The sequence below is a fragment of the Streptomyces sp. CB00316 genome, from assembly GCF_001905595.1.
Classification (GTDB): domain Bacteria; phylum Actinomycetota; class Actinomycetes; order Streptomycetales; family Streptomycetaceae; genus Streptomyces.
In genome coordinates this window covers 568,647-624,113 of sequence record NZ_LIXI01000003.1, presented here as the reverse complement: position 1 = coordinate 624,113, position 55,467 = coordinate 568,647, and the positions used below count along the sequence as shown (strand labels likewise).

Genomic DNA, 55,467 nt, shown 5'->3' with positions numbered 1-55,467 from the left:
AGGTCCGGCCGGACGCGTCGGCGCAGTTGCTCTTCGGGCGGTGGCCTGGCGCGCGGAGCCGGCTCACGGACTCGACGTGCATGGAGCTGCCAGCGGAGCCGCTCGGCGACCTCGTGGCGCGGCTCACCGGCTCCCGGGGCCAGCGGCTGCGGGCCAAGCTGCGCAGGGTGGAGGCCCTGGCTGTGGAGGCCCGCAAGATCCCGCAGGACGGGGTGCCCGCGGCCATCGGCACCCTGCTGCGGCTCCACGAACTCCAGTGGCGTGACCGGGGCGTCAACCCCGAGCACCTGCGGGCCCGGTTCTCGGACCACCTGGTCCGTTCGGTGGGCCGGATGGTGGGGGACGGCACGGCAGCCGTCACCGAGTTCCGGATGGGCGGGGAGGTCGTGGCAGCCAACCTCTCGTTGCAGTCCGCGCATCTGGTGGGCGGCTACATGTACGGGGCGGACCCGGGGCTGCGGGACCGGAAGGTCGATGTGTCGACCATGCTGCTGCGCGAGGTGGCCCAGCAGGCGTCGGACACCGGCCGGGAGGTGCTGAGCCTGCTGCGCGGCGCGGAGCAGTACAAGAACCACTGGCAGCCGGTCACGGTGGTCAACCAGCGGCTGCTGATGGCCCGTCCGGGGCTCGAGCCGCTGCTGCGGCTGCGCGAGTCGCAGGTGGCGGTACGGGAGCGGGCCGTGGAGACCGTGAAGACCCGGTTCCCCGCCGCGCGGGACTGGCACGGGCGGCTTACCACGCTTCCGGTCATCGGACGGTGAGGCGGGCGGCGACAGGCCGAAGGATTACGCCGGAGATATCGCCTATGCGCTGATCCGTTACCGTCCGGCGATTCTCGCGTTGTACGGGCATGCGGGCCTCGTGCACCGCAACAACCCCCCTTCCTTACAAGGAGTTCTGATGTCGCGTATTACGAAGGTCGCCGCTGTCATGGCGGGCACCGGTGCCCTCATCGCCGGCGGCGCCGGCATGGCCACCGCGGACGCCGGTGCGCAGGGTGCGGCCATCGGGTCCCCCGGTGTCCTCTCGGGCAACGTCGTCCAGGTTCCGATCCACGTGCCGGTCAACATCTGCGGCAACACCGTCAACGTGATCGGGCTGCTCAACCCGGCCTTCGGCAACACCTGCGTCAACGCCTCCGGGGGCCACGACAACAAGGGCCACGACGGCAAGGGCGACTACGGCTACGGCCGCTGATCACTCCGCTGCACCGAAGCGGCCGGCTCCTCCTTCTCCGGAGGGGCCGGCCGTTTCGCTGTCCGCTCAGGCGTAGCGGTAGACCTTGCTGTGGTCGAGGAGCTTCCTGGGGGTGACGTTCCACGGGGGCATCGGGTCGTCGAGGCCGAAGACGTAGTCGCGGTCCCGGCCGGGTGAGGCGGGCTTGCGGCCCGGCAGGTAGGCGGCCTTGGGGTGCGCCTTCCGCCAGCGGTCCCAGAGCAGGTCGATGAACGAGTGGTGGAGCCAGAAGACCGGGTCCTCGGGCGAGGCGGCCCCGGCCATCGGGCCGCCGACCCACTGGTGGACCCGGTTGTGGTTGCCGACCGTACGCACCCGGTGGATGCCCCAGCCCTCGATGCGGTTGCGGAACCCCTCGGTGCTGATGCTGTTCCACGGCTCGGTGTCGTAGACCGGGTCCTTCAGCGCCCGCGCCACGTCGTCGGCGGTGGGGAGGGAGACCGGGTTGTTGCCGGGCCTGCCGAAGTTGCGGGTCAGCCAGTTCTGGTCGGTGACCCCGGCGCCCACCTTCCAGTTGCCCGCCGCGAAGGCGAACGGACCGGTGGTGACGCGCCGGTCGCCGGTCCTGCCGTTGCCGCCGAGGAAGTCCTCGGCCCAGAGCGAGGAGGTGGTCGAGCGGTCCTGGGTCCAGTCCCAGTAGGGGACGCTCACCCCGGGGTCGACGGCCTGGAGGGCCTGCTCGAACTCCAGCAGGTAGCGGCGGTGCCAGGGGAAGAACGAGGACGTCATATGGGCGGGGCGCGGCCGGTTCTCCGTGTCCATGACGTAGTACTCGCGGTGCATGACGACGAAGTCGTCGTAGCGGCCCGACTTCTTGAGCTTCAGGATCGCGTCGACGAGACGCCGCTTCTCGGTGCGCGTGAGGTCGCGCTGGTTCTTGCGGGTGTACACCGGTTCGGTTCCTCCTGGTTCATGTGCGGTGCGACGCTCACTTGTGGTGCCACGTTCGCCTGTGGTCGGGGGCGGGGAGCGCGAGGCGGGCGGTGCCGAGCTCGTCCACGGCGGCTCGGGCCGTCTCGCGGAGCGTGGGGAACGACTCGTAGTGCGTGACATCGCTCAGATACGTGCCGTCCGCGCGCCGCATGACGTGCAGCGGGCGGCCGTCGATGCGGATCTCCGTGACCGGCTCGGTGTCGTGCGTCCCGGCGCCGCCCGGCCCGCCCGCCGGGACCAGGACGGTCACCGAACCGCGGATCTCCCGGCCCCGGTACATCTCGGCGAACTCCTCCGCACGGGCGGCGGTGTGGCCGGGCCCCTTCGCGGGCGCGGGGGCGGTGCCCGGCTCGCGGTCGTGGACCGGCAGGAGGACCGCGGCGGTGCCTCCGGCCACGGCCGCGGTGAACGCGGTGCGCAGGACGATCCGGCGCGACGGACGGCGTGTTCCACGCGGTGCGCCGCCGCCCGGATCCGTGGTTCGGCTCATGGTGACTGCCTCTCGTTGACGCCCCTCGGGGCTGCTGTTGGTGGCGATGGTGGCAACGAGACGGCGCCGAAACGGTTCTCGTGGGCGCGGCGTGCTGCGCGTTCCGTCAAACGCGTGACCGTGCACGGCCATCCGCGCGGGAGGCCCGCGTCGCGCGGTGCGCCGCGCGCACCGGACCCGACGATGACCTGGCGAACTCGTGGAGGTGGATGGACATGACCGTTCCGAATCAGGTGTCCGACGATCGTGCGGCCCGCATCGATCTCGCCGACCCGGCTTTCTGGCAGCTGCCCCGTCCGGAGAGGCTCGGCGCCTTCGCCCGGCTGCGGCAGCTGGAGGCACCCGTGCTGTTCACGCCCCGGCCGGGCACCGCCCGTACCGCCGGCAAGCCGTTCTACGCCCTGGTGCGCCACGCGGACGTGCTGACCGCGAGCCGTACCCCGAAGGTCTTCGCTAGCGCGCCGGGGGTCACCACCCCGGAACCGGCCGGCTGGGCGAAGGCGCTGTTCGGGAACTCGATGGTCAACATGGACGGGCCCGAGCACGCGGCGCTGCGCCGGATCATCTCCCGGCGCTTCACCCCCCGGCTGCTCGCCGCCACCGAGGAGAACATCGGCCGGCTGGCCGGGCGTCTGGTGGACGAGATGATCGCCGAGCGCCCGGGCGACTTCATGCCGTCGGCGGCCTCGCGGCTGCCGCTGGAGGTGATCTGCGACCTGATGGGCATCCCCGAGGAGCACCGGCCGCGGATCGCCGAGCAGATCGACCATGCCTCCGAGCACGTCGGCGTCGAGCGCCGGGGCCGGGCCAGGCTGCGGATCCCCGGGCGCGGTCTCGCGTCGCTGGCGATGATGCAGCTCGTCATGGCGCGTCTGGCGCGCGAGCGCCGCCGCCACCCGCAGGACGACCTTGTCTCGGCCCTGGTGCGCGCGGACATCGACGGCGAAGGCCTCTCCTCGCGGGATCTGGGCGCCTTCTTCTCGCTGCTGCTGGTGGCCGGGGTGGAGACCACGCGCAACGCGATCGCGCACGGGCTGTTCCTGCTGGACCGGCATCCGGAGCAGCGGGAGCTGCTCCGGTCGGACTTCGACCGGTACATCGGGGGTGCCGTCGAGGAAGTCGTCCGCCATTCGACGCCGATCATCCAGTTCCGCAGGACCGTCGTATCAGAATTCGAGCTGGGCGGCCGGACCTTTCTTCCCGGGGAGAAAGTCACACTGCTCTACGCGTCCGCCAATCGCGATGAATCGGTTTTCACCCGTCCGGATATCTTCGACATCACCCGGTCGCCGAATCCGCACCTGGGTTACGGGGGCGGCGGCCCGCACCACTGCCTCGGCGCCCACCTGGCCCGCCTCGAAATGACGGCCCTTTTCAGGGAACTGCTCACCCGACGGCCCGTCATCCGGCGGACGGGCGATCCGACGCTGATCGATTCCAATTTCGACAACCGCGTCGGCTCCCTGCCCTTCACCCTCGACTCCACCGTCACCTGAACGGCCCGTTCGCAACGCCGCATACGATAAATGGACCACTCTATTCGCGTGCGGTGCCGGATGATGAAACTCTCTTCCCATCGGGCCGAACCGGCCGGAATTTCCTTGCAGCCAGGAGGAGTCATGCCGGCCAAGCGCCGACTCATCACCACATGCATCGCCGCGGCCGTTCTCAGTCTCCTGGCAGGCGGCGGCATCGCCGGACAGCTGCCGCCGGGCACCGATTCCGTGGACAGCGCCGCCCCGGGGCCCCAGGGCAGCAGAGGCTCCGGCTCCACCGCGCACGGCGCCTACCTGGACTACGGGCCTGCCGGGGTGAGCAGGATGGCGGACCTGTCCCGCTGGCTCGGCGGCGCGGAGCTGCGGGTGGGACACACCTACCTGCCGGGCGACCTGTGGGTGAACATCGAGGGGGCCCCCGACTTCCTGGACGCCTGGGCCGACTGGCGCAAGGCGGACAAGGACCGGATGTTCGTCCTCAACGTCCCCATGCTGGAGCGGAACGAGGAGCGCGTCCCGGACGCCCAGGTCCGCCGTCTGCTGCGGTCCGGGGCGGCGGGCGACTACGACCAGCACTTCACCAGGCTGGCCGAGCGCCTGGTATCGCTGGGTGTGCCGGACACGGTGATCGTGCTCGGCTGGGAGATGAACGGCACCACTTACACCCATCGATGCGGTCCCGATCCGGAGTCCTGGAAGGCGTACTGGCAGCGGATCGTGACGGCGATGCGTGCGGTGCCGGGCCAGGAGTTCCGTTTCGACTTCACGCCCAGCCGGGGGCGGGACGCGGTCCCCTGGACCGAGTGCTACCCGGGTGACGACGTCGTCGACATCATCGGGATGGACTCCTACGACCAGCCGCCCGGCGAGTCCTTCGACGACCAGATCAACGATCCGTACGGCCTCCAGAAGCACGTCGACTTCGCGGCGGAGCGCGGCAAGCCGATCTCGTTCCCGGAGTGGGGGCTCTTCCGCAACGGCGACAATCCGGAGTACATGCGCCGGATGCTCGACTGGATCGACCGGCACCAGCCGCTGTACCAGACGATCACGGACTACTGCCCGCACGGGGTGTGGCAGTGCAAGAGCAATCCGCGCTCCTCGCAGGTGTTCCGCACGAAGCTCGCCGAGATGGCGGCCCCGGTGAAGCCAGCCCCGAGTGCGCCTCCCACCACGGCCCCGAGCACGACGCCCTCCCCGACGCCGCCTGAGACCCCGACCGTCCCGCCGGCCGTACAGCCGTCGCCCACACCGTCGGTGCAGCCCACACCCGCGGCACCCGAGCCGCCGGCCACCCGCAGGTGGTGCGTCACCGTGCCGTTCGGGGACTGGCTGGGGCAGTGGCTGAAGGAACGCAGGATCTGCTTCCGCTACTGACCGCGCGCATGGAAACGGCTCCGGCCCTCCACTGGGGAGCCGGAGCCGTCCACCCACACGGGTCCAGCGCGGGGGCAGGTGGACAAGCAACCGCTTGTCACTCCCCCAACGGGGACACGGCCCGCCGCGTCACGCCGCCGAACGGGCGAAAGCCCGTACGCCCGCCCGGGCCGGGAAGCGGGCCGGTGCGCACTCGGGGGTGACGCGCGACCATGGAAACCTAGAGATGGTGGTGAGGTGCATGGCATCCGCCGACGAGGGCCCCCCGGCGGGGCCCGGCCCGCTGCCCTCCGCGGATCCGCGGGGCCCCGTGCGGCTGAGCGACGACGCGGTGGCGGTGATCGCCGGGGACGGCACGGTCATCGGCTGGACCCGCGGGGCGGAGGCCCTGCTCGGGTACACGGCCGCCGAGATGGTGGGCAGGTCCGCCGCCCTGCTGCTGGCCGGGGCGCCGGACACCCGGCGTGCGGCGGCGATCGCCGCCCGCAGCCGTGACGGGTCGGGGTGGAGCGGGCAGATCGCCCTGCTCGGCCGGGACGACCGGCGGATCGACGTCGACGTACGGGTCTCCGCCTCGTTCCTGGTCGCCGGGCGCGAGGGTTTCCTGGTCTCCGGGCGGGAGCGCACGCCGCGGTGGACGGTGGACGGGTCGGTGCTGGAGGGGTTCCTGACCCGGTCGCCGGTCGGCATGGCGGTGATGGATCCGGAGCTGCGCTACATCTGGCTCAACGACACCCTGGAGCGGTTCGGCGGGGTCCCCCGGGAGCAGCGCCTGGGGCGGCGGCCCTCCGATGTTCTGCCCGGGCTGCTCGCGGCGCCCATCGAACGGCTCATGCGGCAGGTCCTGGCGACCGGTGTACCGGTCACCGACTACGAGTACCTGGGCTGGAGCTGGGCCGACCCGAACCGCCGGCGGGCCTATTCGAGCTCGTTCTTCCCGCTGGCGGACGCCGAGGAGAACCGGATCGGCATCGGCTACATGGTGCTGGACGTGACCGACCGGTGGAACGCCCGCCGGCTGCTGGCGCTCGTGAACGAGGCGGGGGCCAGTATCGGCTCCACCCTGGACGTGCAGCGCACGGCCCAGGAGCTGGCCGACTTCGTGGTGCCCCGGTTCGCCGACTTCGTCTTCGTCGACCTGCTGGAGACTCCGCTGGGCCGGAACCGGCCGGACGCGCCGCTGCCCGGCCCGGGGACGCAGGGCGGCAGGCCGCCGATGCGCCGGATGGGGATGAGTTCGGTGCGCGAGGGGTGCCCGGAGGCCGTGGCGCGGGTCGGGGAGAGAGTCGAGTTCGTGCCGCCGCCGCACGACGTCCACCTTCTCTTCGACGGTGACCCGGTCCTCCTTCCGATGCTCGACCCGGACAGCCACGCGTGGGCCGTGGAGCACCCCGCGCGGGCCGCCCGGATCCGCGAGTTCGGGCTGCACTCGCTGATCTCCGTACCGATGCGGGCGCGGGACACCGTCCTCGGGCTCACCACCTTCATGCGGTCGCAGAACCCGGTCCCGTTCGACGAGGACGATGTGGCGCCGGCCCGGGAGCTGGTGGCCCGGGCCGCGGTGTGCGTGGACAACGCCCGGCGCTACACCCGGGAGCACACCGCGGCGCTGGTGCTCCAGGAGAGCCTGCTGCCGCACACCCTGCGCGGCGGGACGGCGCTGGACGTGGCCTCCTCCTACCTCCCGGCGGATGCGAAGGACGGCGTCGGGGGCGACTGGTTCGATGTGATCCCGCTGTCCGGGGCCCGGGTCGGCCTGGTCATCGGGGACGTGGTCGGGCACGGGATCAGCGCGGCGGCGACCATGGGGCGGCTGAGGACCGCCGTGCAGACGCTGGCCGACATGGACCTGGCACCCGACGAGCTGCTGGCCCGCCTGGACGACCTCGTCACGCGGCTGAGCGAGGAGGAGCCGGCGGGCGGGAAGGCCGACCGGGGCGGCACGACGGTGCTGGGTGCCACCTGCCTCTACGCCGTCTACGATCCGGCGACCCGCTGCTGCACGATGGCCCGGGCCGGGCACCCGCCGCCGGTGATCGTCACCCCGCAGGGCGCGGTCAGCTTCCCCGACCTTCCCCTCGGCCCGCCGCTGGGCGTGGGCGGGCTCCCCTTCGAGTCCCTCGACGTCGAGCTGCCCGAGGGGAGCCTGCTCGGCCTCTACACCGACGGCCTCATCGAGGGCCCCGAGAAGGACATCGAGCAGGGCAAGGTCCGGCTGGGCCGGGCGATCTCGCGGGACGGGCTGCCGCTGGACGAGCTGTGCGAGGCCGTGGTGAAGGAGCTCCTGCCCGTTCCGCAGCCGGACGACATCGCGCTCCTGCTCGCCCGCACCCATGCCCTGCGGCCCGACCGGCTGGTCTCGTGGGAGGTGCCGCTCGACCCGGCGGCCGTCGGGGCGACCCGGGACAAGGTGGCCCGCCAGCTGGAGGCGTGGGGTCTTGACGAGCTGACGATGACGACCGAACTGATCGTCAGCGAGCTGGTGACCAACGCGATCCGGTACGCCTCCGGCCCCGTACGCCTGCGGCTGCTGCTCCAGTCCGTGCTGACCTGCGAGGTCTCCGACGCCAGCAGCACGACTCCCCGGCTGCGGCACGCCCGTACGACGGACGAGGGCGGACGCGGGCTGTTCCTCGTCGCCCAGCTCGCCCGGCGGTGGGGCACCCGGTACGCGCACCGGGGGAAGATCATCTGGGCGGAGCAGGGGCTGCCGTCGTCTCCGCCTGCGCCGGTATCTTCGGTCGGGTCTCCTCCGGTGTCTCCTCCTTCCGGCTGAGCAGCCGGGTCAGCGCGCCGCCCGCCCGGATCAGCTCCTCCCAGGTGCCCTCCTCGACGATGCGCCCCCCGTCGAGGACCGCGATGCGGTCCGCCCTACGGACGGTGGCGGGGCGGTGGGCGATGATGAGCGTCGTACGGGAACGGGCCAGGGAGTCCGCCGCGAGCGTCCGCGCCAGCTCCGCGTCGCCCCGGTGGTCCAGGTGGGCCGTCGTCTCGTCCAGGACGAGGACCCGGGGGCGGCCGAGCAGCCCCCGGGCCAGGGCGACCCGGGCGCGCTGACCGCCGGAGAGGGTCGCGCCGCGTTCGCCGACCGGGGTGTCCAGGCCCTGAGGCAGCGCGTCGGTGACGGGGATGAGGCCGCAGGTGCGGACGGTGGCGGCCAGTTCCTGGTCGGTGGCGTCGGGGGCGCCGAGGCGGAGGTTCTCGGCGAGGGTCCCGTGGAAGAGCGGGGCCTCCTGGCCGACCACGCACACGGCGTCCCGCAGGTCGTCCTCGGCGAGGTCCCGCAGGTCGACGGGGTGGGCGGGGTCCCGGGGAACCAGCTCCACCGTGCCTTCCTGCGGGTCCCAGTAGCGGGCCAGGAGATGGGCGACGCTGGTCTTGCCGGCCCCCGACGCGCCGACGAGTGCCACCGTCTCGCCCGGCCGTACGGTCAGGTCGAGCCCGTCCAGCACGGGGGCAAAACCGTAGCCGAACCGTACGCCGCGCAGCCTCAGGCCCAGCGGACCCGCCGGGGCGGGGAGCGGGGAGACGGGGGCGGGGGCGCCGGCTGGGGCGTTCAGCGCCGCGCGGACCCGGGCGGCGGCGGCACGCAGACTGCCCGCCCGGCCCAGCGCGGCCGCCGATTCGGCCACCGGGGCCAGGGCGCCGAGGGCGAGGGCCATCGCCGCCGGGGCCCAGGCGCCGTCGAGCCGCCCGCCGCCCGCCGCATGGGCGGCAGCGGCCACCACCCCGATGACGGCGCCCACGACGAGCAGATCGCGGGCCGCGCCGGCCCCCGTCTCCCAGGCCTGCTCGGCGCGCTGGGCGCGGGCGAGGCGCCGGCCTCCGGACCGCAGCCGGGCCCGCGTACGGTCCAGGGCGCCGGCCATCAGCAGCTCGCGGAGGCCGTCGACACTCTCCACGCTCTCCGCGGAGAGGTCGCCGAGCGCGGCCCGGGTCCGCGCCCCGCGCTCGGCCCGGCCCCGCGCTTCCAGCAGGGGCGACCAGAGGAGCAGCAGGGCGGCGGGCACGACGGCGAGGAGCAGCCAGGGCCCGAGGACACCCAGCAGGGTGGCGGCCACAGCGAAGACGATCCCGGAGGCGAGGAGTTGGGCGATGGCGTGGGCGTAGAAGAACTCCAGCGCCTCCACATCCCCGAGCGCGGTCGCGGCGAGGTCACCGCTGCGGCGCCCCGCGATCCGGGCGGGGGCGGAGCGGGCGAGCCCGTCGAAGACCCGGACCCGAAGTTCGGCCAGGACGCGGTAGGCGAGGTCGTGCGAGAGGTCCATCTCCCGCCAGGTGGCGAGCGCCCTGAGCAGGACGAGCCCGATGAGGACGGCCACGGTCGTGGGCGAGGGGGCCCGCTGCTCGATCACCGCGGTGCCGACGGTGTGCGCGGCGAGGGTGACCAGGGCGACCAGGGCCGTCTGGTCGACGAGGGCGGCGAGGCAGGTGCGCAGGACGGTGGCGCGGTGGGCGCCGAGGACGGGGAGGAGGGAGCGGAGGGCGCCGGTGTCGTGGGGGGCCGATGCCTTCACGGGTTCGGACAGGGGTGCGGGCTGGGACGGTGTCATGCGGCGTGCTCCTCCTGGGCGGTGCGGCCCGCTTGCTCATGGGCGGTGCGGCCCGACGCGACGAGCGTGGCGTACACGCCGCCGCCAGCCAGCAGTCCGCTGTGGTCGCCGGACGCCTCGACCCGGCCGCCGTCGAGGACGACGATGTGGTCGGCGTGGCGTACGGCGTCGAGCCGGTGGGCGACGACGAGGCAGGTACGGCCCCGGCTCGCCGCCGGCAGCTCCCGGACGATCCGGGCCTCTCCCCGCTCGTCCACCGCGCTGGTGGCCTCGTCCAGGATCAGGACCGGTGCGTCGGCGAGGAGGGCGCGGGCCAGGGCGAGCCGTTGGCGCTGGCCGCCGGAGAGCGTGGCGCCGCGTTCGCCGACGAGGGTGTCGTACCCCTTGGGGAAGGCGGTGATCTCCTGGTGGATGCCCGCCGCCCGGGCGGCGGCCCGCAGCTGTACGTCGGTGGCGTCCGGCCGGGCGATGCGCAGGTTCTCGGCGATCGTGGCATGGAAGAGGTATGTCTCCTGGGAGACGACGGCGATCCCCCACCTCAGCGAGGCGAGGGTGTACGCGGCGGTCTCGGTACCCGCGATCGTGACGCGCCCGCTGTCGGGGTCGCGCTGGCGCAGCAGCAGGCTCAGCAGGGTCGACTTCCCGGCACCGGAGGGCCCGACGATCGCCGTCGTCCGCCCGGCGGGTGCGGTGAAGGTGACGCCGTCCAGGGCGGGGCGCTCGCTCGTCGGGTGGGTGAAGTGGACGTCCGCGAAACGGATTTCGGGGGCGGTGTCCCAGCGGGCCTCCACCGTCCCCCGGTCGGCGACGGCCTGCTCGGCGGTGCGCAGGGCGGCGATCCCGTCGGCGGCGGAGACCCCGAGGTAGCCGGCGTGCCATTCGCGGGAGAGGTCGCGGATGGGGCGGAAGCACTCGGAGGCGAGCATGAGCAGGAGGTACGTCCCGGTCGCGGCGGTGCGTCCGGTGGCCGCCGAGGAGCACGCCACCAGGACGGCGGCGGCGGTGCCGCCCTGGACGGCGAGGTCGGTGAGGCCGGTGTCGACGAGCGAGACCCGGAGTTTGGCGACGGTCGCACGGTGCAGCGCCGCCGACCGCCTCTCCAGACGGTCCCGTACGCGGCCCACCGCGCCGGCCGCGCGCAGGGTGGCCATGCCCTGCAGAGCCTCGAGGTAGTCGGCGGCGAGGGCTTCGTAGGAGTCCCAGTGCTCCTTGCCCCGACGGGCGAGCAGCCGGTCCCACCCGCGCGGACCGAAGAGTGCGAGCAGCAGGGCCAGGCCGAGTGCGAGCGCGGCGTACGGCTCGATGAGCGCGACGGCGACGAGCAGGAGGGGCGGGACGGCGGAGGTGATGAGCGCCTGGGGGAGGTAGCGGGAGACGTACGCGTCCACGCCCTCGACGCCGTCCACGAGCGTGGCGCGTACGGCTCCGGCCCGCGCACCGGTGATCGCGGTGGGCCCGAGTTCGCCGAGGCGGGACAGGAGGGTGTCGCGGAGCCGGATCCGGACGGCGGCACCCGCTGTGACGGCGGTCAGCCGCTGGACCCGGCCGAGCGCGGCGCGGACGAGGACGACGGCGAGCACGGAGAGGAGGAACGGCGTCAGGCCGGACGTGTCTTGCTGGGCGATCCGGGAGAGGACGACGGCGAGCAGCACGGCTTGCGCGAGGTGGGTGAGGGTGACCGCGGCGAGCAGCGCGGTCGCGCCGCCGAGGGGACGGCGGGCGGTGCGGGCGGCACGCAGGAGTTCGGGGTGGAGCATCATGGGCGTTCTTCCTTGCCCGAGGGGGGCGGTGGGGCGGAGGGTGTGGGATCGGCCGGCCCGGCGAGAGCGAGGCCATGGACGATCCAGTCGTGTCCGGGGGCGTCGCCGAGCGCGGCGCCGAGGTCGGCCTGCTGCCAGGAACCGATGGGGCGTGATCGGAGCCCGAGCGCGGTGGCGTGGGCCTGGGCGACCCCGGCGGCGTAACCGGCGGTGAGGTGGCTGCCGCGGATCTGAGCAGGCGGGGCGTCGGCGGGGCAGCCGTGGGCGACCAGCACCGCGCCTGCCGTGCCGATCCACCGCTGGCCCGCCGCCCAGCGGGCGAGGGTGGGGCGCGCGTCGCCGGAGGCGAGGATGCCGGCGGTCGTGAGGAGCCCCGGGGTGTCGCCGCCGACCGCTGCGGCCCAGCCGGGGCCGTCCGGCCGGGCGCCCTCGGCGGTGGCCAGGACCTGGGGCAGTAGTTCCGGGGCGGGCGGGTGCGCGAGGTCGGAGGGGGCGGCACTCCTTCGTGTGCGGAGCGTGTCGTCCGTCACCGGGGCGGGGCGGGCGGCCGGGTGCCAGGTGGCGTCCGCCCTGGTCGCCAGGTACGTCAACAGGTGCCGGGCAGCGGCCAGTTCGCGGGGCGGGGCGTTGCCGGCACCCGGTTGCGGGATGGGGGCGAAGGTACAGGGGAGGGCTGCCCAGGCAGTGAGCGGGTCAGTTGAGGGGAGGGGCCCAGGTGTGGACGGCAGCCATACCGCCGCGAGCGGGAGTTCGGGTTCGACGCCGGGCCATCGGGCCTGCCGATCTGCCGCGCGGGGCAGTCCCGCCGCCGTGGCGAGCTCCTCGCCGTCCGCGTCGAGACAGACCCGTACATCACCCGGGGCAGCGGCGAGCGCCAAGGCGGCCGCCGCGTGACCGGCGTCCAGCAGAAGCAGCGGCCAGGCGCGGTGCCCGTAGTGCGCGACCGTACGGGCGACCGTCACGGTGAGGACGACGACGGCTCCCGGGGGCGCGTCGGCGGCGGCCCGGCCGCGCGGGTGGGCACGGTGGGCGCGCGGGTCGTAGGCATAGCGCCCGGGCGGCAGCGTGCAGCCGGGGCCGACGAGCAGGTGAGCCCGTACGGGATGCAGAGCGCCCGCCGAGGCTACGGGACGCAGTCGGCCACCTGAGTTCCGGGGCGCGGCGAGGGACAGCTGCAGAACACGGTCCAGATCCACCCCTCCCCCGGCCCCGGCCGGGTGCAGCCCCGGGCCGCCCCACGGGAAGGCGCGCTCCGGCAGGTACGGGACGGTGCGCGGCACCCGGGGTGATCTGGCGTCGGCCAGCGCTCGGCTCAGGAGGCCGGAGGCTGCGGGAGGAGCCTGGGTCATGGGAACGCGCTCCTTCACATGTGCGGCGGCGGTGCGAGGGTGAAATCCGCCGGTCCGATAGGAGGTTGGGCCCGCCAGCCCCGGTCGAGCGCGGCCTCGGCGAAGCGCGGGCAGCCGAAGTAGGCGAAGGCGGCAGGGGCGTTGGGGATCAGGCCGGAGACCAGGACACGGGCGACGCGCAGCGGGGTCTCGGCGATGTCTTCCGTGGTCAGGTCGGCCGTGATCACGCGGTGGCCACCGGCGGAGAGCGCGGCATCCAGGGCCCAGCGGCTGCCGGGCGCGATCTCGGTGACGGGGACGACGCCCCCGGCGGGTTCGGTGAAGCGTCGGGCCAGCGGGGTCATCCGGTCGTCGAGCCAGACCTGTACGTGGGCGCCGAGGTCCCGTACGGCGGCGAACTGCGGTCCGCAGTCGTCGAGATAACGCCGGTCGGCCCGGTGGTCCAGGTAGAGGCCCCGCGCGAAGAGTCCGGCCTCCACGGAGCGGTGGACCCAGCCGTCGGCGTCCACCGCGCCCTGTGTGAACACCCAGGTGTGCACCGCCTCCAGCACCGCCTTGCGAGCCGCCTCCGCCGGGTCGTACCGGCAGGCGAACCCGGCGGCGTGGATGCCGCGCCGGGGATCGTGGACCAGGGCGGCCACGCAGGGTGCGAACTCGGAGGGCATCTCCACGATATGGACGTCCAGTTCGGCACCCGCCAGGTCCTCGGTGAGGCCGGGCACGCTCGCCGGGTCGATGCCCCGGGTGGGTCCGTCCAGGTGCCACCACAGCTCCAGGGCATCGCGTTCGACGACTTCGAGCAGCCCGCGCTCGACGGCGTCGTCGAAACCCTGGCCGGTGGCTATGCCCGCGTAGTTGAGGTGGTGGGTGCGAGGCAGCGAACGCAGCTCGCCCTGCCTCCAGTTGAGGTGGGTGAGGGAGACCGGTGCCCAGCAGGGCTGCCCGTCCTCCGTGCCCGGTGTCCAGAGTGCCGGTGTGTCGGGGGTGAGTTCGGCGTACGGGAAGCGTGGGCGCTCGTGCTGCCAGGAGGCGTACGTGGGCACCGCCCCGGGCCCGTACAGCCGCAGCCCCTCCGCCGCCAGCTCGGCGGCCGTGGCCCTGCGGGGTGCGTCGGGGTGGCCGGGCGGGGGGACGCGGTTGCCGCAGTAGCGTTCGACGGCCTCGGCGACGGCGGCGATCCAGGCGCCTTGGGGGTCCCCGAAGGTGGTGCCGAGCGAGACCCGGTCGGCGGGCCAGGCGCCGAGGCGTCGGGCGTCGGCGACCTCGGCGGTCATCGCGGTGTAGCGGGGCGGGGCGCCCGCCGGGTGCTCGACGGGCTCGACACCGCGGATCAGCCCGCACACGGGGTCGACCAGGGCTTCGATGGGCAAGGTGCTGGTCAACGGCATATCTCCGGTACGGGCTCGACGTAACGACGCCGGGCGACAACGGTCAGGTGCAGGGCGCTCCCCCGGGCCGTGACGGCTCTGCGGGACGGGGCGAGGCGGGTGGCGGTCACCGGGTTCTCGCCGGTGTGCGGGTTGCGGGCGTGGGCCGGGAAGTGGTGTCCGGCGATCTCTGTGCGGAGCCTCGTCCCGGCGGGCAGCCGACGGCCCAGTGTGCCGAGCGGCACGGTGATCTCCACGGCCTCCCCGGGCGGGTCGGCGCGCCGGACGATGCCGAACGCGAGCGGCTCCGCCCGGCCGGCCGGGTCGAGCGCGGTGACCCGTACGGCCCAGTCGGCGGCGGGGGTGTCGGCGGTGGCGTGGAGCCGGGCGGTGGCGGGCCCGGCCAGGTCGAGCGGGCGGGGCAGGGGCGGGGAGAGGAGGAGGCAGCGGTCGGCGGGGGTGGTGCCGGCCGGGACGGCCAGGTCGTCGGAGCGGACGGGGCGGGCCGGGTCTGCGGTGAACTCGGCTCCGTGCAGCAGCCGCAGGCCGGTGCGGGCGTCGAAGGGCCAGGTGGTGGTGCGTGTCGAGGACTCCACCGGCCCTGGTGCGGCGTCGCCGTGCCGTACGCCGTGCCAACGGCCGCTGCCCCCCAGGGTGATGACCCCGCGCCGCTCGGGCTCCAGCCGTCCGGCGAGGGCGGCGCGGGCCCACCGTACGTACAGCGCACCGAGGTTGACGCGGTCGGCGGCGATGGCGGGACGGTCCGCGGTGAGGCGGTGGCCCCAGGGGCCGAGCAGCAGGCGTGCGGCTCCGCCCCAGCCGCGCCACAGCGCCACGGTGTCCTCGGCGAAGGGGTCGTGGGTGCCGCCGACGGCGAGGAGCGGGAGGCGGGAGGCGGAGGCGCGCCGGACGATCCGGCCGCGCGGGCGATCGTCCCAGAGCCCGGGCCAGGAGGGCAGGGCTCGGCCCAGGCGGTCGGCCAGCCGGGCGACCGGGAGGTGTTCCAGCAGCCGGGGGTCGTCGGCGAGGGCACGGGCCAGCGCGTCGGGGGCGGAGTCGGATCGGTCGCCGTGCGCGGCCCACCAGCCGGCGCGGGCCCGGAGCCGTTCGGGCCCTGCGGGTTCGCGGGCGGTGTCGGCGAGGCCGAGAGCGGGGACTGCGGCGATGACGGCGTCCGGCCGGCCGTCGCCGCGCGGGCCGAGCGCGGCGACGAGGGCGCAGTGGGCGGCGTAGGAGGAACCTACGGCGACGACCGGGCCGCCGCTCCACGCCTGCTCGCGCACCCAGGCCACGGTCGCGGCGCCGTCGCTCTCCTCGTGGTCCCGGTAGGGGTGCCACGGTCCCGGCGATCCGTGCCGGCCTCGTACGTCCTGGGCGAGGGCGGCGAACCCGTGAGCCGCCCAGCCGCGCAGCTCGGCGCGGTGGGCGGTGCGGCCGTAAGGGGTGCGGATGACGACGGCGGGGTGGGGGCCCGGTGCGTCGGGCAGGCAGAGGTCGGTGGCGAGCGGGGTGCCGTCGGGGGCGGGGACGTACACGGTCGTGGTGTTCGCCGTGGTGATCACGGGGTCGTCCGCGCGGCGGGGGCGGGCAGCGGGGCGACCTCCGGCACGGGGAGCACCGGGTGCTCGGTGACGGTCAGGTCGCGCAGGTCGATCCGGCGCAGCCGGCGGCGGGCGGGGAGGCCGGTTCCCCGGCGCGGCTCGCCGCTCGCCCAAGCGATCAGGTCGGCGGTGAGGAGTGCGGCGATCAGGGCGGCCGCCGGCTCGGTGGGGTGCGGTCCGGTGTCGGGGGTGCGGTGGCCCGCCCAGTAGGCGGCGAGTTCGCGGTGGGCGGCGGTGGCGGCGAGTCTGCGCAGGCGGACATGGGCGGCGGTGACGTCTCCGGGGGCGGAGGCGAGGGGCTCGGTCCAGGTGTGGGCGCCTTCGCGGTGGCAGCGCAGCCAGGCGGTGTGCCGGGCGGGCAGGCGGTCGGCTTCGTCCCAGAGCCCTTCGGGGACGGGCGAGTCGAGGCACCAGACCACGGCGGTGTCCCGCTGACCCGCGAGTCCGGCCATGTCATCGGCGGTGGCGGGGTGGACCTCGGCCCCTTCGGCCGCGGCGAAGCGGGCGAGCGGGCCGGTGAGTACGGGGTCGCCCAGGAGGTGGACAGTCCGTCCGGTGAGCGGTAGGCGGCGGGGTCCGGTCACCGCGTGCCCGGCCTCCTCGAACACCGCTATCAGATCGTCGAGTTCAGCCGATGGCACCGGCCCCTCCCCCTCGGTCAGCCGGTCGATCAGCTCCCCCGTACCGACGCGGCCGGTATCGATGCGCAGGAACTCCCCGTCGGAGGTGCGGAGTACGGGCCGGCCACCGGGGGCGGTGACGATCCCGGCTCCGGGAGCGAGTCGGCTGCGGTTCACGGGGGCCTCCGAGGGGCGTCGTACGGGGGTGCGCGGGTGGTGCGAACAGGGCGGGCCCGTCCGGGAGTTCACCCGGACGGGCCCGCCCCGCGAGGAGCGGGAGCCTGCCTCAGCGGCAGGTGCCGCCTACTTCTCGTCCGCGGTGTCGGCCTCGACGGCGTCGTCGAAGGGGTTCTCGACAAGGGCGTTCGAGTGGGTGGCGGAGAGGTGGGCGAGCTGACCCTGGTCGGCGATCGGGCTGAACACCTTGTTGTGCTCCATGAGTTGAAGCCTCCATTCGGATCGGTTGGTGATGGTTGCGACGCCGTTCTTTGCCGCACCACAGACACTAATGAATATGATTTTCATTCCGCAATAGCTGGAGCGGATCGAGAGGGTGATCTGGGTAACAGACGGGCCAGCCGCCCTCGGAGTCGAGCCCCACCCGCCCCTGGACACCCAGCACTTCGGCCAGCAGCCGCTCCGTGACCACCTCTCCGGGCGGGCCGTCCGCGGCGATGCGCCCCTCGCGCAGCGCCACGATGCGGTCGGCGAACCGTGCCGCGTGGTTGAGGTCGTGCAGCACCATCACCACCGTGAGCCGCCGCTCGGCGCGCAGCCGTACGACGGTCTGGAGCACCTCCAGTTGGTGCCGCAGGTCGAGATAGGTGGTGGGCTCGTCCAGGAAGAGGACCGGGGCGTCCTGGGCCAGCGCCATCGCCAGCCGGACCCGTTGCCGCTCGCCGCCGGACAGCGCGTCCACCGGCCGGTCCGCCCAGCCGGTGACGCCGACGTCCGCGAGGGCCCGGGCCGTCACCTCGTCGTCGCCGTCCCGCAGCATCCCGAGCGGCCCCCGGGTGGCGTAACGGCCCTGGCGGACCAATTGCCGTACGGTCAGGGCCGGTACGGCCGGGGCTGACTGGTGGAGCAGCGCCACGCGTCGGGCGGCGGCCCGTCTGGGCAGGCGCGCCGCCTCGTCCCCGTCGAGCAGGACCCGGCCGTCGCTGGGGGTGAGCAGTCCGGCGGCGAGCCTGAGGAAGGTGCTCTTGCCGCAGCCGTTCAGGCCGATGAGGGCGACGAGTTCGCCCGCTCCGATGCTCAGGTCGATCCCGCGCAGCACCTCGCGCCCCGGATAGCCGAAGCTGAGCCGTTCCGCCCGGACCACGTCCGGTGTTCCCTGCGTGCGACTCCTCCCCTCCGGTACCTCCGCCATGCAGCGCTTCCCGTCCGTCGTGACATCTCTCGTCCGTGCCATGTCCGGTCTCCTCCCCGTCATCGTTCGTCCATCCGTCGCCGTGCCACGATCAGCAGCAGCCCTGCCCCGACGAAGGTGGTCAGCGCGCCGACCGGCAGGGTCAGCCGGTCCGCGTCGAGCGCCACCACCAGCAGCCGGGAGAGCAGTTGGGCCGCCGCGTCGGCCCCGCACACCACCACCGCGCCGAGCAGTGCGGCGCCGGGCAGGGTGATGCGCAGGTCGGCACCGAAGACGGCCAGCGCCAGATGCGGCACCAGCAGGCCCACGAATCCGAGCGCCCCAACGGCCGAGACGGCGCCCGCCGTCAGGGCCACCGCACACACGAGCGCGGCGGCACGGCCCCGCCCGGCGTCCAGACCGGCGGCGCAGGCCTGTTCGTCGCCGCAGCGCAGCAGGGTCAGCGGCGCGGAGAGCAGCCACGCGGCGCCGCCCCACACCGCGGCCCACGGCCACAGCAGGTGCCAGTGCTGCCAGACACGGCCCTCGGTGGAGCCGATCAACCACTGGACCACGCTGCCGAGTTCGCCCGGGGCCACCAGGAGGACGACGGCGGTGAGTCCGGCAAGGACGGCCGACACCAGCACGCCGTAGACGGCGGTCTGCTCGGGATCGCCCTTCTCCCGTCCCGCGAGCAGCCAGAGCAGTCCCGCGCCCGCGAACCCGCCGAGGCAGGCCGCCACGACGACCGCCGTCGGGGACTCCCAGCCCGCCAGGCCGAGGCCCGTGGCGGCGACCGCGCCGAGGACCGCGCCGGGGGTGACGCCGGTGACCTCGGGCCCGGCCAGCGGGTTGCGCAGGGCCGATTGGAGGACGAGGCCGGCTACCCCCAGGCTCGCCCCGGCGACCAGCGCCACCAGCATTCGGGGCAAGCGGAGTTGGAGAACGATGTGTTCGGCCATCGGGTCGTCGCCCCCGCCGAGGAGCACGGCCCGCGCTCCCTCGACCGTGACGCCCCGCCCCGCGAACAGGTCCGCGCAGGCGACGGCGCACACCAGGACCGCCAGGGCACCCATCCGGACAGCCGGTGAGCGCCACGCCCGCCGGGGTGGTGCGGGCGCCACTTCCAGGACGCTCATCGTTCCGCCTTCCGCAGGAGAGGTACGGGGCCGCCTTGCACCGGCGGGGCGGGCCGGATCGGCGCCCGCCTCTTCGCCGACCGCCGTCCCCGCTTCAGCAGCACCACCCCGACCGGCACGCCGACCAGGGCCGTCCACGCACCGACGGGTGTCTCGACCGGTGCGAGCGCCAGCCGTGCGGGCTGGTCCGCGCAGAGCACGACGATCGCCCCGCACAGGGCGGACCGGACGAGCCAGCCCGCGGCCCCGCCGTCCGGCCGCAGCCGTCGGGCGAGGTGGGGCGCGAGGAAGCCGACCCAGGCGACCGGCCCGCAGACCGCCACGACGGGGGCGATCAGGACGACGGCGATGCCCAGCGCGGCGACCCGCGCGCGTTCGACGCGTACGCCGAGGGAGCGGGCGTCGTCGTCGCCGAGCCGCAGCACGCCGAGCACCGGCACGCAGAGCACGAGCGCCGGGACGGCGACGGCCAGCCAGGGCAGCAGGCCGGTGACGTCGTCCCAGGTGCGGGCGGACAGGCTGCCCAGCAGATAGCGGTAGATGAGCTGGAGGTCGAGCTGGTCGGCCATCACCATGAGCACCAGCAGTCCGGCCTGGAGCGCCGCGGCGACGGCGGCCCCCGTCAGCAGCACGGATGACGGGCTACGCCCGAATCCGGCGGCCACCAGCGTGAGCAGCCCGCCGAACGCGGCCCCGGCCAGGGCGAGGAAGGGCTGGAGGCCTAGCGGTACGGAGAGGGCGAGCACCAGCGGTGCCGCGACCCCGAGCGCGGCCCCGGAGGAGACGCCGAGCATCTCCGGGACGGCGAGCGGATTGCGCAGCGCCTCCTGGAGGACGAGGCCCGCGGCGCCGAGGCAGGCACCGGCGACCAGCGCCAACACCATGCGAGGCAGTCGCAGTTCGGTGACTACGAGGCCCGCGAGGCCGTCGGACCCCAGAGTGGTCAGGAGCCGATCGGGCGGGACGTACGGCGTACCGAGGCTGAGGGCGCACACCGCGCCGGCCACTGCCGCCACCGTCAGAACGACCGGCGCCACGGGCAGTCGGCCGGGCGTGGTGCGGCGGCCGCCCATGACGCCCTTGACCGCGCCACCCCTCACCGCAGTGCGGCCGTCGCCTCGTCGAGGACGACGCCCAGGGACCGAGTGCCGCGCCCCTTGGCCCAGACCTCGGAGTCGACCTCGATGACCTTGCCGTTCTTCACCGCCGGGATCCGCGACCAGAGCGGGTTCTTGGCGAGCTTGTCGGAGAGCTTGCCGTCCGGGGCGCCGAAGGAGAGCGTCTCCACGAACAGGACGTCGACGTCCCGGGCGAGGATCTCCTCCAGGCTGTAGGAGCCGTCGACTCCCCGGCTCTTCCAGGGGTAGTGGGAGATCTTCGGGAAGAGACCGGCGGCCACGTCGGTCTCCGGGGTGGCCACGCCGAAGTTCTCGTCGCTGCCGAAGATGATCAGCGCCGTCTTGTCGCTCCTGGCCTCCTCGGCCTTCGCCAGGCGGGCGCGGAACGTCTTCTCGGCCCTCTCCCCCTCCTCCGTACGGCCGGTGAGTGCGGCCAGGTCGCGCAGGTAGCCGACGCTGTCCTTCCAGGAGCCTGGCTGTACCGGCCAGAAGGTGGTGGCGCCCTTCAGTGCGGGGGCGAGCTTGCCGTGGGTGTCCTCCAGGCCGATCACCAGGTCGGGCCGGTGGGAGAGGATCGCCTCGACCTCGGGGCTGAGGAAGCCGCCGGGCACGACGGGGACCTTCGCCGCCCTCTCCTTGCCCAGGAACTCCGGGTGCGCGAGCAGCGCGGAGTTGGTGGCGGTCGGGGTGATGCCCAGCTCGACGAGGATGTCGTCGCAGAGGGCGACCAGGCAGACGATCTTCTGCGGGGGCTTCTCCAGGGAGACCGTGACGCCCTTGGCGTCGGTGATCTCGGTGGCGGCCTTGATGGGCCGCACCTCGGTGCTCGTACGGGGCCCGGCCCCGGCCGCGGGTTCGACGGTCCCGGATTCGCCGCCCGCCGTACCGCAGCCGGCCAGCAGCCCTCCCAGTACGGCGATCGCGGCCCAGCGGCGGACTCTCAGTGCGGTGCGTGGCATTCGGCTCGTCCCTCAGATTCTGTACGGCCCCGGGAAGGAGGCAGGTGCGACGGCGGGGCCCCGGGAGCCATCCCCACCACAGAGCGGAACTTTACACATGATTATCATTCCCAATAAAGCGGCCAAGACTCCCCGCCGGACCCCATCGACCGCCCTCAGGAGCCCTCATGCCCCACCCTCCCCATCTGCCACCCCGCCTCCTGGTCGCCGACCAAGTCGCTGGGCGCATCAGCCTGTTGGATCTCCCGGACGGGCACGAACGGGCGGCGCTGCACCACCGGCACCTCGCCGAGCACGCCGGGTTCCTCGCCCTGCCGGACGATCTGGTCGCCTGCGTGGACGACCGGGCGGGCGAGCTGCTGGCACTCGATCCGTACGGCCCCGATTCCGGCCGGCCCCTGGTCCGGCGCCGGATACCGGTCGCCGTACCCGCCGAACACCTGGCGGCCGCACCGGGCGGCCGGCACCTCGCGGTGACCACCGGCCTCGGCCGCAACGAGGAGGCCTGGACCGGGCTCCTGACGGCCGTCGACCTCGACGCACCGGACGGAGCCGTCGCCGTACGCGTACGGGGTCGGACCGGCGAGCCGGGTGTCACGGTCCTCGGCGGAGCGTCGCCGCTCGTGGTGCTGCGCCACCGGGAGCCCGGCGAACTCCTGGTCCACCGGCACCGCGACCTGATGGCCTCGCCTCCCTCGTGCCCGCCGATGGAACCCCTCCAGCGCATCGGGCTGCCGGACGCCGACGGGCACGGGGACGCCTGCGACCCGGATACCGGGCGGGTGTTCGCGGCGGCGGGCTCGGGCGTGCACCGGGCCCGGCACGACGGCGAGGGGCTCACGCCGGAGCCGCCCCTCCCCTGGGCCGCCGACGGGCGCACGGGAGGCCGGGGCTACTACCTGCGGCTCGACCCCGTACGGCGCACACTCTGGTCCTGCGTACGTGGCGGGCCCTCCGCGCCGGGGCGGTGGCCGGAGTGGAGCAACGACGCCTGGTGGCACGGGCTGGACACGGGCACCACGGGGAGGCTGGAGCTGGGCCCCGGACTGGTGTTCCGGCTCGCCGTGACCGCCCGGCACATCGCGTACTCCCGCATCCACCCGGACGGCGACGAGTTGATCCTGCTCGCCGCACCCGCCACCCCCGGGGCGCGGGCGCACATCACCGCCCGCCTCCCGCTGCCCGCGATGTCCGGGGCGCCCCGGCGCGGCGGCACCCCGTGGGACGGCGTCCAGCGGCGGGCGATCGCCGCCTCCCCCGGTGCCGAACTGGTCGCGGTCAGCCGGGGCGGCCACGGCGAGGTGCAGATCTTCGACGCCGACCGGGCGGAGCCGGTCACCACCCTCACCCTCCCCACGCCGCTCGACGACGGTGGCCACCTCGCCCTGATCACCCCCGGCGACGGGGCGCACGCGGACCTCGTGGGGCGGTGACCGGCCACCGCACGGATCGCAACCTGGAAACGACTTCCATTTGCCTATGCGGTCGCCAGTGGTCGGTCGTATCGGACCCCACCCCCAGGAGAGACCCACGGCAGTCCCGAAGCGCAAGATGTCCCGCAGCAACACCCGCCACCGGCGCGCGCAGTGGAAGGCCACGACGCCCCAGCTCGCCACGGTGACGATCGAGGGCACCGCCCACCAGGTGCCACAGCGGCTGGTGAAGACGTACGAGCGTGGCCCGATCCGGCCGGAGGGCTGAGCCCGCAAGGCAAGAAGAGGGGCGGGTGGTGACGCGGCACGATCGCCGCGTCACCACCCGCCCCTCGTGCGCTCAGGTCGGCATCACCAGGAGGACTTGGTCACCCCGGGCAGGAATCCGGCGTGCGCCTGTTCGCGCATCCGGACCCGGGAGAGGCCGAAGGTGCGCAGATACCCCCGGGGCCTGCCGTCGACGCTGTCCCGGTTGCGCACCCGCGTGGCGCTGGCATCGCGCGGTTGACGCCTCAACTCCGCGAGGGCGGCGGCGCGTTCGACAGCCGGGGTACCGGGGCGGCGGACGATCTCCTTCAGTTCGGCCCGGCGGGCCGCGTACCGCTCGACGATCACCTTGCGCTTCTCGTTCTGCGCGATCTTGCTCTTCTTCGCCATCAGACCTTCCCTCCCCGCGCGCGGACGCGTGCGACCGCCGCTTCGATGCCGATCACGTCGATTGTCTTGATCGCCCGGGCGCTGAGGGTCAGCCGCACATGACGCCCCTCACTGGGGAGCCAGTACCGCTTGCGCTGGACATTCGGGTCGAACCGGCGCGACGTACGGCGGTGCGAGTGGGAAATGGCGTTGCCGAATCCCGGCTTGGAGCCGGTCAGTTGGCAGTGGGCGGACACGGACGTTACCTGCCTCTCATCGATGCATCCATTATTGAAAATGGAAACCATTGCCATATAGTAGCGCCCATGGCTCGCAACGAAGTACGCCCGGTCATCAAACTGCGCTCCACCGCGGGGACCGGCTACACCTACGTCACCCGCAAGAACCGCAGGAACGACCCCGACCGCATGGTGCTGCGCAAGTACGACCCGGTCGCCCGCCGTCATGTCGACTTCCGCGAGGAGCGCTGAGGTCTCCCCCCTCCGGCCGCCCGCCCCGCAGCAACCCCGACCGCTAGGACCCCCTCATGAAGCCCGGAATCCACCCCGCCTACGGCCCCGTCGTCTTCCGCGACAAGGCCGCCGACTTCGCCTTCCTCACCCGCTCCACGCTGACCAGCGAGAAGACCGTCGAGTGGGAGGACGGCCGCACCTACCCGGTCGTCGATGTGGAGATCTCCTCCGCGAGCCACCCCTTCTACACCGGCACCGCCCGCGTCCTGGACACCGCGGGCCGCGTCGAGCGCTTCGAGCGCCGGTACGGGCGCGGTGAGGCCCGGTGACGGAGGAACAGCGGCGGAAACTGCCCGTCGTCATCGTCTGCGGACTGCACTCGGAGGTGCGGCGCGAGGTGGTGGAGGCGCTGCTCTCCCAGGTCCCGCACAGCGTCGCGCTCCACCACGACCTGTCCACGGCGACCGACGGGACCGTACGCCGCACCCTGCGGGACGCCACCGGGGAGCTGGCCGCCGGCGAGACACCCCTGGTCAACGACTGCGCGTGCTGCGCGCTGCGGGAGGATCTGGTCCCCGAGTTGCAACGGCTGGCGGACACCGGGCTGACCCGCCTGGCCGTCCTGGAGCTGTGGGACTCCGTGGAGCCGAAGTCGATGGCCGAGGTCATCGCGGTCCACGGGGCCGACAGCTTCGAGATCACCAATGTGATCACCGCGGTCGACCCCACCCTCGTCCTGCCGTGCCTGACCAACGGCGACGACCTGGCGGAGGCCGGTCTCGCGGCGGCCCCCGCCGACCAGCGGACCATCGGGGACACCTGGGCCCGGCAGGTGGAGTACGCCCCCGTCCTCGCCGTGGCCGACAGCCCCGCCGCCGACGACGAGGACCGCGCGCTGATCCGTCAGATGAACCCGATGGCACGTCAGGTCGCGGCGCATGCAGCCGAGTTGGCGCAGCTCGCGGTCGCCGGTTTCGACGTGGAGGCGGCTGCCGCAGGTCAGCATCCGGCCTGTGCGCTGCTGCCGCAGGAGGCGGAGGAGGCCGGGGTCTCCACGCTCGTCTGGCGGCGCCACCGCCCCTTCCACCCCGAGCGCCTCTACCACGCGCTGGAGGACCTGTGCTGTGCGGCGGCCCGCAGCCGGGGCAGGTTCTGGCTCGCGGACCGGCCCGACACCCTGCTCTCCTGGGATGCGGCGGGCGGCGCCCTCTGCGTGGAGAACACCGGCCCCTACCTCGCCTCCCTCCCGGACGCGGCCTGGGCCTTGGTGCCGCCCTACCGGCAGGCCGCGGCCGCGCTGGACTGGCACCCCGAGCACGGCGACCGCTGCCAGCACCTGGTCTTCGTCTCCCCCGGCCTCGACCGCGACGGGCTGACCGGGCTGCTGGAGTCGTGCCTGCTCAGCGACGAGGAGTACCAGGCCGGCCGGGAGGCGTGGAAGAACCTGCCCGCCGCGTTCGACGCGCTCCTCGACCCGGTGTGAACCGGCGAGTCACCCCCGTACCCCCAACCACCCGCACAAGGAGCCCCGATGGCACGCCAACAGGACCCCCGTAAGCCGCTCAAGGCCCGCCCGAACCCGCTGGACGCGGCGAGGATCACGTACATCGACTACAAGGACACCGATCTGCTGCGGAAGTTCATCTCCGACCGCGGCAAGATCCGCAGCCGCAGGGTGAGCCGGGTGAGCGCCCAGCAGCAGCGGCAGCTCGCCGCGGCCATCAAGAACGCCCGCGAGATGGCGCTGCTGCCGTACTCCGGTTCCGGCAAGTAGCCAGCCCCGGTCAGTGCAGGAGCGGGGGCCGCTCGGGATGCAGCACCGTGGCAGGCCGAGCACCATGAGCGGATGGGCACAGACACCTCCAAGGGGGACGGCCCGGAGTCGGCATCGTCCGGCCCGGCGGCCTGAGGCCGCCGGGCCGGATCCCCGCATCAGAGCCTCGCTCTCGCGGCCATGCTGTTCGCCGTCTCGATGACCTCAGCCTCAGCGCGATCGCGACGACGGCGACGGCGACGTTGACCCAGAAGATCGCGCGCCACGTCCACGAGGTCAGCCAGCCGCCGAGCAGCGGCCCCACCGCGGTGAGAGCCCCGGAGAGCCCGAAGGACAGCACCAGCGCACGGCCCCGCCGCTCCACCGGGAGGCGTACACGGAGGCGAAGTAGAAGACCGGGAAGGTCTCCCTGAGCGCCTCGCCGAACCAGGCGGCGCTCTACCTCCTCCACTTCTTCATCGGCTTCGGCCTCGCCTCCCAGTGGGGCGGCCGCATCCTGGACAAGCGCGGTGCCCGTCCGGCGGCGATCGTCCTGGCCATCGCGTTCTGTTCGCGCTGCGTCACCCGGGGACCCGGGTGACGCAGGATTCCCCCAGGAGTGCCGCACAGGCTCAGAACGAGTAGACGGCGCTGTCGTTCATGCTGCCGGCCAGCTCGCAGGCGTTGCCGTACGTGGTCGAGAACGTGACGCGCTTGCCGTGCCAGACGCCGTGCGCGGTGATCACGACCGGGTCCCACTGCCGGGTACACATGCGGTCGGGCGAGGTGCGGGCCAGCGCGGTGAACTGTCCGCCGACCGAGTCGAGTTCGGCGCACGCGGCCTCCGGGTCCGGGTGGGTGCCCTCGGCGTTCGGGGCACAGGTGAGCGTGACCGCCCGCTTGACCGTCGCGGTGAGCGGGTCCTCGCCCTGGGCCACGGTGAGGACGAGGGCGGAGGGCGCGTAGAGGCTCTCCGCCTTCGTCGGCGCCGCGTGGGCGGAGGTGGCGGCGAGGCCGCCGAGGACCAGGGCGCTCGCGGCGATGGTCGCGAAGATTGCGTGAGGGTTGTGTCGCATGAGTGAAAACTCCTCGGTCGGGTGCTGATTGCGGTCAGGAGTCTTACGCATGCGGACAGTAGGCGCACATCGACAGCCCGCTTCCAGCCGCAGATGTTCGTTCGAACCGACCGGATGGTCGTTCGGGCAGCTCACAAGGGCCACGGAGGTCGTCCAGCATATGGACAGCATCCGACGGTTCAATGGAAAACGACCGTCTGACCTGCGGTGATTCCGGAGCGACCGGAAACCTTCAGGAGCCGCTTCGACTGGAAACCAACGCGATTCGGGCCCATCCACGCCCTCGCAGCCGCGCCCGGGGGCGACCGCCGGGCCCCTCGACGACCCTCGGGCCCGGGTTTTCCGTATACCGAATGAAGCATCGAATTAGGTTAGGCTACCCTCACCATCGTGATCGCTCCTGCCCACGACCGTGAAGACAGCCCGCCGCTCCGGACCACCGCGCCCTGCCCCGCCGCGGGCCCCGACAGCGCCGTCGGCCACGTCGGCCTGGACGCCCGTGACGTGACCGTCGCGTACGACCGGGCCGACGTCGTCCACGGGGCCGACCTGCGGCTGCCGCGCGGTCGGGTCACCGCCCTGATCGGGCCGAACGGCAGCGGGAAGTCCACCCTGCTGCGCGCCGTCGCCCGGCTGCACAAGGCCCGCACCGGCACGGTGACGGTGTGTGCCCCGGGCGACGCCGAGCCGGTCGACGCCCTCGCCCTGTCACGCAACGACTTCGCCCGCCGCATCACCCTGCTCGCCCAGAGCCGCAACGCCCCGGCCGGGCTCAGCGTGCGGGACGTGTTGGGTTTCGGCCGCCACCCCTACCGGGGACGGCTGCGCGGGAGCGACCCCGACGGTGCCCGGACCATCGACCACGCGCTCGCCGTCACCAACCTGACCGACTTCGCCGACCGCGGCGTCGAGAGCCTCTCCGGCGGTCAGCTCCAACGCGTCTGGTTCGCCTGCTGCCTCGCGCAGGACACCGACGTGCTGCTGCTCGACGAACCGACGACCTATCTCGACCTGCGCTACCAGGTGGAGATCCTCGATCTCGTACGCGATCTCGCCGACACCCACGGCGTGACCGTCGGGGTCGTCCTGCACGACCTGGACCAGGCCGCCGCCGTGGCCGACCAGGTCGTCCTGCTCTCGTCGGGGCGGATCGCCGCCTCCGGCACCCCCGCGGAGGTCTACGACTCCGAGCGGCTGACCCAGACCTACGGCATCCGGATCGACGTCGAACCGGACCCCTCCACCGGCATCCCGCGCACCCGCGCGGTGGGCCGCCACCACCTCCGTACCGAAAGGCCCTGAACCCCCTCATGAAGAACCAGCACCTGGCCTGGCCCGCCCTCGCCGCCACGGCCGCCCTCGCTCTCTCCGGCTGCGGCACCACAGAGGCGCCGAAGAAGGAGTCCGCCAAGCAGACCTCGGTGACGGTCACCGACTCCCGCGGCAAGAAGGTCACGCTCGACGGTCCGGCCAAGCGGGTCGTCGGCACCGAGTGGAACGTCGTCGAGACGCTCGTGACTCTCGGCGTACAGCCGGTCGGCGTCGCCGACGTCAAGGGCTACACGGCATACGACAAGTCCGCGCCGCTCACCGAGGACGTCAAGGACATAGGTACCCGGGGTGAGCCCAGCGTCGCCACCGTGGCCGGCCTGAAGCCCGACCTCATCGTCGCCACCACGGACCTCTCCGACTCGGCCATCGCGCAGCTGTCCAAGGCCGCGCCGGTCGTCGTGGTGCGCTCGGCCGACGCGAGTCGGCAGATCGACCAGATGGTCGACAACGTCAACCTCATCGCGGAGGCCACCGGCACCGAGGAGAAGGCCAAGAGCGAGATCGCCTCCTTCCGCAAGGCGATCGAGGACGGGAAGAAGAAGCTTTCGGCGGCCGGTCTCGGCGGCAAGGAACTCGCCTTCGCCGACGGCTGGCAGGAGGGCAACCAGGTCTCGGTGCGCCCGTACGCCAAGGGCTCGCTGCTCGCCGACGTCAACACCGAACTCGGCCTGGTCAGCCCGTGGAAGCTCAAGGGCGACAAGGCCTACGGTCTCGCGGCCACCGATGTCGAGGGGCTCACGAAGATCGGGGACGCGCGGTTCGCCTACATCGCCAACGACTCCGACGGCGGTGACCCGTTCGCCGACGGACTCAAGGACAACGCGGTGTGGAAGTCGCTGCCGTTCGTGAAGAAGGACCAGGTCCACCGGCTGCCCGACGGCATCTGGATGTTCGGCGGGACCGCGGCCATGCGCGAGTACATCGACGCGCTCGTCGGCGCGCTGACCGCCTGACGATGAACACCCGCACCACTCCCGCCCCGCCCGCCCCCGTGAAGACGGGGGCGGGCGCGGCCGGTCCGGCCGGGGCACCGTCCCCGGCCGCGCCCGGCCGCCCGGCCCGCCGCGGCCGCGTGCTCCTCCTCGCGCTCGCCACGCTTGTGGCCCTCGGTGCCCTCTCGGTCGTCCACATCAGCCAGGGCACGGCCGCCGTCGATCTGCACACGCTCTGGCAGTTGCTCACCGGCCCGGCGTCCGGCCGGACCGCCGACGAGCAGAGCGCCGCCGTCGTCCTGGACTCCCGGTTGCCCCGGCTCGCGGCCGGGCTCCTCGTCGGCTGCGCGCTCGGCGCGGCGGGCGCGGCCCTCCAGTCGGTGTCACGCAACATGCTGGCCTCCCCCGACACCCTCGCCGTCAACGCGGGGGCGTACCTCGCGGTCGTCGCCGTCGCCGCGTTCGGCATCACGCTGCCCGCGCTCCCGGCGGGCGGTACGGCGTTCCTCGGCGGGTTGCTCGCGGCGGGCGTCGTCCTCGGTCTGTCACGGGCGGGGGCCGGTCCGATCCGGCTGGTGCTGGCGGGCTCCGCGCTCACCCTCGCCCTGTCCGGGCTGAGCGGGATGCTCCTGCTCCTGCGCTCCCATCAGACGACCGGTCTGTTCGCCTGGGGCAACGGCGCGCTCGCCCAGATCGGCATGCAGTCCATCGACCGGCTCGCGCCCATCGCGCTCGTGGCGTTCGCCGGGCTGATGCTGATGGGCCGGCGGCTGGACATCCTCGCCCTCGGGGACGACGGTGCGGCGGTCGTGGGCGTCAGTCCCCGGCTGACTCGCTCGATCGCCGTGATCCTCGCCGTGCTGCTGGCGGCGGTCGCCGTGACGGTGGCGGGGCCGATCGGCTTCGTCGGCCTGTGCGCGCCGGCCGTGGTCCGCCTGCTCAGTACGTGGGTGCCGGTCCTGGTCCGGCACCACGCGTTCATCCCGGCGTCGGCGCTCGCGGGCGTGCTCGTGGTGCTCGGCGCGGATGTGCTGCTGCGCGCGGTGTTCGGCGCCCAGGCGGGGGCGGAGGTGCCCACCGGCATCGTCACGACCTGCTTCGGCGCGCTCGTCCTGGTCTTCCTGGCCTACCGGTCACGCGACATGGGCACGGACGGCGGCTCGACGGCGTTCGCCCGGCTCCGAAGCCGTCGCGCGTTCGTCCTCACGCTGGTGGTGACGGTCGTGGGGCTGCTCGGTGCGGTGGTGGCGGCGACGCTTCTCGGCGACGCCACACTGCTCCTGGGCGATGTGGGCAACTGGCTCCTCGGCCGGTCGGGGCAGTTCACCACGTACGTTCTGGACACCCGCGTCCCCCGGGTCGCCGCCGCCCTGCTGGCCGGTGCGGCGCTGGCGGTGGCGGGCGCCGTCGTCCAGGCGGTGTCGCGCAACCCCCTCGCGGAGCCGGGCGTCCTCGGCGTCGTCAGCGGGGCGGGCGTCGGGGCGGTCGCCGTCCTCACCGTCGTACCGCTGGCGGGTTTCTGGCTGATCGGCGGCTCCGCGCTGGCCGGTGCGGCGGCCGCCGCCGCACTGGTCTTCGGCCTGGCCGCACGCCGAGGGCTGGAGCAGAACCGCCTGGTACTGATCGGTATCGGGGTCCAGGCGGGCGGCGGCGCGTTCGTCAGCCTGCTGATCGTGCTCACCGACCCGTACAACGCGACGAAGGCGCTCGCCTGGCTCGGCGGGTCGACGTACGGGCGTACGTTCCCGGAACTGATCCCGGTGCTGGTGGCGCTGGCAGCCGCGCTTCCGGTGCTGGCCGTGATGCGCCGTGACCTCGATCTCATCGGGCTGGACGGGGACACGCCCCGGCTGCTCGGTGTCCGCCTGGGCACCACCCGGCTCGGCCTGCTGTCCATCGCCGTCGTCCTGACCGCCGGGGCGGTGGCGGCGGTCGGCGTGATCGGCTTCGTCGGCCTGGTCGCACCGCACGCGGCCCGGGCACTGGTGGGCCGGCGGCATGTGCGGGTCGTCCCGGTGGGCGCGCTGCTCGGCGCGCTGCTGGTGGTGGTCTCCGACACGGTGGGCCGCACGGTCATCGCCCCGGCCCAGATCCCGGTGGGCCTGCTCACCGCCGTGATCGGCGCGCCGTACTTCATCTGGCTGCTCTGGCGGTCCCGGAGGGAGGGGTGAGGGCGCGGGCGTCCGACCGGCGGACGCGGCCGTGAGATCAATGCGCTCTTCGGCCACCGCATGGGCGCCTACATCGCGTCGGAGACCGAAAGGCCTCTGGAGTCCCGGGGCCCGCGCCGATCGGCTGTTCCTCTAGGGACGGGGGTGCTGTTCGTGCTGCGGAACGCCCAGATCGAACGGCTCAGCACGCCGCGGGCGGACTGGTGGTTGAAAATGCGCGTGGTGATGTGCGGGAGTGTGGCGCCCGCGTTCGCCCGGCACCTGTCCGCGCCCCTGCGCGCCCCGGCGACGTCCTTGGCGAACGTCTCCTTCTTGTACGGCCGCAGACATTCCGCCTCATCCGGTGCCAGGTTGCAGGTCACCGGCCGCGCCGGCGGATCCCTCCGCGGGATGCACTTGTCTCCGCTCTGGGAGGGACTCAACAGCCTTGTGATATAGCGCAGTTGTAGGCGGTGAACTCGCCATCGACCGCGCCGCTCACACCGTCCTCAGGGCCGGCGACCCGCTCCCCCTCGCACCGTCCGAACTGAAGCTGCTGCTGCACCTGTCCACGATGCCGGAACAGGACTTTCAGCCGGCAGCGGCTCCTGAAGGAGATCTGGGAGCTCAGCTACCACAGCGAGGTCCGCCTGGTGGACGCCTGTGTGCGCCGACTGCGCATCAAGATCGGCGAACCGTCCGGCACTCCCCGGTACATCCAGACCCTGCGCGGCCTCGGCTACCGCTTCGGCCCGCTGTGAGACTGCCCGCGGCGACCGTCGCGTTCGGGCTGCGTACCCGGCTGGTGCTCGCGTTCCTGCTGGTGGCCGCAGTCAGCGCCTTCACGACCGCCGCGCTGACCTACCGCGAGGCGCGCAACGCGGTGCTCACACGTGCGCAGGACACCGCCGTCGTCTCCTTCCGCCAGGAGGCCGAGCGGTTCGTCCCCGGCCTGCCGCTGGACCCGGACGGGCTCCGGTGGCACCTCTACGACATCGCGGCACGCGCCAAGCCCCACCCGTGGATCGTCTTCGCCGAGTACGGCTCCGTGCGCGCCTCCTCGGGTGACCGGCCCGTCTCCGGTGTGCTCACCGCGGAGCTGCGCCGCGCCCCGCACACCTCGCCGAACGGCAGCTTCGAGCGCGTCGTGAAGGACGGCAAGGCGTATCTGACGATCGGGATGACGGTGCTGCCCCGGGTCGTCGCCGGTGGCCGCGCGGTGCCGAGCGGCCTCGTTCCGTACGCCGTGATGCCCATGACGAACGAGGAGGTGGACATCGACGCGCTGGTGACCGCCGCCCGCGACCGTGCGCTGCCGGGGCTGGCCGTGGCCCTGGTGCCCGCGCTCCTCGCGGCGCGCAGTGTGCTGCGCCCCGTCCGTGAACTGCGGCGTGCCGCACACTCCATGGGCGGTGGCAGGCTCGACACACGCATCCCTGTGCAGGGCCGGAGCGAAATGGCCGAGCTGGCCCGGACGTTCAACGAGTCGGCGGCCCGACTGGAGTATTCAGTAACGGAGTTGCGGGACGCCGGCGGGCGGGCCCGGCGCTTCGCCTCGGACGTCTCGCACGAGTTGCGCACCCCGCTCGCCGGTATGCTCGCCGTCGCGGACGTGGCCGAGGATCTCGGCCCGGACACCGCGCGGGCGGTGCGTCTGATCAGCGCCGGGACGACCAGACCGGCCGTGCTGGTGGAGGATCTGATGGAGATCTCCCGCTTCGACGCCCACGCCGCGGAACTCGCCACGGACGAGGTGGACGCGGCGGAGTCCGTACGGAACACCCTGTCCGACCGGCGGCCCAGGCTCATGTTGACGACATCGGCGCCCTGGGCGACGGCCCGGTCGACGCCGGCGATGACACCGAAGTCGTCACCGGCTCCCCGGTCGTCCAGCACCTTGGCGTTGATCAGCTGGGCCCCGGGGGCGACGCCCAGGAACCGGCGTCCTTCGCCCCCGTACCGGATGCGGTGGAGGCCACGTGCGTGCCGTGCCCGACACGGTCCTCGGCGTCCGGGGAGCCGCTGAAGTTCCGCGCCGCCACCACCCGGCCGGCCAGGTCCGGGTGGGTCGCGTCGATCCCGGTGTCCACGACGGCGATCTTCGTACCGGGGCCGTCGTACGAGCGGACCCAGGCCGCCGGAGCGCCGACCTGGCCGGTGCTGCGGTCGAGCGAGGCCTTGCGCACCCCGTCCAGCCAGATGCGCGCGATGCCGGAGGTCGTGGCCGCCGAGCCGTCGCTCCGCCGACGGGTCAGGGCGTCCCACAGGCCGCCCGTGCTGTCGGTGGCCTCGGCGCTGCTGACGGCGTCCGCGTCGAGGGCGGACAGGGTCCGGCGGAGGGTGGTGCCGTCGGACGAACGCATCTCGCTGCGGGCGGACTTCAGGTACGGCCGTTGTGGGTCTGTGTGAAGAAGGGGGTGCCCTCCCGGCCCTTCGCCCGCTCGATACCGCCGGCCCGGCCTCGGGCGTCCACGAGGACCCGGTCGCCGGTGATCAGGGTGACGGTGGCTCCCGACGTCCCCAAGTCCTTTTCGATGGAGCGGGGTTGGGGTCCACCGCCGGTGGTCTTCGCCGATACCGGGCCGGTCGCTCCCGCCGTCAGCGCGACGGCGTACGCGGCCGCGACGCGTACGCCTTGGCTCCGGCCGCGCGGGCGGTCGGAGCCAGGAAGGCGAAGATCCCGGCGCCGGTCATGGCGGCCCCGAGCCCCATCATCACCGCGTCCGCCGTCCCCAGACGCCGCGGAGCTCGTCCGGCAACCCGGCTGCGGACGAAGGGACGCTGCTCACGTTCGTCACTCCTTGCCAGGTGTGCCCGCGGCGCTCCGCCGGTCTGCGGGCACGGTAAGGGATCAGCCTGAACACCGCATGGCAGGCTGGATGACGGTGGCGGGTTCGCACGCGTCGCGGCAGTCGGTGTGCCGGGATTCGTGGTCAGCCAGGGCACTTTGGCGGGGGTGCCGCAGCAGCATCCCCGGCAGGCGGTGATGGTGCGGGGCGCCGGCCTCCCCGGACGGTGCAGCCGTGCGGTCGCGGCGGGCGCGGCCACTCATGCGGTGTCCCTGGCGAGGGAGTTCTTCCAGGCTCGTTCGCGCAGGAGGCGCAGGCCGTTGAGGCCGACGATGACGGTGGAGCCCTCGTGGCCGGCGACACCGAGTGGCAGCGGGAGCGTGCCGATCAGGTCCCAGGCAACGAGCACGGTGATGAAGATCCCGGCGATGACCAGGTTCTGGATCACGAGGCGGCGGGCTCTGCGGGACAGGTCCACGATGGCGGGGATGGTGGCGAGTTCGTCGCGGACGATGACGGCGTCGGCGGTCTCCAGCGCGAGGTCGGAGCCCGCCTTGCCCATCGCGATGCCGGTGTGGGCCGCGGCCAGAGCGGGGGCGTCGTTGACGCCGTCGCCGACGACCATCACCCGGCGTCCTTCGGCTTGCCATTCCTGGACGGCGGCGACCTTGTCCTGCGGGAGGAGCCCGGCGCGGACGTCGGTGATGCCGACCTCGGCGGCCAGGCGGCGGGCGGCGCGCTCGTTGTCGCCGGTCAGCAGGACCGGGGGGCGGCCGGCGAGGGCGGTAAGGGCTGTGACGGTGGCCTTGGCGTCCGGGCGGAGCCGGTCGCAGATGCCCAGCACTCCGGTCGGTGCGCCGTCGCGCAGGACGAGTACCGCGGTGCGGCCCTGCTCCTCCAGTGCCTGCACCAGGCGGCTCGCCTCCGTATCGGCGCTGAGGCAGGCCGGCGATCCGACCTGAACGGCGTGGCCGTCGACGGTGGCGCTGACGCCCGCGCCGGGTGTGGAGGTGAAATCGGTCGCTTCGGCGAGGCCGAGGCCGCGTTCGCGGGCAGCGTGGACGACGGCGCGGGCCAGGGGGTGCTCGCTGGGGTGCTCGGCTGCGGCGGCCAGCGCCAGCAGGGTGTTCTCGGTGAAGCCGGAGCCGGGTGCGGGGTGGATGTCGGTGACGCGGGGGGTGCCTTCGGTGAGGGTGCCGGTCTTGTCGAGGGCGACGGCGTCGACCTGGCCCAGGCGCTCCATGACGACGGCGGATTTGGCGAGGACGCCGTGGCGGCCCGCGTTGGCCATCGCGGACAGCAGCGGCGGCATGGTCGACAGCACCACCGCGCACGGCGAGGCGACGATCATGAACGTCATGGCGCGGAGCAGTGCCGTCTGCAGTTCGTCGCCGAAGGCGAGCGGGATCGCGAAGACGGCCAGCGTGGCGAGGACCATGCCGATCGAGTAGCGCTGCTCGATCTTCTCGATGAACAGCTGGGTGGGGGCCTTGGTCTCGGAGGCCTCCTCGACCATCTTCACGATCCGGGCGATGACCGAGTCCGAGGGGTCCCGCTCGACGCGGAGCCGCAGGGCTCCGGTGCCGTTGACCGTGCCGGCGAACACCTCGTCGCCGGGCTTCTTGGCGACCGGGAGGGGTTCGCCGGTGATGGTGGCCTGGTCGACGTCGGAGGTCCCGTCGATCACCTGGCCGTCGGCGCCGATCCGCTCGCCGGGCCGCACCAGAACGGTGTCGCCGACGCTGAGGGAGTCGGCGGGCACGCTCTCCTCGCCGCCGCCGGTCAGGAGCCGGGTCGCGGTGGTCGGCGCGAGGTCGAGGAGTCCTCGTACGGAGTCGGCGGTGCGGGCGGTCGCGACCGCCTCCAGCGCCCCGGACGTGGCGAAAATGACGATCAGCAGTGCCCCGTCCAGGACCTGGCCGATGGCGGCGGCGCCGAGCGCGGCGACGACCATCAGCAGATCCACGTCCAAGGTCTTGTCCTTCAGCGCCTTCAGCCCCTCCCATCCCGGCTCCCAGCCGCCTGCGACATAGACGGCGGCATACAGCGGCGCCCACGCCCACGCCGGGGCGCCGAAGAGATCCAGCGGCAGGGCGATCAGGAACAGGACCAGCGAGGCCAGCGCCCACCGGGCCTCCGGCAGCGCCAGCATCCGCGTCCGGCGGCGCGGCGGCACCGGACGCGGGCCTGCGGCGGGCGGCGCGGGCCGCTGGTCGAGAACTGAAGACATGACAAAGAACCCTTCACGGGCGGGCGGATGGGGCAACGCCCTCACCATACAGGAACACATGAACAGGTCTTCAGGTGTCACCGGTATGATGGCCCCATGGGTCACGGAACGGGCAGCGTCGGCAACGCCACCACACGCGAGCGCCTCGACGCGGTGGGAACCGCCGAGGTCGCCGCAACCCTCCAGGCCCTCGCCGCCCCTTCGCGGCTCCACATCCTGGCCCGGCTCCAGGAAGGCCCCTGCTCGGTGAGCGACCTTGCCGAAGCCGTCGAAATGGAAGCCTCCGCCTGCTCCCACCAGCTACGCCTGCTGCGCAACCTCGGTCTGGTCACCGGCGAGCGTCACGGCCGCTCGATCATCTACGCGCTCTACGACAACCACGTCGCCGAACTCCTCGACCAGGCCCTCTACCACGTGGAACACCTGCGCCTGGGCATCCAGGACTCCGTGACCGCGACACCTGCGACCGTCGGCGACTGACCGGCGCGTAAGCCACGCGGGCGGTCCGGCCGTGCGCTCGGACCTGCCCCCAACGCCTGGGCCGACGCCCCCGGTTCGGCCCCGCGAAGCGCCGTCCCACCATGCCTCGCGTACACAGGCACCAGGACGACAAGCGGTCAGCCGCCACCGCGTCCGTACAGGAGATGCCCCTCCTCAATTCTGGGTGAGCATCTGCTTTCGGAGCTTGGCGAGAATGCGGTTCAGGAGCCTCGAGACGTCCACCTGAGACACACCGAGACGTTCGCCGATCTGGGCTTGGGTCATTTCCTGTCCGAAGCGCATCGCCACGATCTCAGGGTCCCGATCGTCGAGTTCTTCCAGGAGCGGGGCCAGGGCATGCAGGTCCTCGACCAGCCCGGCGCGCACACCTCACGCAGCGGATCCTGTGCCACACCTACGGCCGGGCAAGGACCAGCACATCCCCGTGCCAGGCTGGCCCTACTCGGTGATCTGCGCACTGGAATCAGGGCGAAGCTCCTGGACCGCACCGCTGGACGCGCTGCGTCTGGCACCGGGTGACGATGCCGCCACCGTCACGGCCCGGCAGATACGCGAGCTCATCGAGCGGCTGGTCGAAGCCGGGCAGTGGAAAGACGGTGATTTGGAGATCTTGATCGTGGTGGATGGCGGCTACGACGTGCCCCGCCTGGCCTTCCTGCTGACGGATCTCCCAGTGCAGGTACTGGGCCGGATGCGCTCGGACCGCGTCCTGTGCCGGGCGGCACCGCCCCGCGGGCCCGGCACCCGGGGCCGACCGCCCCGTCACGGTGGTGAGTTCGTCCTCGGTGACCCGGCCACCTGGAACACACCCGACACCCAGACGGTGACCGAGACCCGTCTCTACGGCACCGCCGCCGCCCGCTCCTGGGACCGGCTCCATCCGAGGCTGACCCACCGCTCGGCCTGGACCGCCGAGTTGGGTGCCCTGCCGGTCATCGAGGGCACCGCGATCCGTCTGCAAGTCGAGCACCTGCCCAGCGGTGCCACACCGAAGCCGGTCTGGCTGTGGTGGTCGGGCACCGACGCCACCACAGCCGACGTCGACCTTCTGTGGCAGGCGTTCCTGCGGCGCTTCGACATCGAGCACACCTTCCGCCTGTTCAAGCAGACTCCGGGCTGGACCTGCCCGAAGATCCGCAGCCCCGAGGCCGCCGACCGCTGGACCTGGCTGATCGTCGTCGTCTTCACCCAGCTCCGGCTCGCCCGCCCACTGGCGGCAGACCTCCGGCGGCCGTGGGAGAAACCGTCCCCGCCCCACAGGCTCACCCCCGCACGAGTCCGCCGCGACTTTCGGCACCTCCGGCCGAAGGCCACCTGCCCAGCCGAAGTACCGAGATCTTCCCGCCCCGGCCCCGGGCGGCCACTCGGAAGCAAGAACACCCGACCCACCCCACGCCACGACGTGCACACAGTCGGCAAACCAGGCTCCGCGAAACAACGAACCAAGAAGTCAACAACCCCTCGCCCCCGCCGCACAGGTTAGAGATCAAGCTAGGGGCCCAGTCCTGCTGCTGACCGGTCTACCAAACGCCGGCCGCGATACGCCGCAGCGGTGCTAATCGCATCGAGAACCAGACCGCGCCCCTCGGCTCCGGCGTCCTCGTCCCGTGGCTGAGGGGCAGCGGGTCGGGATGCGGCCTCGGCGTCATCGGCGCCCTGCGTCCTCCCCGCCGACGGCTCCGTCGGTTTCGCCGGGGACGGAGGCAAAGCCGTGCAGCCAGGCGGCCTTCTCGTACAGCTCGGTCTCGGACAAGGCGGACAGCATCGCGTTGCGGGCCCGCGCCCCTTCGCCAGCAGGGTGGTAGAGCTGGGTGCCCATCTCCCGGGCGAGGAGCTGCGCCGCGGCGGTGCGGTCGAGCGCTCCGCCGCGTACGTCTCCAGGCGTCCGGCGAGGGTGTCGCGGTCGACGTCGCGATCCAGCAGCGCGCCGAGCACGACCGCGTCCTCCAGCGCCATACAGGCGCCCTGAGCCGCGTACTGGCGCATCGGGTGCGCCGCGTCGCCGAGCAGTGTCACGCGGCCGTCGGTCCAGCCCTTGACGGGGTCGCGGTCGCACAGGACCCACGTCCGCCATTCGTCCCCGAGTTCCAGCAGGCTGCGGGCGGTCTCGTCCATGCCGGGAAACTCCGAGAGCACGTGGTCGCGCTCGACCAGGTCCCCCGCGACCGCGACGGTCGCGCCGTCGTTCCGGGTGGCGGCAAGGTTGAGGAACCTGCCGCCACCGATCGTGTAGTGCACGAAGTGCCATTCCGGGCCCTCCCACAAGGAGACAGCGTTCCAGCGCAGGTCCTCGGGGACCTTCTCCATCGGGATGACGGAGCGGTAGATCGTGTGCCCCGACACTCCTGGCTCGCCGTCGCCGACGAGCTGGGAGCGGACCCTGGACCGGATGCCGTCCGCGCCGATCAGCGCGTCATCGGGATGGCGTCCCTTGTCGTGGTGTAGCCGATCACCGCTAGGGAGTGCGCCGGGGGCGTGCGCCGATGGGGTCTCGCTCCCTGCCCGTAAGGCGGGCCATCGTGCAACTCTCCGTAGTGAACGGGCAGTTCAACGCGGGAGGTGCAGGATGGCCCTGTCTCAGCATGACCTACTCCGGCTGCTTGAGTCACTACGTTCGGCGGACGGACTCGAACTCGTCCGCAATGTGGCCGAGCGGATGCTCCAGGAGCTGATCGAGGCCGAGGCCACGGCCCGGATCGGCGCGGAGTGGAACGAGCACACCGAGACGCGCACTGCGCTTCGCAACGGCCACCGCGACAAGACGCTCAGCACGCAGGCCGGCGACACGTCCGTCCGACGGCAGCGCTTGCTGCGTGCCCGGCCGGACAGTCGACAGATCAACGCCAGGACACCCGCGGGGTCGGTCATAAGCAAGAGTCAGACCGTCGCGGCCGGGACTACCCGATCCTTGCGGGATCCGGTACGAAGAGAATGACAGTCCAGAGCGTCCCCGACCGTGCCGATGCTCGCCGCGAGACCGGCGGCATCCAGGTGCTCGGCGAGCCGGAAACTCGTGTACTGCGACCCGGCATCTGAGTGGTGGATCAACTCGCCGCGAATATACGGGTGTTGGTCACGGTCGCGTTGCCACAGGGCCATCTCCAGGGCATCCAGGACAAGCTGGGTCTCCTTCGTCGTGGCGGCCGACCATCCGACGATGCGGCGGGAGAAGGTGTCGACGACGAAGGCGACGTAGACGACGCCGGCCCAGGTCGCCACGTGCGTGAAGTCCGCTACCCAGGTGCGGTTCGGCGCCGTGGCGACGAAGTCACGCTCGACGCGGTCAGGAGCCCGCTCGGCCCTGTCGTCGGGGATCGTGGTGATGATCTTCTTTCCGCGCACCGCGCCGGCGATGCCGAGCTCGCGCATCAGGCGCTCTACCGTGCAGCGGGCCACCTGGTGGCCCTGCCGGTGCAGCTCGCGCCAGATCTTCCTGGCCCCGTAGACACGGTAGTTGTCGGTGTAGATCTTGCTGATCAGCTCCTTGAATCCGGCGTCCCGCAGCTGCCGGGCCGACGGCTCGGCGAGCCGCTTCTTGTAGGCGTAGTAAGTGGAGGGGGCGATCTTGCAGTCGTGCTCCGTGAGCGTTCTACAAATGGGCTCGACGCCGCCGAAGCGGTCCCGGTGCTCGTCGATGAACGCTACGAGCGTGTGTGTGGCCGGTCGAGCTCGGCCGCGAAGAAAGACGCCGCAGCCTTCAGGATGCCGTTCGCCCGCTTCAGCTCGGCAATCTCCTTCTTCATAGCCTTGATCTGGGCGGACTCCTCCGTTGTCGTCCCCGGACGCCGACCGGAGTCGATCTCGTCGCGCTTCACCCAGTTCCGCAGGGTCTCGGCCGAGCCGATGCCGAGCTTCTGGGCGACCGCCCGCAGCGCGGCCGACTCGTTCGGGTAGTCACCGCGGACCTCGGCGACCATGCGGACCGCTCGTTTGCGCAGCTCAAGGGGATAGGAGGAGGAGCGTGCCATGACTCAATCCTTTCACGGAATCGAGTCTCTACCGAACCCGGAACGGTTCACACCGGGGCGTCCCCGATGAACGCCTACCCGAACGACCTGCTCACCTCCGCTCGAGCGGAGGTGAGCAGGGCTTCAAGAGCGCCTTGTCCTGGGCCCGTACCTGCTCTTCGCGCGAGCGGAGGTGAGCCGCGGCAGTTGATCGCGCGGCCGCCGTCGATCGCGGGTGTAGCTCCCCGGTGGCGAACAACAACCTGCCCACCCGGTACTGCTCCCCGTGCCCTTGGCTGCGACCAGGAGCTCACGCCCGCCGGGGTGTGCCGGTGCGCGGGTCTTCGGGCGCTCGGTCGGCCGTCAGCCCGAAGACCCGGTGGCATGAGCTACAGGACTGTCGCCCCGTAGGCGCTCAGCGCTTCGGTGACGGGCTGGTAGAACGTGGTGCCGCCGGTCCGGCAGTTGCCGCTGCCGCCGGAGGTGAGACCCAGAGCGGTGCTGCCCGCGAAGAGCGCACCACCACTGTCGCCGGGCTCGGCACAGACGTTGGTCTGGATCATGCCGTACACGATCCCGCTGGAACCGTAGTTGACCGTGGCGTTGAGGCCGGTGACCGTGCCGCTGCGCAGCCCGGTGGTGCTGCCGCTGCGGCGGACGGACTGGCCCACGGAGGCGTTGCCCGCCGTCGTGATGTCCTGGTAGGAGCCGTTGTACAGGTAGACCCGGCCGTCGGCCGCCGCCGGGTTGGAGTGGCGGATGATGCCGTAGTCGTTGTTCGGGAAGCTTGTTCCGGTGCGTGTACCGATGGACCAGCTGGCGCTGATGTTGGTGCAGTGGCCGGCAGTCAGCGCGTGGGCGACGCCGTTGACCGAGACGTTGAAGCCGAGCGAACAGCGGCTGCCGCCGGTGGTGATGGCCTCGCCGCCGGCGATCAGCGGGCTGAATTTGCCTTCGGTGCGTTTGACTGTCAGTTCCACTTTGGACTTTGCCAGCGCGCTCTTGATCTTGGCCAGTTCGGAGTTCGACACGGTGCTGTCGGCGGTGACGACGATCTTGCCGGTGCTCGCCTCCGTGTACCAGGCGGTGCCCGCCACATCAGCGGCGAGGACGGCGGAGCTGGCGTCGGCGAGCTGCGAAACGGTCGTCTTGGGCTCCGCCTCAGGAGCGGCGGCGGCCGAGGGTGCTGCCAGGGCCGCGGCGGCCACCAGACCGGATGCCACGGCGAGGAGCCGTGCGTGTCTGGCCGTCGTGCTGCTGATCGGCGAGAAGCGCTTGAAGGTCACGAGGTCCTCCGAGGTATGGGGGGGCAGCCCCGGTCGGGTGAGGTGGGGCTGTTGGTGCGTGGGGTTCCCACCCAACGATCATTGGGCGTGAACCTGTCAAGTTGCACGCTGGAATCGTTGACGGCGGAGGCCCCTGACGCAAGGTCGGATTCGCGCCCGCGAGCCCGGAATGAAGTGGACGACGACGAGTGGCGGTAGACCTGATCCATCACGCACAAGTACCCTCAAACGAGAAATTGGGATCTATCTGAAAGAATTCATCAGGCCGACATGTCGCCCAGATGCGGTAAATGACCTCGACGCGGCGGAAGGCGTAACGAATTTGTCATCTATTTACATAAAGTTACCATCGGTTACGCTGTGGTTGCGTATGATTCGCTCCGCACCGGAGACCTCTGCATCCCACTCGCATCAACCGCAAAAGGCGTATAGGCGACAAGTTTCCTTGATTAGGCGATAGGGGAATGTCGCCGACGCATTGCCTATTTGCCGCATCGTTCGACTGGCCGAATACTTGCCTCCGCCCTTGAGGTGCTGCCATCTCCGATCTGAATACGTCCGGAGATGCCCTCTTGCGGACCGGTTCGGCGTATGCAGCCGGTCCCCGGTGACGACCGTTCCGGTGTGCGCGGCAAGCCCGAGGCTCCTCCGTGCGGGCAAGGGAGGGCGACACCTCCACAGCAACATCACCGGACCGCCGCCACAACGGCCTACCTCGGCCGACACGATGAGGCGCACAAGCCGTCGTGGCCCTGGCCGACAAGCGACATGGGCGTCGGCACGCGCCGTCGGCGCTTCGGCGTTCGTCGTGCCGGGACGTTTGCGGAGCTCGATGCCTCCCTCACGAGGGCCCTGGCAGGGGTTCCGCCAGAACCCGCTCCCCTCCCCAGCCCTGGGGCAGCCGCGCCCACCACCCGGCCGCGGGACACGGGAGGACAGGGGGAGCTCACGGTGTCGGGTCGCTCAGGTCATCCCGTCGGCGTGCCGCCGTGCTCGGCTGCTCCGCCAAGCGCTTCGGCCAGGGGGCGGGGAGCAGGCACTGCTCGTCGGCGTCACCGCGCCGCCGGACGCGTACCGGTCGCGGGAGCGCTTCGCTGTGACGGGGCGGCCGCGGTATGAACGGGCCCGCCTGGAGCCGTGCGGGTGCGTCAGATCTGAACGACGGCTTGGTCACGTGTCCAGCCCCGGCCGTCGGCCCAGATCCGCGAGGTCGTCGAGCGGCCGTCGGCCAGTGAAAGCCGGGCGACCCTGAGGTCCTGGTTGTGCTGGACGCCGGATACGCCGCCCCGCGCATCGCCCATCTGCTGTGCGGACTGCCCATCGAGATCCTCGGCTGGCTCCGTTCCGGGCGGGTGATGCGCCGGCCGACACCGCTGCGGGTCTACGACCCCAAGGCCGGGCGGCCGCCCAAGCACGGCGGCGAGTTCGTGTTCGGCGACCCCAGCACCTGACCTGGGGAGACGCGCTTTCGGGGTGTTCGCGTGCGGTGTTCGCCGTGCCGAGGTGTGGCGAACGCCGGTCCTGACGCGGCAAAGACGAGCTTCGGGGGCTTTGACCTCGGGCTTTGTGCCCGGCGCGTCAGGGGAGCGTCGGGTGAATGGTTCTGCGGGCCGTTGAGGGGGACGTCGCACTTATCCGGCAAGCCCTTGCTCTCGGCGGGCGCCGTGTCCGGGATCGGCGAGCGCCCGTAGCGTCTCCAGCAAGGTCCGTACCCCGAATCCCGTGGCCCCCTGAGGGACCTCGCCGTACGCTGGCTCGTCATTCCACACCGGTGCCGCGACGTCCAGGTGCGCCCAGCGTGTGCCGGGGGTGACGAAGTCGGCCAGGAACAGGGCGACCTGCACTGTGTCCCCCCGGCGGTGTGAGCAGTTGACACGGTCGGCGACGGCAGAGCGCAGGTGCCGTCGCTCGTGCGCGAGCAGGGGGGAGCCGCCACAGGCACTCACCGGCCCGCTGTCCGGCCTCGACTAGGAGGTCGGACAAGGCGTCGTCGGCGGAGAGCAGCGCGCCCGTCCGCGTGCCCAGGGCGTGGGCGGCCGCAGAGGTGAGCGTGGCCACGTCGATCACCACATCGGCGCGGCCCGGTTCGCTTGCCAGCGACAAAACGTCGGCGAGAAAGACGCGTCCCTCGTTGTCGGTGTGCGTGATCTCGGTGCTGGTGCCGTCACGGTGCCGCACCACGTCCCCCACGCGCAGGGCCCCACCGTCGGGCATGTTCTCGGCCAGGGGCAGGTGGGCACGGACCCGGAGCGGCAGGCCCAGCCGGGGAAGCGCCATCACGGCACCGACGACGGCTGCGGCCCCGCCCATGTCGGCCTTCATCGTGTGCAGTTCACCGGAGGGCTTGAGGGACAGCCCGCGGAGTCGAACGTGACCCCCTTGCCGACCAGGGCGACGGTGAGCGCTGCGGGACCGTCGGGCTCGTAGACGCATTCCACGTAGCACGGAGGCTCCGACGATCCCCGGCCGACGGCGGTCAGACCCACCAGCCCCAGCTGTTCCAGTTCGGCCTCCTTGTACACGGTGTGGGCCATCCCGGCTTGGCCGGCGGCCGCCGCGATCCGGTCGGCGAAGACGGTCGGGGTCAGTTCGCAGGCTGGGGCGTTGACAAGGTCCCGGGCCAGGCAGGTGCCGTCAGCCGCGGCCAGCGCCTCCGCGAGGGCACCCGGGCCGGCGCCCGTGATCCGGAACTCGGCGGGGAGCGGCGGCCCATGCGAGGACCGATGGGCGTCGTACCGGTAGAGAGCCAGCCTGGCACCTTCCGTGACCGCGTGGACATGATCGTCCGGGGCAAGACGGGCTCCGGGCGGGACCGCGAGATCCATGCGGACGGTCCGGGCGGGCCCGACGGCCCGGGTGGCGGCCGCCGCCACTCGTAGGACGGACCAGGTCAGCGCATCCTCGGGGCCCAGGCCGACATTGAGGAGGACACCGCGACCGTCCTCGGCCGGTTCGGCCACCACCTGTCCGGGCCGGGCAAGGAAGCCACGCCTGCGAACGAAGGCGCTCGCTCCAGCGGCGGAGTGCCAGGGCCGGACGATCACATCGGCGTGCTCGTCCGGCGTTGCGGCGCGGAAGGTGGTCATGGCGTCGTCGCTCCTTCAGGCGCGCGCGTAGCGGGCGGTGCTGTCCCGGGTCAGCAGCCCCTCGTCGACGAGCGCCCGGCGCAGGCTGACCCAGTCATCCAGCCAACCGCCGCAGATGGCGTTCACCTTGGGCTCGTCGTAGGTCACGCCCTTCTCGAAGGACTCGGCGACCACCGTCAGCACACGGTTGCGGATCTTCGCGTTGCCGGGGATTGAGGCCAGGCGGCCCTTGCGGAAGTAGGCGCCTGCGCCGTCCCCTCCGTCCCGGCCGGTCAGCCGCACCTCTTCGCGCACCGCCAGCCGGAAGGTTTCGTCGATGAGGCTGTAGGTGCCCTGGTCCGGGTCATGAGAAGCGATCCGGCCCTCGGTCAACTTCTGCAGTGCCATCGCGGCGGCGGTGGACCGCAGCCCTGTCCGCTCGGCCACCTCGGTCACGGTGAAGGCGCCCAGCACGAGGGCCGCGTAGGCCGAGCGGCGGTCTTCCTGCGCGAGAAGTCCGACCAGGTCGCGACAGGATGGCGGGCGCTCCTGCGTCCCGGTGGCGGCCCCGTCGTCGAGGGTGTTCTGCTCGGAGGCGATGTCGGAGGAGGCGGGTCGCGGGGTCTCGGTGGCGCTCAACTGCTCACTCTGCTCTCTGTTCGTTGGCTCGTTTGGGTTTGGCATGGGCTTGGTACGGCTGGGGATCCCACGACTATGCCGTCCCGGCGGCCTCCGGCAAGGTGCCTATCGCGCGCTCTCGGATGTTTCCGGCCAGTCCGCCGCCGGCGGGTCCCCGAGCCCGTGGACCGGCCCCAGCGACAAGGAGCCTTTCCAAGCTGGCGGCGTTGACCACGAGTTGGACGGTCCTGCGTAACGACGAAGCTCCTGGTAGATGGGTTCTCGACCAAGATCACCCGTGTCCGCCAGGAGCTTCGTGTGCTTGTCTACCCGTCGTCGATCGATCTGTCCACCCGCACCCTGCGGTTCCTGACCGGGCAACTGACAGCCAGGCGGAGGGAGATCGGCACGCGGTGGCGGCGGCTTCCCGCAGCGCGACAGGCTCTGCTGGCCCTGGCCCACCTGCGGTGCGGTGACACCTACTGCACAGCTCGCGGCCGGTTTCGGCATAGGGATCGCGACCGCCTTCCGCTACATACGGGAGGCCGTCGACATCCTGGCCACCCTCGCCCCGTCCCTGGCCGAGGCGATCAAGGCGATCCGGGCGAAGGCGTTCGTCATCCTCGACGGCACCCTGCTGCCGATCGACCGGATCGCCGCCGACACCCCGTACTACTCCGGGAAACACAAGCGCCACGGCATGAACGTCCAGGTCCTCACCGACCCGTTCGGACGACTGCTCTGGGCCTCGCCCGCGCTGCCCGGCTCCACTCACGACCTCACCGCCGCGCGACAGCACGGGATCATCGAAGCCCTCGCTGAAGCGCGACTCAAATGCTGGGCTGACAAGGCGTATCAAGGTGCCGGCGGAACCGTCCGAGTCCCGTTTCGGGGCCGCCGTCTCAAGCGATGGAAGCGCCGTCACAACACCACCCACACCAAGATCCGCTGCCTCGGCGAGCAGGCCATGGCCACCCTCAAGGGCTGGCGGCTCCTGCGGAAGCTCCGCTGCAGCACCAACCGCATCACCGACGTGGTGAAGGCCGTCCTCGTCCTTCACCACCACGCGTCAGCCTGAGGTTGGAAAGAGCTCACTTCCCATGCAGCCCCAGCGGCGCCAGTTCCAGATGCGACTTCACCGCGTCCCAGTCCCGCGCGACCTCCTCGGGCGTGGCCTCCGTATCCACCTCGTTGGCGAGCCAGCGCAGCCTGTTGGCGGCGGCCAGGGAGGCGGCCCGTTCTGCCGCGGTCGGAGCGGAGTTGTCCCGGGCCGTTTCGTCGATCTTGTTGCCTATTCCGGTGCTCACATACCCCTTGACGTCCAGGTACATGAAGCGGACGCGCCCTTCGAGCGGGTCGTTGAAGGTGATCCAGTAGTCGCGAACGCTCTGGTGCATGGTGCCGCCCTCCTGCCTCTGTCTCGTGGACGCCCGGGAAGCATCCGGGCGAACCGAGGCGAGGGCTCCACACCGAGCTCCTCGTCCAGCAACCGGCAGAACGCAGCGTAGTGACGCACCGCCTCGGCGACGTTCCCCTCCGCGAGAGGCGCCGACATCACGGCCCGGTGCGCGCTCTCCCGCGGCGGCTCCGCGCGGGCGCTCGCCCAGGCCGCCTCCATCGCCGGCGTCGGTCTGCCCTGCCGGATCAGGGCCTCGGGCCAGTGCGTCGAGAGCGTGCAGCCGCAGTTGCCGAAGCCGTTCCCGCTCCCGTAGCACCCAGAAGGTCTCGGTGTCCAGTTCCAGCCGGAACTGGCCGAGCATCGCAGCCGGGGAGGAGCAGAGACCACGTTCATCGCCTTCTCCGACGGGCGTGTCGTTTCCATTCTCTGCCCCGCTCTCACACCGTGCAATTCAGCGCCGGTGATGCTGTGGTGACGCCCCGGTGACACCCATGTCCGTACCATCGAACAAACGCGACTCGACAGCGGCATCGCCCGCCGCCGCCGGGGCGGGCGAATTCGCGCGCATGGACGGCGCCACCTACCCCGTGGACCTCACCCGAGCCGCCACCGCTTTCGCCGCGGTCATCACCCTCCCCGCCGTGGTCGCGGCGCCCTCGCCGCCCTCTTCGCCTGAACCAGCCCGCAACACCCAGCATCGAACGATCTCCTGGTCTCTCGTTCGAGGTTGTCGTGCCTTGCGGACGGTGTTTCGGTCGGAACATCTGGGCGGCTTTCGCCAAGCCTCAGTCGGCCGAACCGAGTTCCTCACGGTCCATGGCCATCTCCAAGCAGAGAAGGGGCGACTACAGGGGAATGAGTGAGCGGCCGTCACACGTGCCTGACAAGCCTTCACACTTCGTCGCGACCGACCCGAGATGACCGTCGTCCCCGCCGGTCCCTGTCGACTGCGCAGGATCTTCGCGTAGCAGCGGGCCAGCCCCCGCGATGCTGTGGCCGGCGCGTGGCGCCACTTCGACCGGGTCGCCCCCGGCATTGATCCGGAGCGAGACGCCGGGAGGGCCGCCCACTCCCGTGCGGTCAGCGGGCCCCCTACTGGCCGACCGGGGAAATCGCGTCGCCGACTCGCGGCGGTCGCCGGCACGGTGGACAATGGAACGGTGCATATCGCCCAGCGTCAGACTCTCCGGGGTGCTCCTCGGTGACAGGTTTTCCACCCCAGGAGGAAACCATGTCCGGTCTCGTCCGCAAGAGCCTCGACTCGCCCGACGAAACACGCCCCTTCGAAGAGCACAAGGGCAAGCTCGAACTCGTCAACTCCGAAGCGGGTGCCGTAGGAAGGGCGACCTTCGAACCGGGCTGGCAGTGGTCCAAACACGTCAAGCCGATCGCCGGGACCGACAGCTGCCAGGCCGCACACACGGGCTACTTGATCTCGGGCCGCATGAAGATCGTCATGGATGACGGCGAGTCAGCCGAGTTCGGTCCGGGCGACTTCATGATCTGCCCGCCGGGTCACGATGCCTGGATCGTCGGCGATGAGACGTGCGTCATCATCGACTGGTCGGGGTTCGGCGACTACGCCAAGCGGTAGTGAGATCGCTCGCTCGGCTCATGGCAAGCTGAGCCGAGCGGCACGTGGCTAGGTTCACGACCGTTCTCGTGCACGAAGCCACGGCACGCAACTCCCGCGGAACGCAGCTGGGGCCCTCACCCGGTTACACGGTGAGGGCCCCGGCCCGTACGAACGTCCTGTGTGCGTCAGAGGTCGAGGACGGCCCGCAGTGCCTGGCCGACCCGCCCCATCACCGCAGGCTCGACCGCGCCGAGGCGCTTCGCCCCGTCGAACCGCGTCACCTTGAGCTGCTGGACGTTGACGGCGACTGCCGTGCACGGCACCGGCTCCTCGATCACCACGGACATCGCCGTGTCCGGGAACCGGCCGGGCGGATGTAGCACGATCGCGAGCAGCGCGCCGTACTGCTCCTCCAGCCCGTCCAGGGAGATGATCAGGACCTGCCGGCCGTCGCCCAGCTCCCAGATCTCCCCCCGCCTCACAGGCTGTCGCCTTCACCGGCGAGGGCGTCACCCAGGCCCAGCGCGGCCAGCTGCCGCGCCGAGTCCAGTACTGCCGCGTGGCGGGCGGCCTGGACGATGTACGCGTTCATCGACAGCCCCGCTGCCGCGGCGGCGGCACGGATGGACGGATCGATCTCATCAGGGATACGCAGCGTCATCGCGGTCATGCCACAGAGGCTAGTCACCACACTGCGGTATCGCCAGCTGGTGGCATGAACTGGTACCAGGCAAAGCCACCACTCTTGTCATAATCGAATATGTGTTCTTATGCGTCGAACGCACAGGCCACCTGCCGGGTCCGTACGTCAGGGGGCGCGGCGGTGCGGGTGCGCGTGCCTCCGGACTCCGCGTGGATCAGCCGGCCGAAAGGTCATCCCGCTCCATGGGGGGGGGCACGGTTGGCGTGATCGTGGTCGGCGGCGAACCGGCCGGCTTGATACCCACGGCGGGCTGCCGCTGGCCGGCGTGGGCGTTGTGACCGTCGAACGGCGGCCTACGACCACTGACCCGACTGGTTGCGAGCCGGTAGTCGGCCGTCCCAACGTGGAGGGGTACGCCTTGCCGCACCGGATGTGGTCCTCGACGGTGGCATGCCCGCGGTGACGGACCTCCAGGAACTGGGCGGAGCCACCACCGGAGTAGGGAGTGTCGGTGAGAAACACCTGGTGCCGCAGGCCCTCGTCCTGGTCGAACAGGGACAGCTGGGCGCCGGGGTGCGGCCGCTCCCGGCGCACGATGATGCGCGTGCCGGCCGGATAGCCGGTCAGCTCGACCATGCCGGTCAGCTCGGCGACCTCGGCGCCGGCACGGAGCGAGCCGTCCTGGTCCAGGGCGGGATGCCACAGACGACGGTCGGGTATGGCTCGGATCGCGTGGCGGACAGGCTCGGTGACCGCGTATCCGACTGAGAAGGAGGTAAGAATTTTTCGTTTCCGTACGTCTCGGACGTAGGTGAGGAAGGCCTTCGCGCGGATCCGGCGCTGTCGGTGCGGACGAGGATGTCAGTGCCGTGCCGGAGGACGTCGGGGATCTGCGCGAGTGCCTGGTCGAGCACCGTGATGTGGTCGCTCGCGGTGCTGGCGCCGGCGTTTCCGGGACGCAGCCGGCCGGACAATCCCTCTCCGGTGATCGCGAGGAAGCACAGCAGCGGGTGGAATCCGAAGCTGCCCTTGTAGGTGGGTGCGGCCTGGTCTTTCTCGGAGTGGCAGGCGACCAGCGTGGCGTCGAGGTCCAGGACCAGCCCGGGCAGCATGCGTCCCGCAGCCCGGACTGCGGGTATGTCCTCACCTTGCTCGACGGCTTGCAGCCAGGCGATTTCCCGGGCCTGGGCACGGGCGGAGCGCAGAGCGGTCAGTGTCCTCTCATCGGTGTCGGCGAGCAGTCGCCAGGCCGTCGGTGTCGAGGCGACGGCGCCGAACACCTCGCCCTGGTCGCGCAGTACTGCCAGGTCCGCGATGGCCTCGCCTCCATCGGCGAGCATCACCGCCAGGTCGGTGGCGATCCGGCCCGGATCGTGTCCGGTCCCGCGCGGCCGAAGCGGCCTGAGAGCGGCGGAGTACGCGGCGGTCAGCCCGGTGGCATCAGCGAGATCCGCCAGCAACCGTGCCCCGGCATGCCCGACCACCCCCGAACCATCGGCACTGACATGGCCCTTGGGACGCAACCCGATAGCCTGCACGTAGAAAGTGCCCTCCGCCTGGACCGACAGAACCCCTCAGCAAGGTTCATCGTTCCAGGTCAGGAAGGCACTTTCGCGTTTCCGCCTCACCAGCTGCCGTACCCAACCGAAACGGCGAGGCTAGCGGCAACGCCCACCGGCGTTTGGCCCGCTGGCGCAACGGCTTCGTGGCCAACTACTTCCACATCATCGAGACGACGGCCAACGACCGGCTGCAACACTGGCTGCGCCGAATCGAGGCCGGCAACGCCGCCATCCGCGACGGGGAGGAGGGAGAGTTCGGGCGCCGATCGAGGTCCGGCTGCTGAGCGGCGAGGTCCCCTTGAACTACCTCATCAACTTCAGCCGGGACCGTTTCGCCCAGGCCGTGGAACTCGGAGTACAGCATGCGCGCCGCTGGTGCACGGACCAGGGGATCCCCTGGAAGGCTGGAGCACCTCCTGGCCGCCCCGACGACCCGACCCGCATGCGTTTCACCGAACGCATGGTCGGCCGTGTCGTCTTCGGGGAGGACGACGCCCGGCAGGCGGCCTCGTCGGCGGGCGGAGCTGCCGCCGACATCGCCCTGCACCTGACCGTCAACGTCAGGGGAATGGACCGCTTCCTCTCCGGTCCCGAGCACGAGGCCGAGTTGCGCGGCCGTCTGCGACCCGTTCTGGAGGGTGCGGACCGCCTCGCGGGAGAGCGGGTCGAACTGGTACTTGATGATGCCCGTGCCGTCCGAGCGCTGGACAAGGTTGCCGTCACCGTCGTACTCGTACGTGACGGCTAGGTAGTTAGAAGAGTCGACGTTCTTGACCCGTCACGGTTGTCGTACGTGTAGACGACCGTGATACCGCGGGCGTCCTTCACCGTCTCCGGGCGGCCCAGCGCGTCATAGGTGTACGAGGTGTCACCGCACCATTGCCGCCTGCAGTTACGAGCCGGGTTGCGCCGAGACGGCCACGGCCGGGCTGTAGAAGACGGAGCGCCCCTGCTTGGAGCGTACGAACAGTCCTTGCGCAACTCCCTGTTCCAGGGTGTTGCGTACGACGGTTACCTGTACTGCGCGCTCAGGATGTGCCTCGGTCAGCGCCGAGGACACCTCCGCAGCCGACTTGGGCTCACTCTGTCCAGTCAGGTGGGCCGTGGTCAGCTCAAGCCAGGTCGGCTCACCGGGCTTCTTGGGCGACGCCGCCTTCTTCGACGTCTTGCGCCCGGTGGCGGCACCCGCCTTGCCCGCTGCCGGCTTGCCGTTGGAGCGGCGGGCTGCGGGAACCGCGGCTGTCTTGCCGCCCTTGCCCTTCTTGGCCGTCTGCTTGGGCGTGGTGCCGAGCACCTCCTGCATCTTCGTCAGAACCTGCTCGCTCTCCTCCAGGCGGACAAGTTCCTCCTGCAGCCGTGCAAGTTCGGCGCGCACGCTCTCCTGCTCGCTCCGGTTCGCCGACAGGTCGTCCGTGACGCGCTGGGCATAGTCTGCCGTGATGCTCGGGGTGGGAGGGTTTTTGGACATGTGGTCCTCGATTTCGCGCGATGGTGGGTGAGTGTAGCGATGATGGTACCCACACAGATCAGGCCACCCTCCAACAACCACGGAGACATCGCAGCCACCTGACGTGCACCGCTCTCGAACACACAAGCCTGCTCGCGTCCCTTCACCCAGCCCTCACTTGCCCAGGGCGGCCGGAAATCGCCGCAGCTCCATGAGGGTGCGAGCGCCACGGACGGCAGGTCGCCGTTGCGGTGCACTGAGCTTTTTCCAACCTCATGCTGACGCGTGGTGAAGGACGAGGACGGCCTTCACCACGTCGGTGATTCGGTTGGTGCTGCAGCGGAGCTTCCGCAGGAGGCGCCAGCCCTTGTGAGTGGCCATGGCCCGCTCGCCGAGGCAGCGGATCTTGGCGTGGGTGGTTGTGGCGGCGCTTCCATCGCTTGAGGTGATGGTCCCGAAACGGTACCCGGATGGCTCCGCCGGCTCCTTGATACGCCTTGTCTGCCCAGCATTTGAGGTCCGCATCGGCGAGGGCTTCGGTGATCCCGTGCTGTCGTGCGGCGGTCAGGTCGTGAGTCGAGCCGGGCAGAGCCGGCGAGGCCCAGAGCAGCCGTCCAGACGGATCGGTGAGGACCTGGACGTTCATGCCGTGGCGTTTGTGTTTCCCGGAGTAGTACGGGGTGCCGGCAGCGATGCGATCGATTGGCAGCAGGGTGCTGTCGAGGATGACGAACGCCTTCGTCCGGATCGTCCTCATCGCCTCGGCCAGGGACGGGGCGAGGGTGGACAGGGTCTCGACGGCTTCACGTATGTAGCGGTAAGCGGTCGCGATCCCGATGCCGAATCCGGCGGCGAGCTGGGCGTAGATGTCACCGCACCGCAGGTGGGCCATGGCGAGCAGGGCCTGACGTGCGGCGGAAGGCTCCGGGAAGAATGCACGCATCAGCCTGATCTTCGATCACGTACCGGGAGGGATCGCCGCCAGCTCGTCCGGGGGGATACGGCCGAGGGCCTTGGCCTTTGCTTCTGGAGCTCCGCCCTGCGCTCGGCCTTCTTCGCCTCGTGCTTCGCCTTGCCCTCCGGGGACCCGCGAACAACGTCATGTGATCACCCCCCGCATCGGGAAGTCGACGAGTGGATGAGCAGCGCAATCCCATTCTGGCCCCGATTAGGAACCGGCAGCCAGATATGGCGGGCGTCAGCGGACTTCCGGTAGCGCCTGGTCCACCCAAGCGGTATGCCCGAAGGGTGAGGAGCGAGAAGCAAGGCCTGCGTCCCCCGGTGGAGCCGTGCTCGCCCAGGCCCGCGAGGCCATCCCCCGGCCGGGGGCGCTGCGCGGCGGGCTCGCCATGGACCTGAGACGGCGCAAGCAGCCATCGCCACCGCTCGCGGTCGCTCGCACTCGGATCTAGTGCCGCATCAGGCAACGTTGGCCCTGTTGTGGTGTGACGCGCCGCCCGGCTGCTTGGCCGGGCGGTATGGGGCGGCCACCTTCGACGTGCAGCGATACAAGTACAGGCCCGTGCACTTGCCTGTTAGATTTTCCTTGAGTAACTAACCTTCCCGGTCCGGAGTTCGTATCCGCCAGGGAGGCTTTTTCATGCCCGGAAACAGATTTTCTCGGGCTGAATTCGACCACCCCCACCACGGAGTCTCGTGTCAGACATCTCCCTGCGCTTCGCAGACCTTGCCGACAAGCCCGTAGCTGAACGCCTATGGCTGATGTTCCGACATGACATGTCGGAGTTGGAAGGTGACCTGCCCAACCCCGACGGATCCTTCCGAGACGAATGGCTTCACATGGCCTTCTCCGGCCCCGACCGGGCACCGTATCTCCTGACGAGCGCTGACCGGCCCATCGGGTTTGCGTTCGTCCGCGGTCTGACTGGTCCGACGCGCGTGATGAACAGCTTCTTCGTGGTGCGCGGGGCACGACGGGCGGGGACCGGGATGCACGCTGCTCAGGGCATCGTGGCCCGGCATCCGGGGCCGTGGGAGATCGCGTTCCAGGATGCCAACCCGGGCGCGGTGAAGTTCTGGCGTCGCGTTGCCACAGAGATCGCCGGCGACGCCTGGACCGAGGAGCGCAGACCGGTGCCGAACCGGCCGGACCTGGCACCTGACGTCTGGATCTCGTTCAGTACCACGGCCGGATCAAGCAACGTTCGCCCTGTTGACGACGGCGCGTAGGCGCCGGTCGTCGGCGTGGCGGTTTCGCCAGATGATGTAGCGGCGGATCATGCTGCCCTGTTCCTTGTGGCTGGCGTGGTCGGTGCCGTCGAGGGTGAAGTAGCGCAGGGCGGTGAACTGGGCCTCGATGCGGTTGAGCCAGGAGCTGTTGGTCGGGGTGTAGGCGATCTCGACGTTGTTCGCCGCGGCCCAGGTGCCGACGCGCTGGCACTTATTCGTGGTCAGGTGCGGGGAGAAGTTGTCGCAGACGATCGCGATACGGATTTCGGGTGGGTAGAGGGTTCGCAGGTAGCGCAGAACTCCAGGAACTGGGTGCGCTTCTTGATCGGCTTGATGTGGCCGTAGAGCTGGTCCTTGGCCAGGTCCAGGGCGGCGAACAGGTGCCGTACTCCGTCGTAGCGGTTGTAGGTCGCCCGGCGCCTGCGGCGGGGTTCGCGGACGGGGTCCTTGTGCTTGCCGCCCCGTTCGGCCCAGTGCCGGCCCGGGTGGGGCATCAGGTTGAGGGGCCCGAACTCGTCGATGCAGAAGATGATTTCGGGTTCACCGTCCTCGGGTATGACCTCGCCGTCGGCGATCGCGTAGAGGTGCTCGACGCGGGCCTTCTTGGCCGCGTAGTCCGGATCGCGGGAGGTCTTCCACGTCTTCAGGCGTTGAAAGGAGACGCCTTCCTCGCGGAGCAGGATGCGCAGGCCCTCGTGGCTGATGTCGTCGACCACCCCCTCGGCGACCAGGAAGTCCGCCAGCTTGGTCAGACTCCAGGTCGAGAACGGCAGGTCGTGCTCGGTCGGCCTGGACTTGGCGATCTTCTTGATCTCGCGCCACTCGGGCAGCGTGAACGTCCTCGGCCGCCCGCCCTTGTACTTCGGATACAGCGAGTCGAAACCGTCCATGTTGAAGTTGTGGATCACGTCCCGGACCCGGTCCGCGCTGGTGAACGACACCTCGGCGATCCTCGCCACCAACATCCCCTGCGCAGACAGCAACACCATCTGAGCCCGTCGCCACGTCACCACCGAACCGCTGCCCCGGCGGACGATCCGCAGCAGCCGCCTGCCCTCGTCGTCATCGATCTCACGCACGCGT

General features: G+C 71.6%; 46 protein-coding genes and 15 pseudogenes (2 of these 61 running past the window's edge). 24 read left to right on the top strand and 37 right to left on the bottom strand.

Going from position 1 to position 55,467, the window contains the following annotated elements:
• Positions 1–761 carry the 3' portion of a GNAT family N-acetyltransferase gene (locus AMK21_RS10870; RefSeq protein ID WP_073876570.1) on the top strand. The gene continues 388 nt to the left of window position 1, outside the view, so 761 of the gene's 1,149 nt are visible here — the last part of the coding sequence; its start codon lies off the left edge, out of view; it ends in the stop codon at positions 759–761.
• 139 nt (positions 762–900) lie between these two features.
• Entirely contained in the window at positions 901–1,197 is a 297-nt protein-coding gene (locus AMK21_RS10865; protein WP_073876569.1) for a chaplin, read from the top strand.
• 66 nt (positions 1,198–1,263) lie between these two features.
• Here AMK21_RS10865 and AMK21_RS10860 read toward each other — a convergent pair whose 3' ends face one another.
• A complete protein-coding gene (locus AMK21_RS10860) occupies positions 1,264–2,127 on the bottom strand; it encodes a tyrosinase family protein (RefSeq protein WP_073876568.1) in 864 nt (287 codons plus the stop codon).
• A 37-nt stretch (positions 2,128–2,164) separates the two neighbouring features.
• A complete protein-coding gene (locus AMK21_RS10855; protein ID WP_073876567.1) occupies positions 2,165–2,659 on the bottom strand; it encodes a tyrosinase family oxidase copper chaperone in 495 nt (164 codons plus the stop codon).
• 215 nt (positions 2,660–2,874) lie between these two features.
• Here AMK21_RS10855 and AMK21_RS10850 point away from each other — a divergent pair, with 215 nt between their 5' ends.
• The 3 genes from AMK21_RS10850 to AMK21_RS10840 all read left to right on the top strand — a co-directional run bounded on the left by AMK21_RS10850 (position 2,875) and on the right by AMK21_RS10840 (position 8,308).
• The gene (locus tag AMK21_RS10850) at positions 2,875–4,155 is read left to right on the top strand and encodes a cytochrome P450 (RefSeq protein WP_073876818.1); all 1,281 of its coding nucleotides are present in this window, start codon (positions 2,875–2,877) and stop codon (positions 4,153–4,155) included.
• 123 nt (positions 4,156–4,278) lie between these two features.
• Positions 4,279–5,532, top strand: coding sequence for a glycoside hydrolase family 26 protein (locus tag AMK21_RS10845; RefSeq protein WP_073876565.1), 1,254 nt, complete (start codon positions 4,279–4,281; stop codon positions 5,530–5,532).
• A 241-nt stretch (positions 5,533–5,773) separates the two neighbouring features.
• Positions 5,774–8,308 (top strand): SpoIIE family protein phosphatase, encoded by a 2,535-nt coding sequence (locus AMK21_RS10840; protein ID WP_073876564.1) that lies wholly within the window; start codon positions 5,774–5,776, stop codon positions 8,306–8,308.
• On the opposite strand, the gene AMK21_RS10835 is transcribed toward AMK21_RS10840, so the two are convergent.
• The 11 genes from AMK21_RS10835 to AMK21_RS10790 form a co-directional block, all read right to left on the bottom strand.
• Positions 8,220–10,085, bottom strand: a complete 1,866-nt coding sequence (locus tag AMK21_RS10835; protein ID WP_073876562.1) for an ABC transporter ATP-binding protein — start codon at positions 10,083–10,085, stop codon at positions 8,220–8,222. The two genes, AMK21_RS10840 and AMK21_RS10835, sit on opposite strands and share 89 nt — an antisense overlap.
• On the bottom strand, positions 10,082–11,845 hold the full coding sequence (locus tag AMK21_RS10830; RefSeq protein WP_073876560.1) for an ABC transporter ATP-binding protein/permease: 1,764 nt from the start codon (positions 11,843–11,845) through the stop codon (positions 10,082–10,084). The genes AMK21_RS10835 and AMK21_RS10830 overlap by 4 nt, the downstream gene beginning before the upstream one ends.
• Positions 11,842–13,194, bottom strand: coding sequence for a nitroreductase (locus tag AMK21_RS10825; protein WP_073876558.1), 1,353 nt, complete (start codon positions 13,192–13,194; stop codon positions 11,842–11,844). The genes AMK21_RS10830 and AMK21_RS10825 overlap by 4 nt, the downstream gene beginning before the upstream one ends.
• A gap of 14 nt (positions 13,195–13,208) precedes the next feature.
• Positions 13,209–14,576 carry a YcaO-like family protein gene (locus AMK21_RS10820; protein ID WP_199863157.1) on the bottom strand — a complete coding sequence of 456 codons (1,368 nt, stop codon included), beginning with the start codon at positions 14,574–14,576 and terminating at the stop codon, positions 13,209–13,211.
• Entirely contained in the window at positions 14,573–16,120 is a 1,548-nt protein-coding gene (locus tag AMK21_RS10815; RefSeq protein WP_073876815.1) for a CocE/NonD family hydrolase, read from the bottom strand. The genes AMK21_RS10820 and AMK21_RS10815 overlap by 4 nt, the downstream gene beginning before the upstream one ends.
• Complete coding sequence (locus AMK21_RS10810) at positions 16,120–16,959, bottom strand: hypothetical protein (RefSeq protein ID WP_073876554.1); 840 nt, start codon at positions 16,957–16,959, stop codon at positions 16,120–16,122. The genes AMK21_RS10815 and AMK21_RS10810 overlap by 1 nt, the downstream gene beginning before the upstream one ends.
• A 126-nt stretch (positions 16,960–17,085) precedes the next feature.
• Positions 17,086–17,220: a streptamidine family RiPP gene (amiA, locus tag AMK21_RS36625; RefSeq protein ID WP_015613003.1), complete on the bottom strand. Its 135-nt coding sequence runs from the start codon at positions 17,218–17,220 to the stop codon at positions 17,086–17,088.
• Positions 17,221–17,287: 67 nt separating this feature from the next.
• Positions 17,288–18,151, bottom strand: a complete 864-nt coding sequence (locus tag AMK21_RS10805) for an ABC transporter ATP-binding protein (RefSeq protein WP_073876552.1) — start codon at positions 18,149–18,151, stop codon at positions 17,288–17,290.
• Positions 18,152–18,210: 59 nt separating this feature from the next.
• The gene (locus AMK21_RS10800; RefSeq protein ID WP_073876550.1) at positions 18,211–19,269 is read right to left on the bottom strand and encodes a FecCD family ABC transporter permease; all 1,059 of its coding nucleotides are present in this window, start codon (positions 19,267–19,269) and stop codon (positions 18,211–18,213) included.
• A complete protein-coding gene (locus AMK21_RS10795) occupies positions 19,266–20,342 on the bottom strand; it encodes a FecCD family ABC transporter permease (RefSeq protein WP_073876813.1) in 1,077 nt (358 codons plus the stop codon). The genes AMK21_RS10800 and AMK21_RS10795 overlap by 4 nt, the downstream gene beginning before the upstream one ends.
• Positions 20,343–20,365: 23 nt before the next feature.
• Positions 20,366–21,346, bottom strand: coding sequence for an ABC transporter substrate-binding protein (locus tag AMK21_RS10790; protein ID WP_073876548.1), 981 nt, complete (start codon positions 21,344–21,346; stop codon positions 20,366–20,368).
• A gap of 167 nt (positions 21,347–21,513) precedes the next feature.
• Here AMK21_RS10790 and AMK21_RS35085 point away from each other — a divergent pair, with 167 nt between their 5' ends.
• Both AMK21_RS35085 and rpmF read left to right on the top strand, forming a co-directional pair.
• Positions 21,514–22,779, top strand: a complete 1,266-nt coding sequence (locus tag AMK21_RS35085; RefSeq protein WP_073876546.1) for a hypothetical protein — start codon at positions 21,514–21,516, stop codon at positions 22,777–22,779.
• A 70-nt stretch (positions 22,780–22,849) separates the two neighbouring features.
• On the top strand, positions 22,850–23,047 hold the full coding sequence (gene rpmF / locus AMK21_RS10780; protein ID WP_267893909.1) for a 50S ribosomal protein L32: 198 nt from the start codon (positions 22,850–22,852) through the stop codon (positions 23,045–23,047).
• Positions 23,048–23,130: 83 nt separating this feature from the next.
• Here the strand turns inward: rpmF and rpsN are convergent, their stop codons facing one another.
• Entirely contained in the window at positions 23,131–23,436 is a 306-nt protein-coding gene (rpsN, locus tag AMK21_RS10775) for a 30S ribosomal protein S14 (RefSeq protein WP_073876542.1), read from the bottom strand.
• Positions 23,436–23,672 (bottom strand): 50S ribosomal protein L28, encoded by a 237-nt coding sequence (gene rpmB, locus AMK21_RS10770; RefSeq protein ID WP_073876540.1) that lies wholly within the window; start codon positions 23,670–23,672, stop codon positions 23,436–23,438. The genes rpsN and rpmB overlap by 1 nt, the downstream gene beginning before the upstream one ends.
• 69 nt (positions 23,673–23,741) lie before the next feature.
• Between rpmB and rpmG the strand changes: the two genes are divergently transcribed.
• Genes rpmG through rpsR form a run of 4 tightly spaced genes read left to right on the top strand, consistent with a single transcriptional unit; the run spans position 23,742 to position 25,662 of the window.
• Complete coding sequence (rpmG, locus tag AMK21_RS10765) at positions 23,742–23,906, top strand: 50S ribosomal protein L33 (protein ID WP_003964410.1); 165 nt, start codon at positions 23,742–23,744, stop codon at positions 23,904–23,906.
• A 56-nt stretch (positions 23,907–23,962) separates the two neighbouring features.
• Positions 23,963–24,217, top strand: a complete 255-nt coding sequence (locus tag AMK21_RS10760; RefSeq protein ID WP_018512979.1) for a type B 50S ribosomal protein L31 — start codon at positions 23,963–23,965, stop codon at positions 24,215–24,217.
• Positions 24,214–25,371, top strand: coding sequence for a CobW family GTP-binding protein (locus AMK21_RS10755; RefSeq protein WP_073876538.1), 1,158 nt, complete (start codon positions 24,214–24,216; stop codon positions 25,369–25,371). Before AMK21_RS10760 ends, AMK21_RS10755 begins: the two co-directional genes overlap by 4 nt.
• Before the next feature lie 48 nt (positions 25,372–25,419).
• Positions 25,420–25,662 (top strand): 30S ribosomal protein S18, encoded by a 243-nt coding sequence (gene rpsR / locus AMK21_RS10750; protein ID WP_073876536.1) that lies wholly within the window; start codon positions 25,420–25,422, stop codon positions 25,660–25,662.
• A gap of 205 nt (positions 25,663–25,867) precedes the next feature.
• Here rpsR and AMK21_RS36845 read toward each other — a convergent pair.
• Together AMK21_RS36845 and AMK21_RS10740 are read right to left on the bottom strand one after the other, a co-directional pair.
• Positions 25,868–26,032 (bottom strand): annotated as a pseudogene (locus AMK21_RS36845) (MFS transporter); the annotation flags it as partial.
• 241 nt (positions 26,033–26,273) lie between these two features.
• Positions 26,274–26,717: a subtilase-type protease inhibitor gene (locus tag AMK21_RS10740; RefSeq protein WP_073876534.1), complete on the bottom strand. Its 444-nt coding sequence runs from the start codon at positions 26,715–26,717 to the stop codon at positions 26,274–26,276.
• Positions 26,718–27,107: 390 nt separating this feature from the next.
• Between AMK21_RS10740 and AMK21_RS10735 the strand changes: the two genes are divergently transcribed.
• The 5 genes and pseudogenes from AMK21_RS10735 to AMK21_RS10710 form a co-directional block, all read left to right on the top strand.
• Positions 27,108–28,019, top strand: a complete 912-nt coding sequence (locus AMK21_RS10735; protein ID WP_199863156.1) for an ABC transporter ATP-binding protein — start codon at positions 27,108–27,110, stop codon at positions 28,017–28,019.
• Positions 28,020–28,027: 8 nt separating this feature from the next.
• Entirely contained in the window at positions 28,028–29,002 is a 975-nt protein-coding gene (locus AMK21_RS10730) for an iron-siderophore ABC transporter substrate-binding protein (RefSeq protein ID WP_073876532.1), read from the top strand.
• Positions 29,003–29,004: 2 nt separating this feature from the next.
• Positions 29,005–31,152, top strand: a complete 2,148-nt coding sequence (locus tag AMK21_RS10725) for an iron ABC transporter permease (RefSeq protein WP_073876530.1) — start codon at positions 29,005–29,007, stop codon at positions 31,150–31,152.
• Between the two features lie 451 nt (positions 31,153–31,603).
• A pseudogene (locus AMK21_RS10715) lies at positions 31,604–31,892 on the top strand (winged helix-turn-helix domain-containing protein); the annotation flags it as partial.
• Positions 31,889–32,929 (top strand): annotated as a pseudogene (locus AMK21_RS10710) (HAMP domain-containing protein); the annotation flags it as partial. The pseudogenes AMK21_RS10715 and AMK21_RS10710, both read left to right, overlap by 4 nt.
• Here AMK21_RS10710 and AMK21_RS33670 read toward each other — a convergent pair.
• The 3 genes and pseudogenes from AMK21_RS33670 to AMK21_RS10690 all read right to left on the bottom strand — a co-directional run.
• Positions 32,929–33,494 (bottom strand): annotated as a pseudogene (locus AMK21_RS33670) (S8 family peptidase); the annotation flags it as partial. The pseudogenes AMK21_RS10710 and AMK21_RS33670 sit on opposite strands and share 1 nt — an antisense overlap.
• 17 nt (positions 33,495–33,511) lie before the next feature.
• Positions 33,512–33,655 carry a hypothetical protein gene (locus tag AMK21_RS35945; protein WP_234421904.1) on the bottom strand — a complete coding sequence of 48 codons (144 nt, stop codon included), beginning with the start codon at positions 33,653–33,655 and terminating at the stop codon, positions 33,512–33,514.
• Between the two features lie 524 nt (positions 33,656–34,179).
• A complete protein-coding gene (locus AMK21_RS10690; protein WP_073876522.1) occupies positions 34,180–36,150 on the bottom strand; it encodes a heavy metal translocating P-type ATPase in 1,971 nt (656 codons plus the stop codon).
• Positions 36,151–36,246: 96 nt separating this feature from the next.
• Here AMK21_RS10690 and AMK21_RS10685 point away from each other — a divergent pair, with 96 nt between their 5' ends.
• Positions 36,247–36,630: an ArsR/SmtB family transcription factor gene (locus tag AMK21_RS10685; RefSeq protein WP_073876520.1), complete on the top strand. Its 384-nt coding sequence runs from the start codon at positions 36,247–36,249 to the stop codon at positions 36,628–36,630.
• A 174-nt stretch (positions 36,631–36,804) separates the two neighbouring features.
• On the opposite strand, the pseudogene AMK21_RS10680 reads toward AMK21_RS10685, so the two are convergent.
• Positions 36,805–37,005: pseudogene (locus AMK21_RS10680) on the bottom strand (sigma-70 family RNA polymerase sigma factor); the annotation flags it as partial.
• On the opposite strand from AMK21_RS10680, the pseudogene AMK21_RS10675 reads away from it, so the two are divergent.
• Positions 37,003–38,134, top strand: a pseudogene (locus AMK21_RS10675) (transposase); the annotation flags it as partial. The pseudogenes AMK21_RS10680 and AMK21_RS10675 sit on opposite strands and share 3 nt — an antisense overlap.
• A 162-nt stretch (positions 38,135–38,296) precedes the next feature.
• Here AMK21_RS10675 and AMK21_RS10670 read toward each other — a convergent pair.
• Positions 38,297–39,066, bottom strand: a pseudogene (locus tag AMK21_RS10670) (FAD-dependent monooxygenase); the annotation flags it as partial.
• 151 nt (positions 39,067–39,217) lie between these two features.
• Between AMK21_RS10670 and AMK21_RS37060 the strand changes: the two are divergent.
• Positions 39,218–39,436 (top strand): annotated as a pseudogene (locus AMK21_RS37060) (transposase); the annotation flags it as partial.
• 92 nt (positions 39,437–39,528) lie between these two features.
• Here AMK21_RS37060 and AMK21_RS35930 read toward each other — a convergent pair.
• The 3 genes from AMK21_RS35930 to AMK21_RS10650 all read right to left on the bottom strand — a co-directional run bounded on the left by AMK21_RS35930 (position 39,529) and on the right by AMK21_RS10650 (position 41,884).
• Positions 39,529–40,287 (bottom strand): IS3 family transposase, encoded by a 759-nt coding sequence (locus tag AMK21_RS35930; RefSeq protein WP_234421897.1) that lies wholly within the window; start codon positions 40,285–40,287, stop codon positions 39,529–39,531.
• 5 nt (positions 40,288–40,292) lie between these two features.
• Complete coding sequence (locus AMK21_RS10655) at positions 40,293–40,619, bottom strand: transposase (protein WP_073876516.1); 327 nt, start codon at positions 40,617–40,619, stop codon at positions 40,293–40,295.
• Positions 40,620–40,987: 368 nt separating this feature from the next.
• Positions 40,988–41,884: a S1 family peptidase gene (locus AMK21_RS10650; protein WP_073876514.1), complete on the bottom strand. Its 897-nt coding sequence runs from the start codon at positions 41,882–41,884 to the stop codon at positions 40,988–40,990.
• A 1,241-nt stretch (positions 41,885–43,125) separates the two neighbouring features.
• On the opposite strand from AMK21_RS10650, the pseudogene AMK21_RS10645 reads away from it, so the two are divergent.
• A pseudogene (locus AMK21_RS10645) lies at positions 43,126–43,332 on the top strand (transposase); the annotation flags it as partial.
• Between the two features lie 183 nt (positions 43,333–43,515).
• Here the strand turns inward: AMK21_RS10645 and AMK21_RS36615 are convergent.
• The 3 genes and pseudogenes from AMK21_RS36615 to AMK21_RS10635 form a co-directional block, all read right to left on the bottom strand.
• A complete protein-coding gene (locus tag AMK21_RS36615) occupies positions 43,516–43,830 on the bottom strand; it encodes a hypothetical protein (protein WP_267893906.1) in 315 nt (104 codons plus the stop codon).
• Positions 43,831–43,867: 37 nt separating this feature from the next.
• Positions 43,868–44,970, bottom strand: a pseudogene (locus AMK21_RS10640) (leucyl aminopeptidase family protein); the annotation flags it as partial.
• A 15-nt stretch (positions 44,971–44,985) separates the two neighbouring features.
• Positions 44,986–45,549, bottom strand: a complete 564-nt coding sequence (locus tag AMK21_RS10635; RefSeq protein ID WP_073876807.1) for a DUF2087 domain-containing protein — start codon at positions 45,547–45,549, stop codon at positions 44,986–44,988.
• Between the two features lie 336 nt (positions 45,550–45,885).
• Between AMK21_RS10635 and AMK21_RS10630 the strand changes: the two are divergent.
• A pseudogene (locus AMK21_RS10630) lies at positions 45,886–46,645 on the top strand (transposase family protein).
• Positions 46,646–46,658: 13 nt separating this feature from the next.
• Here the strand turns inward: AMK21_RS10630 and AMK21_RS10625 are convergent.
• Both AMK21_RS10625 and AMK21_RS10620 read right to left on the bottom strand, forming a co-directional pair.
• A complete protein-coding gene (locus AMK21_RS10625; protein ID WP_199863173.1) occupies positions 46,659–46,964 on the bottom strand; it encodes a hypothetical protein in 306 nt (101 codons plus the stop codon).
• Positions 46,871–47,185, bottom strand: a complete 315-nt coding sequence (locus AMK21_RS10620) for an AfsR/SARP family transcriptional regulator (protein ID WP_374198616.1) — start codon at positions 47,183–47,185, stop codon at positions 46,871–46,873. Before AMK21_RS10620 ends, AMK21_RS10625 begins: the two co-directional genes overlap by 94 nt.
• Positions 47,186–48,197: 1,012 nt before the next feature.
• On the opposite strand from AMK21_RS10620, the gene AMK21_RS10615 reads away from it, so the two are divergent.
• Positions 48,198–48,560: a cupin domain-containing protein gene (locus AMK21_RS10615; RefSeq protein ID WP_073876510.1), complete on the top strand. Its 363-nt coding sequence runs from the start codon at positions 48,198–48,200 to the stop codon at positions 48,558–48,560.
• 167 nt (positions 48,561–48,727) lie between these two features.
• Here AMK21_RS10615 and AMK21_RS10610 read toward each other — a convergent pair whose 3' ends face one another.
• From AMK21_RS10610 to AMK21_RS10600, 3 genes and pseudogenes are all read right to left on the bottom strand, one after another.
• Positions 48,728–49,024, bottom strand: coding sequence for a hypothetical protein (locus tag AMK21_RS10610; protein ID WP_073876508.1), 297 nt, complete (start codon positions 49,022–49,024; stop codon positions 48,728–48,730).
• The gene (locus tag AMK21_RS10605; RefSeq protein ID WP_234421887.1) at positions 49,021–49,212 is read right to left on the bottom strand and encodes a toxin-antitoxin system HicB family antitoxin; all 192 of its coding nucleotides are present in this window, start codon (positions 49,210–49,212) and stop codon (positions 49,021–49,023) included. The genes AMK21_RS10610 and AMK21_RS10605 overlap by 4 nt, the downstream gene beginning before the upstream one ends.
• Positions 49,213–49,602: 390 nt before the next feature.
• A pseudogene (locus tag AMK21_RS10600) lies at positions 49,603–50,753 on the bottom strand (IS1380 family transposase); the annotation flags it as partial.
• 113 nt (positions 50,754–50,866) lie between these two features.
• Between AMK21_RS10600 and AMK21_RS35925 the strand changes: the two are divergent.
• Positions 50,867–51,031: a hypothetical protein gene (locus AMK21_RS35925; protein WP_234421903.1), complete on the top strand. Its 165-nt coding sequence runs from the start codon at positions 50,867–50,869 to the stop codon at positions 51,029–51,031.
• 332 nt (positions 51,032–51,363) lie between these two features.
• Here AMK21_RS35925 and AMK21_RS35920 read toward each other — a convergent pair.
• The 3 genes and pseudogenes from AMK21_RS35920 to AMK21_RS10585 all read right to left on the bottom strand — a co-directional run.
• Positions 51,364–51,620: pseudogene (locus AMK21_RS35920) on the bottom strand (hypothetical protein); the annotation flags it as partial.
• A 19-nt stretch (positions 51,621–51,639) separates the two neighbouring features.
• Entirely contained in the window at positions 51,640–52,215 is a 576-nt protein-coding gene (locus AMK21_RS10590; RefSeq protein ID WP_073876506.1) for a hypothetical protein, read from the bottom strand.
• 252 nt (positions 52,216–52,467) lie between these two features.
• Positions 52,468–53,104 (bottom strand): annotated as a pseudogene (locus AMK21_RS10585) (transposase family protein); the annotation flags it as partial.
• A 746-nt stretch (positions 53,105–53,850) separates the two neighbouring features.
• On the opposite strand from AMK21_RS10585, the gene AMK21_RS10580 reads away from it, so the two are divergent.
• Positions 53,851–54,384, top strand: coding sequence for a GNAT family N-acetyltransferase (locus AMK21_RS10580; protein ID WP_073876504.1), 534 nt, complete (start codon positions 53,851–53,853; stop codon positions 54,382–54,384).
• On the opposite strand, the pseudogene AMK21_RS35365 reads toward AMK21_RS10580, so the two are convergent.
• A pseudogene (locus AMK21_RS35365) lies at positions 54,349–55,467 on the bottom strand (IS630 family transposase) (it continues 14 nt past the right edge of the window). The gene AMK21_RS10580 and the pseudogene AMK21_RS35365 sit on opposite strands and share 36 nt — an antisense overlap.

Excerpts from the sequence above, each read along its gene's own strand:
- AMK21_RS10865 (WP_073876569.1), top strand. The coding sequence starts at position 901 with ATGTCGCGTATTACGAAGGTCGCCGCTGTCATGGCGGGCACCGGTGCC.
- AMK21_RS10855 (WP_073876567.1), bottom strand. The coding sequence starts at position 2,659 with ATGAGCCGAACCACGGATCCGGGCGGCGGCGCACCGCGTGGAACACGC.
- AMK21_RS10850 (WP_073876818.1), top strand. The coding sequence starts at position 2,875 with ATGACCGTTCCGAATCAGGTGTCCGACGATCGTGCGGCCCGCATCGAT.
- AMK21_RS10845 (WP_073876565.1), top strand. The coding sequence starts at position 4,279 with ATGCCGGCCAAGCGCCGACTCATCACCACATGCATCGCCGCGGCCGTT.
- AMK21_RS10840 (WP_073876564.1), top strand. The coding sequence starts at position 5,774 with ATGGCATCCGCCGACGAGGGCCCCCCGGCGGGGCCCGGCCCGCTGCCC.
- AMK21_RS10835 (WP_073876562.1), bottom strand. The coding sequence starts at position 10,085 with ATGACACCGTCCCAGCCCGCACCCCTGTCCGAACCCGTGAAGGCATCG.
- AMK21_RS10830 (WP_073876560.1), bottom strand. The coding sequence starts at position 11,845 with ATGATGCTCCACCCCGAACTCCTGCGTGCCGCCCGCACCGCCCGCCGT.
- AMK21_RS10825 (WP_073876558.1), bottom strand. The coding sequence starts at position 13,194 with ATGACCCAGGCTCCTCCCGCAGCCTCCGGCCTCCTGAGCCGAGCGCTG.
- amiA (WP_015613003.1), bottom strand. The coding sequence starts at position 17,220 with ATGGAGCACAACAAGGTGTTCAGCCCGATCGCCGACCAGGGTCAGCTC.
- AMK21_RS10805 (WP_073876552.1), bottom strand. The coding sequence starts at position 18,151 with ATGGCGGAGGTACCGGAGGGGAGGAGTCGCACGCAGGGAACACCGGAC.
- AMK21_RS10800 (WP_073876550.1), bottom strand. The coding sequence starts at position 19,269 with ATGAGCGTCCTGGAAGTGGCGCCCGCACCACCCCGGCGGGCGTGGCGC.
- AMK21_RS10795 (WP_073876813.1), bottom strand. The coding sequence starts at position 20,342 with ATGGGCGGCCGCCGCACCACGCCCGGCCGACTGCCCGTGGCGCCGGTC.
- AMK21_RS10790 (WP_073876548.1), bottom strand. The coding sequence starts at position 21,346 with ATGCCACGCACCGCACTGAGAGTCCGCCGCTGGGCCGCGATCGCCGTA.
- AMK21_RS35085 (WP_073876546.1), top strand. The coding sequence starts at position 21,514 with ATGCCCCACCCTCCCCATCTGCCACCCCGCCTCCTGGTCGCCGACCAA.
- rpsN (WP_073876542.1), bottom strand. The coding sequence starts at position 23,436 with ATGGCGAAGAAGAGCAAGATCGCGCAGAACGAGAAGCGCAAGGTGATC.
- rpmG (WP_003964410.1), top strand. The coding sequence starts at position 23,742 with ATGGCTCGCAACGAAGTACGCCCGGTCATCAAACTGCGCTCCACCGCG.
- AMK21_RS10760 (WP_018512979.1), top strand. The coding sequence starts at position 23,963 with ATGAAGCCCGGAATCCACCCCGCCTACGGCCCCGTCGTCTTCCGCGAC.
- rpsR (WP_073876536.1), top strand. The coding sequence starts at position 25,420 with ATGGCACGCCAACAGGACCCCCGTAAGCCGCTCAAGGCCCGCCCGAAC.
- AMK21_RS10740 (WP_073876534.1), bottom strand. The coding sequence starts at position 26,717 with ATGCGACACAACCCTCACGCAATCTTCGCGACCATCGCCGCGAGCGCC.
- AMK21_RS10730 (WP_073876532.1), top strand. The coding sequence starts at position 28,028 with ATGAAGAACCAGCACCTGGCCTGGCCCGCCCTCGCCGCCACGGCCGCC.
- AMK21_RS10725 (WP_073876530.1), top strand. The coding sequence starts at position 29,005 with ATGAACACCCGCACCACTCCCGCCCCGCCCGCCCCCGTGAAGACGGGG.
- AMK21_RS10690 (WP_073876522.1), bottom strand. The coding sequence starts at position 36,150 with ATGTCTTCAGTTCTCGACCAGCGGCCCGCGCCGCCCGCCGCAGGCCCG.
- AMK21_RS10685 (WP_073876520.1), top strand. The coding sequence starts at position 36,247 with ATGGGTCACGGAACGGGCAGCGTCGGCAACGCCACCACACGCGAGCGC.
- AMK21_RS10655 (WP_073876516.1), bottom strand. The coding sequence starts at position 40,619 with ATGGCACGCTCCTCCTCCTATCCCCTTGAGCTGCGCAAACGAGCGGTC.
- AMK21_RS10625 (WP_199863173.1), bottom strand. The coding sequence starts at position 46,964 with ATGCACCAGAGCGTTCGCGACTACTGGATCACCTTCAACGACCCGCTC.
- AMK21_RS10620 (WP_374198616.1), bottom strand. The coding sequence starts at position 47,185 with ATGGAGGCGGCCTGGGCGAGCGCCCGCGCGGAGCCGCCGCGGGAGAGC.
- AMK21_RS10615 (WP_073876510.1), top strand. The coding sequence starts at position 48,198 with ATGTCCGGTCTCGTCCGCAAGAGCCTCGACTCGCCCGACGAAACACGC.
- AMK21_RS10605 (WP_234421887.1), bottom strand. The coding sequence starts at position 49,212 with ATGACCGCGATGACGCTGCGTATCCCTGATGAGATCGATCCGTCCATC.
- AMK21_RS10590 (WP_073876506.1), bottom strand. The coding sequence starts at position 52,215 with ATGTCCAAAAACCCTCCCACCCCGAGCATCACGGCAGACTATGCCCAG.